Genomic DNA, 57,262 nt, shown 5'->3' with positions numbered 1-57,262 from the left:
GATGGATAACGAGGAACTGTTCAAGTTACTGGAAAAGCTATGGCGCACCCTGTCACGCCGTTGCAATGGGTAGCTATCAAACTGATACGCCTGTATCAGCTAATCATTAGCCCTCTGCTCGGGCCGCGCTGCCGTTTTACCCCAACTTGTTCCCAATTTGCGATAGAAGCCATCCGACTTCACGGTTTCATAAAAGGCGTTTGGTTAGCCAGCAAACGTCTATTAAAATGCCATCCCTTATCCGAGGGTGGTTATGACCCGGTTCCGCAACCAAAGCGAAGAAACTGAAAACTATGGAATCACAACGCAATCTACTCCTGATCGGTTTGCTGTTCGTGAGCTTTCTGCTCTGGCAACAGTGGGAGTCCGACAAGGCTCCGAAGCCGGCCCCGACTACCGTGGCCCAAACCGAACATTTCGTACCTGAAGCCGGTCAGACCGGTGATATTCCTCAGGTTTCCGAGCAAGCCAATGCGACTGCCGCACGCAAGCTGATCACCGTCTCCTCTGACGTGCTCAAGCTGACCCTGGATACCCAGGGTGGCGACATCGTGTCTGCCGAACTGCTGTCTCACAAACTGGAAGAGGGCAAGGACCAACCGTTCGTGCTGCTGACCAGCAAGCCTGAGCACCTCTATATCGCCCAGAGCGGTCTGGTGGGTCGCAACGGTCCGGACAGTCAGGCCGAAGGTCGTCCTACCTATGAAGCCGCCCAGACCAGCTATCAGCTGGCCGCTGGTCAGGATCAAGTCGTCGTTCCGATGACCTGGACCGACAGCAAGGGCGTGGTCTTCACCAAGGAGTTCATCCTCAAGCGTGGCGACTATGCCGTTGGCGTTGATTACAAGATCGACAACAAATCTGCCGAGCCGGTTCAGGTGCAGTTCTATGGTCAGCTGAAGCAGACCGTAGCCACACCGAAGGATCAGGAAGGTCATGCCATGGTAGCCAGCGCTTACCGTGGTGGTGCCTTCTCCACTGAAGATACCCGCTACAAGAAGTACACCTTCGACGAGATGAAGGATGCCGACCTGAACAAGACCACCAAGGGTGGTTGGGTCGCCATGCTGCAACACTACTTCGTCTCCGCCTGGGCACCGAATGCCGACGATACCAACAGCTTCTACAGCCGTGTGATCCCTGGTAAAGGCCAGGCCATCATCGGTTACAAGGCGCCGCTGGTTGACGTGGCTGCCGGCCAACAGGCTGAAGTAACCAGCAAGCTGTGGGTCGGTCCCAAGCTGCAAGACCAGATGGCCAAGGTGGCTAACCACCTCGACCTGACCGTCGACTACGGCTGGCTGTGGTTCATCGCCCAACCGCTGCACTGGCTGCTGACCGTGTTCCACGGTTTCGTCCAGAACTGGGGGCTGGCCATCATCATGCTGACCCTGCTGGTACGCGGCATCATGTTCCCGCTGACCAAGGCCCAGTACACCTCCATGGCCAAGATGCGCATGCTGCAACCCAAGATTGCGGCCCTGCGCGAGCGCTTCGGCGATGACCGCCAGAAGATGTCTCAGGGCATGATGGAGCTGTACAAGAAGGAGAAGGTCAACCCGCTGGGTGGCTGCCTGCCGATCCTGGTTCAGATGCCGATCTTCATCGCCCTCTACTGGGCACTGATGGAGTCCGTTGAACTGCGTCACGCGCCGTTTGCCCTGTGGATCACTGACCTGTCAGTGAAGGACCCCTTCTTCGTGCTGCCAATCCTCATGGGTGCCTCCATGTGGTATCTGCAGAAGATGAGCCCGACCACCGTAACCGACCCGATGCAGCAGAAAGTGATGCAGTTCATGCCGATCATCTTCACTTTCATGTTCCTCTGGTTCCCGGCTGGTCTGACTCTCTACTGGCTGGTGAGCAACGTCATCTCCATCATCCAGCAGACCATCATCTATCGTCAGCTGGAGAAGAAAGGACTGCATTCACGCAGCTAATCTTCCCGTGATGACAAAAGAGGCGGCCTTCGGGCCGCCTTTTTTATTACAATGTCTCCCACTACGTTTTCCTATCAGCGAACAAACGAGCCAAGCAAGATGACAACAGATACGATCGTGGCCCAGGCCACCGCGCCAGGCCGTGGTGGCGTCGGCATAGTCCGGGTCTCCGGCCCCGCCGCCGAACAGGTCGCCGGGATAGTGCTCGGCAAGCTCCCGCGGGTGCGCTACGCCGAATATCTGCCGTTCAAGGATGAGCAAGGCCAGGTACTGGATCAGGGCATCGCCCTGCTGTTCAAAGCTCCCAACAGCTTCACCGGCGAGGATGTGCTGGAGCTACAGGGCCACGGCGGCCCCGTCATCATGGATATGCTGATCCGCCGCATTCTGAAAATCGATGGCATCCGCCCTGCCCGCCCCGGCGAGTTCAGCGAGCGCGCCTTCATCAACGACAAGCTGGATCTGGCCCAAGCCGAAGCTATCGCTGACCTTATTGAAGCCTCCAGCGAACAGGCCGCCCGCAGCGCCATGCACTCCCTGCAGGGGCAGTTCTCCAGCAAAATCCAGCAACTGGTGGAGAGCCTGATCCGGCTGCGTATCTATGTGGAAGCGGCCATCGACTTCCCGGACGAGGAGATCGACTTCCTCTCCGATGGCAAGGTGGCGGGCGACCTCTATAGCATCATGTCCGAGCTGGACGACGTGCGCGGGGAAGCCAAACAGGGCGCTCTGCTGCGGGAAGGGATGAAGGTGGTGATCGCCGGTCGTCCCAACGCCGGCAAATCGAGCCTGCTCAACGCCCTGGCTGGGCGCGAGTCGGCCATCGTCACCGAGATTGCCGGCACCACCCGCGACGTACTGCGCGAGCATATCCATCTCGATGGCATGCCGCTGCACATCATCGACACCGCCGGTCTGCGCGACACCCAGGACAAGGTGGAGCAGATCGGTATCGAGCGCGCCTGGGCCGAGATAGAACAGGCCGACCGGGTGCTGTTTATGGTGGATGGCACCACCACAGACGCGGTTGACCCGCGGGAGATCTGGCCGGAATTTGTTGATCGGTTGCCAAAAAACATCGGCCTCACCGTCATTCGCAACAAGGCCGATCTGACAGGCGAGGATCTGGCACCGAGCCAGGAGCAGGGCCACGCCGTCTACCGTATCTCCGCCAAGACCGAGCTGGGGCTGCCTGCCCTGCGCGAGCACCTTAAACAGTGCATGGGCTTCCAGGGCAACACCGAAGGGGGCTTTATGGCCCGCCGCCGCCATCTGGATGCGCTGGAGCGCGCCGCCGAGCGCCTGCTGGTGGCCAAAGAGCAGCTGGAAGTGTTCGTGGCCGGCGAGCTGGTGGCCGAAGAGTTGCGCCTGGCGCAGGAGTCCCTCTCCGAGATCACCGGCGAATTCAGCTCCGACGATCTGCTGGGTCGTATCTTCTCCAGCTTCTGCATCGGCAAGTAATGTGGTGAAAAATCAGCAATAAAAAGCAGCCAGTGAGAACATAAGATATTGTAAATATTGGACTTTGTTTTTTACTGGCTGTTCTTGCCTGATCTTGTTTCGTGAGAATTTACCCCGAGAGTACCCCGAAGTAACCTCTCGGGGTACTTTCGGGGGACAATTATGAAGATCAGCATCGAATTCCGCGAACCGGACGCCGAAGGCAAGCGCGCTCTGCGCTTAACCTATTACGCCGGCTCCTACCTTGACCCAACCACGGGCATCCGCAAGCACAAACGCAGCAGAGAGCCCCTGGATCTCTTCCTGTACGACAAGCCGCGAACCCCAGCACAGCGGCTCCACAACAAAGAAACCCTGCGAGCAGCCGAAGCCATCCGCGCCAAGCGGCTCTTCGAGTACGAGACAGGTAAACACCATCTGGATTTCTCGAACGCCTACAAGGCCAGCTTCTTCGAGTACTTCCAAGAGGTTACAGACCAAAAAGCGGCAGGCAGCAAGAGCAACCACTCTATCTGGATATCAGCCCTCAAGCATTTGCGCCAGTACCATAAACTGCCAGAGCTGACTTTCGAGGAAGTAGATCAGCTGTTCCTGGAGGGGTTTCGGCACTACCTGATGCACAAGGCCCGCACCAAAAGCGGCACACCACTGAGCCGCAACACCCAGAGTGCCTATTTCAACAAGTTGAGAGCAGCCTTGAACCAGGCAGAGCAGGATCGGCTGCTGCCGGATAATCCGGTACGACGTGTCAAAGCTATCCAGGGGGAGAAGAACAAGCGGGTTTATCTGACCGAAGATGAGGTTCGGGCCATGGCCCAGGCTGAGTGCCGCTATGACGTTCTTAAGCGCGCCTTTCTGTTCTCTTGTTGCACTGGCTTGCGCTGGTCCGACATTCACAAGCTGACCTGGGCCGAGCTGGAGCCCTTCTATGGCCATTACCGTATCGTCTTCACCCAGAAAAAGACCAGCGGCCTGCAATACCTGGATTTGAATGACATGGCGATGCAGCTGATGGGGCGCTCAGGCAAGGCAACAGAGCGGATCTTCAAGGGCCTCAAGTACTCGGCTTGGCACAACATGGAGCTCACCCGGTGGGCGTTGCAGGCGGGTATAACCAAGAAGGTAACCTTCCACAGCGCGCGTCATACCTTCGCCGTCATCCAGCTTAACCGCGGCGTCGATATCTATGCCCTCTCCCGCTTGCTGGGACACAGTGAGCTGAGAACCACAGAGATCTATGCAGACATCCTTGAATCACGGCGTAGAGATGCCATGCTCGATTTTCCCAACGTATTGGAGTGATAGAAGCACCCTCGACGAGATCATGGCCAGGAAAAGCCAACAAATAGGCCAGCGCGACCATGCGCTGGCCTAGATTATCTTAGATAATATAGATCGGATTTCAGGATCGCCCTGCAGCCCAAGCGGTAACTGGGTTTCACTGAATTGGCTTGTGACCGTTATCGTGAACTTTGTGACCACTTTCGTGATAGTTTGTGACCGTTATCGTGATAGTGCAGGCCGGCCGATGGTAAACCGCCCCTTGGCATGTTCGCAGATAGACCAGCCCAAAGCAGTCAGCTCATCCAATGCCTTACGAACTCGTGATTGCCGCTTGCGATGGGTGGCCGTGCTGACCTCATCGGGAAAGGCATAAGCGACCAAGGTGTCTAACTGCACTGCCCTTTTCTGACCACAATCCACCCAGGCACATAGCCGCTGATGCAACAACCGAGCGATGCTGCCATTCAAGTGCCGAACTTCTGTCATGTCGATACGAACATGGCGACCATTACCCATAATGGCGTAGGTCAGCAAGGGATTAAGCGCCAAAAAAAGTCCATCAGTCTGAGTGTCACTGACATAGTTCGCCAATAAGCGAAAGCCGCTACGCTGGCCAGCCACCTTTGCGATCACCGACACCTTCCACAATCGCTCGATACAGCAACGTACAGTATTGGTATCCCGAGGATTGGCGTATCCAACCTCCTTGGCCAGTTTGCGCAGGCTGCTTCTGACCACCAATACCCTTTGCTGGTTGGCAGCCCAACGAAGATCCAGAAGATCTCGCAATATCGCCCCAGTTTCGCTCACCGCAACTGGCTCAATCTCGTTACTTTGTGACTCAAGTCCAGCCAGGGCAACCAACCCCTGAAGCACACGGAGGTCATCTGCACCCAGCGGCTCAGGCCCGGAGAACTCGATCTGATTGCCACCACCGAAACGGTAAATCACCTCCAGCTTGTCACGGCGGCGTTGGCCATGCGAGATCGCCCTAAACAACCCGGGTGCAAGACAGTGCATATGGTCATGCCTAGCATGGGTCAATTCAAAGCAAGACACGTTTGCCTCCCGCTCGGCGTGTTACGCCCAACCTAGCGGGAGCGGGATACAGCACGCCACCTTCCCCCCGCACCAACCAGCGCTCCGGTAGTGGCGGCCCATAATTACTTTTGCTTACCCCAAACCGCACGTGAAGCTTGCTCTTCTCTGCCGATACACCCAGCTGCTGCGCCTCTTTCTTGGTCATAGTGGCGAGGTAGCCCTGCCAGCGCACATTGTCTACCAGCACCGACGAACCACGGCTTGCCTGCTGCAGATCGCCAACTTCTTGGAATACTGCGGATTTGCTGGTGTGGTGTACAAACAACACAGCGCATCCCAGCCTCATGGCCAGCCGCTCCAACTGACCCAGTACCTGCGTCATGGCACAGGCCGCGTTCTCGTCGGCATCGTGGAAGCGCCTCAAAGTATCGATGACAATCAACCTCACCCCTTCAGCCCATATAGCAATCGCTTCCCACCAATGGCTATCCAGCACATTCGGACTGGAGCCATGCAGCGGTATAAGACGAAGGTTTCGTTCGACGTTGGCACGAAGTTCAGCATCAAGACCTCCGCCCAAGGCAAACAAGCGCTGGTGCAGTACAGGCCAAGGGTCCTCAGCAGGCAGGTAGAGCACGGTTCCCCTGCCCAGCTTGCCAAGTCCAATCCAATCCGGCCCACCGGCGATCTGCATTGCCAGTTGCAATGCCAACATCGATTTGCCCACCCCTCCCGGTGATACCAACGCACCAACGCAGCCAACAGGCAGCCCCGGGAGGACAAAATCGAGGGGTTTCGGAGGTTCAATAAAAGCCGACCGGAGATCCTGGGGGCAGAGAGATGTAATCAGATCCTGTGTCATACCCACCTCACAACCGCCCATGGCTAGCTTGCCGCACACGCTTGGTTACATGCTCGGTGAGTTCGGCGTCTGGTGAAATGCGGTGGGAGAGCAGCCAGTCCAGCAGCTCAACGCGCTTGAAGTAGATCTTTTTGCCTTGTGGCTTGTAATGCGGCAGACGCTTTTCACTGGTCAGCCGGTACACATAGCAGACAGAAACCCCCAGCAACTCAGCGCACTCCTCGGCAGAAAGCACCTCTTTTTGCGCCTGTCCTTGCTGGATTACCAACTGCTTAAGCTCATAAAGCTCTTTCAGGATTGCCCCATTCGGATCACTGAAAACTGACGAATTTTGTTCGCGCATGCAGATTGTCTCCTAGTTACAAACATCAGCATGCAAGAGCGTACTGGGGGCTAGGCGAAAACCTCGTTGCTGTAGTTGTCCAATTTGGGCACCAAGAGCGATTTTTACGGAGGGAAAACTTTCACATGTGAGAGCCACACAACAAGATTCATCGCCATTGATGCAAAAAAAGATCGAACATTGTCTTGACGGAACAAAGTCTCATCAGAGACACTAAGCATCAGCATCATTAGCGATGACGAGATTTTTTGTGAAATTACACCTGAACCAAATCGCCACTATCAGCGCTGGTTATCCGTTTCGCGGCAAGATCCCCGAGTATCCAGAGGGGAATCTGGCCGTTGTGCAGATGAAAGACACCTCGTCAGAGTTCGGTGTCGACTGGATGAGCTGCTTGCGCAGTGAGGCAACTGGCAAAAAAGCACCGGACTGGCTGCAAACTGGAGATATTCTGGTGGCAGCACGGGGCAACCAAAACTATGCCGTGCTGGTTGATACTCGGCATGCCCCACTGCCAGCTGTGGCGGCCCCCCACTTTTATGTGGTACGGCCACAATCTGATGCACTGATCCCGGAGTTCCTCGCCTGGCAGCTCAATCAGCAGCCCTGCCAGCGTTACTTCGAACTGCATGCCGAAGGCACCCTGACCAAGAGTATTCGCCGCCAGGTGTTGGAAGAGGCCTTGATTGGGCTTCCATCACTGGCAGAACAACAAACCATTTTGGCAATGGCTCGCACGCTGCAGGAGGAGCGCCAATTGATGCAGCGCCTCCAGCACAATGGCGAGCAGATGATGCATGCCATCGCGACTCGCCTACTTGAACAATCCGATAGAGATGCCTCTTGAGGCTCGCATACCCGTTATTACGCCAAGGAAACCCCCTTTATGACCGAACAGATCAATCAGGACGTTATCAACAACACCGTTTGGGGCGCCTGCGATATCTTCCGTGGCACCATCAGCCCCGATACCTACAAGGATTTCATCCTCACCATGCTGTTCCTGAAGTACATCTCTGATGTCTGGCAGGACCATTACGACAGCTACAAGAAGCAGTACGGCGATGCGCCAGAGCTTATCGAAGAGATGATGAAGAGCGAGCGCTTTGTACTGCCCATCGCCGAAATCAAGGATCAGGATGACAAGGTAGTTCAGTCCTTCAAGGCTAACTTTTACAGCTTGTACGAGAAGCGATTCGAGCCCGGTAACGGCGAGCGCATCGATGTCTGCCTGCACGCTATCGAAGAAGCCAACGGCACCAAGCTCAAAGATGGCAACAAGAGTGTGTTTCAGGACATCAGCTTCAACAGCGATCGCCTCGGCGAAGAGAAGCAGAAGAACACCATACTGCGCTACCTGCTGGAGGCATTTGCCAAACCGGAGCTCAACCTGAAACCAAGCCGGGTCGGTAACCTCGACGTGATTGGTAACGCCTACGAGTACCTGATCGGCAAGTTTGCCGCCAACAGCGGCCAGAAAGCTGGCGAGTACTACACCCCGCCCGAAGTCTCCGATCTGATGGCCGAACTGCTGGATCCGCAGCTCGGCGATACCATCTGCGATCCCGCCTGTGGTTCCGGGTCGCTGCTGATGAAATGCGGCCGCAAAGTAGTGCAAAACTACGGCCAGAAACGTTATGCCCTCTACGGGCAGGAGGCCATCGGTTCCACCTGGTCGCTGGCCAAGATGAACATGTTCCTGCACGGGGAAGACAACCACAAGATCGAGTGGGGCGATACCATCCGCAACCCCAAGCTGCTGGATAAAAACGGCGACCTGATGCGCTTCGATATCGTGACCGCCAACCCGCCGTTTTCCCTCGACAAGTGGGGTCATGACGAGGCTGGAATTGATAAATATGGCCGCTTCAAGCGCGGCATTCCGCCCAAGACCAAGGGGGATTACGCCTTTATCCTCCATATGATCGAAACCCTGAACCCCAAGAGCGGCCGTATGGGTGTCGTGGTGCCCCACGGCGTGCTGTTCCGGGGCTCAAGCGAGGGCAAGATCCGCCAAAAGCTGATCGACGAGAACTTGCTCGATGCGGTGATCGGTCTGCCGGAAAAGCTGTTCTTTGGCACCGGCATCCCCGCCGCCATCCTGATCTTTAAAAAAGAGAAGGTGGACGATAACGTGCTGTTTATCGACGCCAGCAACGACTTCAAGCCGGGCAAGAACCAGAACGTGCTGAGCCCGGAGAATATCTCCAAGATCGTCAAGACCTACCGCAACGGCGGCAATGTCGAGAAATACGCCTACCTTGCCTCGCTCAAAGAGATCAAAGAGAACGACTACAACCTCAATATCCCCCGCTATGTGGACACCTTCGAGGAAGAGGAAGAGATCGATCTGCTGGCGGTGCGTGCCGAGCGGGAGCAGCTCAAAGCCCAACTGACCGAGCTGGAAACCGAGATGGCCAACTTTCTCGCCGAACTGGGTTATCTGGATCACAACGCATAAGGAGCTCTTGCAATGGAACAACAACAAATTCAGGCATTAACGACTAGTTTCGAAGGCCATGCAGAGCAAACCGACACGGGCGTTGAGTATTGGCTAGCGAGGGATCTGCAACACCTGCTGGGCTATGGCAAATGGGATAACTTCACCAGCGTCATCTCGAAAGCCAAAACAGCCTGTGAAGTCAGTGGCCACGGGGTGTCGGACCATTTTGCCGACGTCGGGAAAATGGTCGAACTTGGCTCGGGTAGCCAACGAGAGATCGATGACATCATGCTGACCCGCTACGCCTGCTACCTGATTGCTCAAAACGGTGATCCCCGAAAGCAGCAAATCGCCTTCGCCCAAACCTACTTTGCCATGCAAACCCGCAAGGCGGAGCTGATTGAACAACGGCTGCTGGAAACTGAGCGGGTGCAAGCACGCCAAAAGCTCTCAGCCACAGAAAAAGAGCTCTCCAGCGTCATTTATGAGCAGACCGGTGGTAATCAGAACTTTGCACTGATCCGCAGCAAAGGGGATCACGCCTTGTTTGGCAAAAGCACGCAAGCGATGAAAGCCCAATGGAAGGTTCCAGATAGCCGACCATTGGCTGACTTTGCCCCAACCATCATTCTCAAGGCCAAAGACTTTGCCACCGAGATCACGATCCACAACGCCCGCACTCAACAGATGACCCGGGAGACGCAAATTTCCAACGAGCACGTCACCAACAATCAGGCGGTGCGTCAAACCCTACTCAGCCGCGGCATTCAGCCAGAGCAGTTGCCAGCTGCCGAGGATGTAAAAAAGGTGGAACGCCGTCTGGCCTCGGCCGACAAAAAATCGCTGAAAAATCCTGCGCGGCTGGATAACGGGAGTACGGACGATGAATAAGAAAACAGCACTGCGTACGCTCAAAATGCAACTCACCACGCAGGAAAGCGAGATGGCCAACTATCTGGAGGGGCTCGGTTATGGTGCCTAAGGGATGGATCGCCTCCCAAATTGGGGACATTGCTAAGTTTTCCTCTGGTGGAACACCAAGTAAACAGAGCGCTCATTTCTGGGGGGGAACAGAGCCATGGATATCAGGTAAAGACCTAAAAACTCACTACCTTGCAACAAGTATTGATACTCTGACAGAAGATGGTTTTAAGGTGGCTAAAAAAGCGCCAAAAGGATCATCTTTAATCCTTGTTCGCGGTATGACGTTATTGAAAGACTTTCCTGTTGGCTATGCCACAAGAGAGGTCGCATTTAATCAGGATTTAAAGGCGCTTATTCCTAACAAGGATATTGATGGGCTTTTTCTCTCTTTTATGCTGGCAGCTGAAAAAAACAAAATACTCCAGCTGGTTAGCACCGCTGGCCATGGCACTGGACGTCTGGATACTGAATCCATAAAAGCATATCCAGTAAATATTCCGCCTCTTTCTGAACAGAATAAAATAGCTGAAATTCTTTCCACTTGGGATAAGGCCATCACCACCACCGAGCAACTGCTGACCAATAGCCAGCAGCAGAAAAAGGCGCTGATGCAACAACTGCTTACCGGCAAAAAACGCCTGCTGGATAAGAATGGAGTTAGGTTTAGTGGGGAATGGAAAATTTACAAATTCAGCAGTTTGTTCAATGAGCGAGTTGAAACTGGTCGGGATGATCTGCCCCTGCTGTCGATTACGGCTGACGATGGCGTTGTTTACCAGGAAGATACCGGTAGAAAAAACACCTCCAATGAAGACAAGTCAAAGTATCGCAGAATTTGCGTGAATGACATTGGCTACAACACCATGCGCATGTGGCAAGGCCGATCTAGCTTGTCAGATAAAGAAGGGATTGTTAGTCCTGCTTATACAATTGTCACACCAACGGGCAAAGTTTGTCCTGCTTATGCTGCGTATTTATTTAAGTTCCCAGCCCTTGTCCATATCTTCTACAGGCATTCTCAAGGCCTTGTTTCAGATACTTGGAATTTGAAATTTAACCACTTTAAGAATATTAGCTGGCAAGTACCTAGTATTGATGAACAACAAAAAATAGCCGCAGTCTTGTCCACCGCCGATAAAGAAGTTACTGCGCTGCAACAAAAGCTCGACGCCTTAAAGCAGGAGAAACAGGCGCTGATGCAACAACTGCTGACCGGCAAACGACGGGTCAAGGTAGAGGAGGCCGCATGAAAAAAGTGACCATTCACCCCATGACCGAGGCCGAAGTGGAATGGCTGGAGCAGCGACTGATGGACTATGGCAATGACGACGCGATGCTGAGTCTGTCGGCGCTCGACGGCTTTCTGACTGCGGTACTCTCCGGCCCCGACCTGGTGCCACCCAGCCAGTGGTGGCAGGTACTCTGGGGTGGCACGCCCCCAGAGTGGTCGTCCGAGCGGGATATGAAACGGGCGCTGGATTTGATCCTCGGCCATATGAATATTCTGGCCCATACCCTCTGTTATCAGCCCGAGCACTTTATCCCGGTGCTGATGGCCAACTATGTCGAAGGGCAGGAGATCTGCAACGCCGAGGAGTGGTGCTTTGGCTATCTGCGTGGCATGGCGCTGGGGAACTGGCCAGCCTTGCCAGAGGAGCTGGATACTTGGCTTGAGGTGATCCGCCTGCATGGCAGCGATGACCAATTGCCACTGCTTGCCAGCCTGTCGCTACCGGAACATCAGCAGAGCGTGGCCGAGGTGGGCACCGCCGCCTTGCGACTGCACGCCCATTTTCTGGCCCAACGGGGGCCAAGCACAGCGCCGATAGCCGCACCAGCCCTCACACCAGTAACCCTGCCGGTTAGAGCGGCCTCCAAGATCGGGCGCAATGACCCCTGCCCCTGTGGCAGCGGCAAGAAGTTCAAACAGTGCTGTTTGCACTGAGTTGAGATCGCAAGACCCCGAACAGACGCCATCGGTAGCACACAGTTGAAGGAGCGTTCAAAGGCATGATCGAATTTACCCCGGAGCAGTTGCTGGCTCAGTTGCGCGAGCTGGATGAGTGTCCCCGTATCGAGGCCAAGCGAGGCAGCGACATCGGTTCATCCGTCATGCAGTCGATCTGTGCCTTTGCCAATGAGCCTGGCCTTGGTGGTGGCTATCTGCTGCTCGGGGTTAACGAGCCAGATGACACACACGACACCTTTTCGGTATGCGGTGTCAGCCACAGTGACCAGCTCCTCAACACCCTGCAAACCAACTGCCGTGATCAGTTTGAACAGCCGATCCCGGTACAGGCACAAGCCCATCAGCTGGAGGGAAAACGTGTGCTAGTCGTCTTTGTCCCCGAACTGGAGCCGGCAGCCAAGCCTTGCACCTTTAAAGGGAAATACGACAGCAAGAACAAGCGCAAGAGCGGCGTCTGGCGACGGGGATTGAACGGTGATTACGAATGCTCCCAGCTGGATCTGGAGCCCTTGCTGCTCGCCAAAAATGGCCTGGGGTTCGAGCAGGTTCTGCTGCCTGACGCCCACTGGGATGATCTCGATCCCCACGCCATCGAGCTCTATCGCACGCTGCGCAGCAAGGTTCGCCCTCATGCTGAAGAGTTGCAGGCCAGTGACAGTGAGATGCTCCAATCCCTCAATCTGGTGAAAAAGCGCCAAGGTGAATGGGTACCCACTATCGCCGGCTTGTTGCTCCTTGGCAAACCGCTGGCGCTGCGAAGACTGTTACCCGCCATGCGCGTGGACTATGTGCGCGTCGCCGGCACTCAGTGGGTGGAAGACCCTCAACAGCGCTTCGACACCACGCTGGATCTGCGTGAACCCCTGCTGACGCTGATCCCCAAACTGGAGGCCACCATTCTGGATGACTTGCCAAAGCATTTTCGTCTGGAAGAGGGCAAAACCCAGCGAGACGACCAGCCCTTGCTGCCACAGAAGGTGATTCGCGAAGCGGTGGTCAACGCCGTCATGCACCGTGATTATCAGGTCAATCAGCCCATCATAGTGGTGCGCTTTAGCAACCGTCTCGAGATACGCAACGCCGGCTACTCTCTCAAGCCCGAGGCGATGCTGGGGGAGATGGGCTCTATCCTGCGCAATCCGGTGCTGGCTTCTGTGCTCTACGACGTCAGCTTTGCCGAGACCAAAGGCTCCGGCATCCGCACCATGCGACGTCTGCTGGACCAGGTGGGTCTGACCGCGCCTGTTTTTATGAGTCAGGTCATCCAGAACCAGTTTCTGGCAACCTATCTATTGCATCAGCTGATGGGCGAAGAGCAGTTGGCCTGGCTCAAACAATTCGCTCATTTCACCTTGAACAACGATGAGGCCAAAGCACTGATCCTGGCCAAAGAGACGGGAGCGGTGGATAACGCAGGCCTTCGAGCCATTACCGGCCTTGATACGCTCGCCGCCAGCCAGATACTGGGAAGATTGCATCATCAGTACCAGTTGCTGGTCAAAGGGGGGGCAGGCTCCTCCACTTACTACGAGCTGTCAGCGCCTCACGAACTCCCGCTGTTTGCTGCTGCCAATGATGAGGGCCCCCGCTCAAATGCGGGTGACCCCGTGGCAAATACGGGTGACCTCGACGCAAATACGGGTGACCTCGCGGCAAATAGAGGTGACCTCTGCTCAAATGCGGGTGACCTCCCGTCAGATCTGCTCGCTCGTATAGACCAGCTCACCCCCAAAGCACGCAGAAATAACCTGTGGCCAGTGATTCTGTGGCTCTGTGCCATGCGTCCTTACAAGACTGAACAACTGGCCAAAACGCTGAACCGGCGAGAAAACGCACTAAAGGCGTCCCATTTGAACATTATGAGGGAACAAGAGGGCTTGATTGGCTATGCCTACCCAGAAGTACCCAATCATCCGGAACAGGCTTACCAAACCACAGAGAAAGGGCGCCAATGGCTCGCTGCACGGGGAATTGAACTCAATGACTGATCATCACCACGCACCCAAGTTTCAAGAAGAGTTCAGCGCCAAGATCCCGGCCCTGACCCTGCTGACCCAGCTGGGCTGGACTTTTCTGCCCCCCAAGCAGGCACTGGCAGCCCGTAACAATAAATATGACCAGGTCGTGCTGAGCCAAATTCTGCGCGAGGAGCTGAGCAAACGCGCCTTTGTGTATGCTGGCAAGAGGTATCCGCTGTCCGCCAAGTCAGTCGACAATCTGGTAAGTGAGCTGTGTACTCCAGCGCTTAACGAAGGGCTGATGACCGCCAATGAACGGACCTATAACCATTTGCTCTATGGCATGTCGGTCACCGAATTCATTGACGGCAAGAAGGTGAACCCGACCATTGCCCTGATCGACTGGCATCACCCGCACAATAACCGCTTCACCTTTACCGAAGAGTTTCACGTCACCCGAGCCAGTGGTATAGAGTCTCGTCGCCCCGATATCGTCTGCTTCGTCAATGGCCTGCCATTGGCGGTGATCGAGGCAAAACGCCCGGATAGCAACGCCAAGAAGGGACCTACCGTCAAGGAGGGGATCTCCCAGACTATTCGCAACCAGCTACACGGTGAGATCCCGCTGTTGTTCGCCTATAGCCAGTTGCTGCTATCCATCAGCGGTATCGAAGGACGCTATGGCACCTGCGGCACACCGGAAAAATTCTGGGCAGCTTGGCGTGAAGAAGACATAAGTGACGCGCAGATGGCCGAGATCAAGAATCGGCCGATTCCCCAAGAAACCCTCTCGACACTGTTTGATCATCGCCCAACGGCCACACTGGATTGGTACCAGACCCTATTGGCCGCCGGCGAGTTGGCTGTGACGGACCAGGATCGGCTGCTAATCAGCCTGCTGTCACCTGATCGGCTGCTGGATATGACCCGTCTGTTTACCCTGTTTGACAAGAAAGCCGGCAAAATAGTGGCCCGCTATCAGCAGGTGTTCGGCATCAAGCGACTGATCGAGCGGATCAGCCACAAGCGCCCTGATGGCGGCCGCCAAGGCGGGGTGATCTGGCACACCACAGGCTCAGGCAAGTCGTTCACCATGGTCTTCCTGAGCAAGGCGATGATCCTGCATGATGCGCTGAAAGCCTGCCGCATCATTGTCGTGACCGACCGGGTGGATCTGGAAAGCCAGCTCAGCAAGACCTTCTCATCCAGTGGTGAACTGGCTGGCAAGAAGGACAAGGACGCGGCGATGGCCACCTCGGGCAAGCGACTGGCTGAGCAAATAGGCAAGGGTACCGAGCGCATCATTTTCTCGCTGATCCAGAAGTTCAACACTGCTACCAAATTGCCTGAGTGCGTCAACAAGAGCTCGGACCTCATCGTGCTGATTGATGAGGGGCACCGTAGCCAAGGGGGCGAAAACAATATTCGCATGCAACTGGCCCTGCCCAATGCCGCCTTTGTGGCCTTTACCGGCACCCCTCTACTGAAAAACGACAAGACGACCAACAAGTTTGGCCCCATCCTGCACGCTTACACCATGCAGCGAGCCGTTGAGGACAAAGCGGTCACCCCCCTGCTCTATGAAGAACGCATCCCGGATCTCGATGTGAACGACAGGGCGATTGATGCCGGTTTTAACCGCATCGCCACCAACCTGACCGAGGAGCAAAAGGCTGACCTGAAGCGCAAATACACACGCAAAGGCGAGCTCTACAAAGCCGATGACCGGCTCCAGCTTATCGCTCGCGACATAGCCGAACACTTCGACAAGAACATTCCGGAAGGGCTGAAAGGTCAGCTCGCCTGCGACAGTAAGTCTTCCGCCATCAAGTACAAGCAATATCTCGATGAGGTTGGATTGTTCGAATCCGCCATTGTTATCAGCTCCCCCGATAGCCGGGAGGGCAATACCGATGTCGATGAATCTAACCTCCCTCTGGTCGTGCAGTGGTGGAAAGATAACGTGGGTAGCCAGGATGAGCAGCTCTACACCAAGCAGATTATCGAACGCTTCGCCGACAAGGATGATCCGCTCAAGCTCTTGATCGTGGTAGACAAGTTACTGACCGGTTTCGATGAGCCCAAGAATACGGTGCTTTACATCGACAAACCCTTGAAGGAGCACAACCTGATCCAGGCCATCGCCCGGGTCAACCGGCTGCACCCGGACAAAGAGTTTGGCTTGCTCATCGACTACCGCGGCATTCTCTCGGAGCTAGATACCACTATCGCCAAGTATCAGGATCTCGCCTCACGCACTCAGGGTGGCTACGACCTTGACGACATCGCCGGCCTCTACAACCAGATGAGCTCTGAATACAAGCGCCTGCCACAGCTCTACAAGGACCTGTGGAACATCTTTGCCGGGGTAAAGAACAAGCAGGACATAGAGCAACTGCGCCAGGTGCTGGTACCCCGAATGGAAGAGGTTGAGGGAGAGCTGGTAGATGTGCATCTCAAGGTGCGTGAAGACTTCTATGAGGCACTCTCCCGCTTTGCCAGTTGCCTGAAAGTAGCTCTACAGTCGGCCTCGTTCTTCGAGGACACCGCCTTTACCGAAGCGGATCGCCGCCATTACAAAGAGACGCTGCAGCAGTTCTCCAGCCTGCGGCAAACCGTGCAACAGGATGCAGGTGAAAGAGTCGACTACCACGAGTACGCCCAGCAGGTGAAAAAGCTGCTCGACAAGCATGTGGTTGGCGTCGAGGTCAAAGAGCCCGGTGGTGTGTATGAAGTCGGCAAGATGGGACTGCAAAAACCGCCGGAAGAGTGGAGCAAAGAGAAGACCCGCAACGAGACTGACATCATCAAGACTCGCGTCACGCGCATGATTGAGCAGGATCTCAGGGATGACCCTTATGCTCAGGAGTCTTTCTCAACCTTGTTGCGCCTCGCCATTGCAGAGGCGGAAAAACTGTTTGATCACCCTCTCAAGCAGTACATGCTGTTCCGCGAGTTTGAAGAGCAGGTACAGGAACGCCGCCTGAACGATATGCCTGATGCGTTTGGCACTAACCGCCATGCTCAGGCCTACTTCGGGGTCTTCAAAAAGAACCTGCCACAACTGTTTGACAGCCAGGATGCTCAGGTTGAAGAAAAGTGGGTCAAACTCGCTTTCGAGATCGACCGGTTGGTTGATGCCTCGGTCGCTGAACACTCTATCAACCCGCAAAATATTGAAGCCGATATTCGCAAGAAGCTGCTGCCATTGCTGTTCACCGAGTGCAAGGCCATCGGCTGTGGCATGGATCAAGCCAAGCGCATGGTGGAAATGGTCGTGCAGATTACCCGAGTTGGTCACAGTGGGATGTAACTGCAGATGAGTACCTCCGGCAACATGACCAATAGGCTCCAGCACTTTTCCTATGGCAGCGAGCTCATCCGGTTCGAACGGCTTACCAGACCCAAGGCCGGCAAACTGCTGATCAAGGTGCATCCTGACTGTCGGGTTGAGGTGATGGCCCCACCGCAAACGCCAGATGAAGAGGTGCTTGCGGCGGTAAAAAAACGTGCCCGCTGGATCTACGAGCAGTTGCGTGACTTTCGTCAGCAGTTGGAACATGTTACGCCACGCCGTTATGTCAGTGGCGAGAGTCACCTTTACCTCGGCAAGCAATACCTGCTCAAGGTCATCGTTGCACCAAGCAGTGTGCAAGGGGTCAAACTGCTGCGAGGCAAGCTGGAAGTATCAGTCAGGCAGCCAGGACCCGAGACAGTGAAGGCTCAACTGACCCAGTGGTATAGAACCCGCGCCAGAGAGCTTTTCGCCAAACGTCTCGATGCCATGTTGGAACAATCCTTGTGGGTTGTGGATCGCCCTCCGCTACGCCTGCTGAATATGCAAACCCAATGGGGAAGCTGCTCGCCCAATGGCCGGATCACACTCAATCCTCATCTGGTAAAAGCCCCCAGAGAGTGCATTGATTACGTCATCCTCCACGAGCTTTGCCACCTAGCCGAACACAACCACAGCGAGCGATTCTGGCGGTTGCTCAGCCAGGTGATGCCGACCTGGGAGAAGACCAAACAGCTGCTCGACGGGATGGCCCACCGACTGCTGACATCCTGAAATATGAGGGGCAAAATTCCAGATAGATAGGAATCCGCCCCCATCAATTCCAGCACACCAAGGTCCATCATCCCTTCAAATAAGACGACCAACATTCCAGAGCGAAAAACAACACGAACATTCCAGATAGATGGGAAGGCCCCTATCAATATTCCAGGTGCTCGTTCTGAAGCGAAATTCCACTATCTGGAATATCCTCACCAAGATTCCAGATAGATAGTTATGTGGAGGGGAACTGGACAGGGGTTGGCCGGGAATGAGGGCGCTGATTCCGCTGGTCAATAAACCACTGGATTCCATAGTTCCAACTTTGTCACTAACGAACAAACTCAACATTTTCAATAAGTTGATTGAACGCCAACACCTTCAGTGCCATGCTGAAATTATCTTCAGTGGTGGAGCAAAACGATGGATGCGTTCAGTTGGGGGATGGCGGGCTTATTGGCCTTCTTCACGCTTGTTTTCGTGTGGAGTCTGTATAGCTACAAAGCGCATGCAAAAGAGCGGCACCATGAAACCGATCGCTGATATCGCCCTCATGGCGGTGGTTGCGCTGGGCTTGATGGCACTTGGCGACACGTTGTTTGCATGGCTGCTGATCTGCCTGCCACCGGTTTACTGGTGCTGGCCAATACTGGCCTGGGCCACCAGACGCCCCATCACGGCCAGGTTGCAGTTAATGGCTCTTGCCGCACTCACCTGCTGGCACTGGCCCGCCGGGCTGTTCACTGCGCTGAGCATCGCTCTTATCTGGACAGCGAAAACCCTCAAGACAACCCCACGCTCAAAACGCAAGGGTGGGCCGGTCATCAAAAATTACTACTTCTGGAGCTAACTGCGCGCCTCCTTGGCCACACTGGCGATAAGGTACCTTGAGCAACCAAGCATCTCCTGAATCGCGGAATAACTGTGGCCAGTCACCAACAGCCTGGCGATGTGCTGACGCTTCTTCTCATCCTTCTGCCTACCACGGTATTTCCCTTCATCCCTGGCCTTGGCAATACCCTGCTGCTGCCTGCGACGGCGATCTTCATAGTCTTTACGAGCGACGGCTGCGAGCATATCCAACAGCATGCCATTTACAGCCTGCAAGATGGCGCTGGTGAACTCGGAGCGGCTGTCCCCCTGTAATGCCACCCAGGAAGTCGGAAGCTCAGGAGAAACGATGGAGAGCTGTTTCTGTGCCAAAAGCTGCTTCAGTGTTTGCCAATCCGTCTGATTGAGACGGGCCAGACGATCAATCTGCTCTACCAGCACAATGTCACGATCTGCAGCGTCGCGGATCAGCCTCATAAGCTCAGGCCTGTCCAGCGTCGCTCCCGACTCATTCTCCACATAGAAACTGGCAATCTGATGGCCATGCTCAGCAGCAAAACCAATCAGCAGCTTTCGTGCCCGCTCAGCATCCTGTTCCATAGTCGATGCACGTAAATACGCCCGTATGAACATTGAAACCCCCATCAGTCTGTTTAAAGTGGTTCTTAATTATTGGTTCAATATAAGTGGTTTCAATATTTCTTTCGAGAGGATATCGAGTGGTTTTTATGGGGTATACCTTTTTAGAACCACCACATGACGATCGAAATACGACCTTTCGATAGCCTTCTGATCTGACAGAACAAACTTTAAGTGTGATCCGTCATCACAAAGTCGCTTTTGAGTTGTATTTGAGTATTTAAGCGACGTTGCTCACCATTCCTGATCTGCTGAATGGGATGCCAAAGGAGGAAATCTACAGAAGCTGGGCTTTGAGGTGAGTCATCTTTTCGACTCACCGAACAAGCCAGCAGCCAAGCGCAGCGCGGCAGGCTATTGAACGTTACGTACAAAAGCCCAACCATGTGACACCATACTAACCAGTATTCTGTCTCAAACTACCAAATGACCGTACCAAGGGGACAGCTTGCCCTAGCACCAACTGGGATCTGGCGGTGGCCTTTGCTCCGACTAAACAGAGTGGACTACTGGATACAGCACTCAAGAACTGCTGGCGCTGTAGTGGCAATGAGTTCTGGGGAAAACTCTCGGTTATCGATATCAATAAACATTAAGTAGAGAAGTAGAGATGAGCGATAACGCTTATATCGGCGCTTTGCGCACCAGCTTGTCGCGCTACCAGGCCGAGCTGTCAGAGATCCGGGCAATTCTGGCGCTTCGTACCCTTTCCAATCTGGAGTACCGCGCCGCCGAGCGAATCCTGCAAGTTTCTATCGAAGCAAGTATTGGCGTGGCAAAACACTGGGCCAAAACGCTGGCAGGCCATACCCCACAGGATGCCTATCAGGCATTCGAGTTCCTTGTCCTACGTGGTGAGCTATGCCCCGACACTCTGATCTGTTGGAGCAAGCTCATTAGCCTTCGCATTGCGCTGGTGCACGACTATCTGAATATTGACCCCGAGATCATCCGTAGCGTCATTGCTCAAGGCTATAGCGACCAGCTGTTCACGTTTGCAGAGCAAGGTCTCGACTGGTTGGCTGCCCATATTGATTGAAACTTCGACGTCATATCTCCGTTTACCGTTCTCTTACCCGCTATAGGGGATAACTGTTAAATACCGCCTATAGCGTGTAAGTTATATTTACCTCCTATAACAGGTAAACATTGATATACCTGCCATAGCGTGTAAATTGGAAGAAGGCATGCTACCAGGTTGTCAAATCATGAAAGTAACCAGCGCCAAGCAGCTGAGCGCCTGTATCAAGGATGCCAGGCTTTCGCAAAAGCTCTCTCAAGGCAAAGTGGCCGAGAAAGTGGGGATTAGGCAAGACACAGTATCCAGCTTCGAGCTCAACCCTGAGTCCACCAAGCTGGAAACCCTGTTCAAGATCCTCGCGGCACTCGAATTGTCACTGGACATCAAACCCCGCAATGAGTCATCCGATAGTCCGACATCGGGCTGGAAGGAGGAGTGGTAATGGCCAATCTGGCTGTCTACATGAACGGCTATCGGGTAGGCACATTCACCAAAACTACCAGCGGTGCCCATCAGTTTCAGTACCATGAGTCCTGGCTGGCACAACCAGGCAGCCGTCCCATCTCACTCTCCATGCCATTGCGCCATCAGGCCTACCGAGGCGATGAAGCATATAACTTCTTTGATAACCTGCTGCCAGATAATACGGAGGTGAGGAACAGGGTTGTAGCACGCTATCAGGCGGTATCAACCCAGCCCTTCGATCTGCTCAGTTGCATTGGCCAGGATAGCGTAGGGGCATTACAGCTGGTTACCGAAGGACACGATGTTCCAGATGTCAGGCGAATCGACTACAAGGCCCTTTCCGATGACGAGCTCGAGCAGATCCTGACCAGCTACAAATCAGGAATCCCTTTGGGGATGGTCAGGGAACAAGAGGAGTTTCGGATCTCTATCGCCGGGGCGCAAGAAAAGACTGCGCTGCTCTATCTCGATGGCCTTTGGTACTTGCCACTCAACGCAACGCCGACAACCCACATTATCAAACTCCCTATCGGCAAGATTGAAAGCCACTCCTACTCGATAGACCTCTCCCAAAGCGTAGAAAACGAATATCTCTGCACTCTGATTGCCAAGGAGTTTGGTCTACCCGTACCTCACTGCTTCATGATGCAGGTTGGCCAGGTCAAAGCACTGGCTGTGGAACGCTTCGACAGACGTTACGCTGCCGATCGCAGTTGGATCATGCGCCTTCCCCAAGAAGATTTCTGTCAGGTATTGAATGTTCCGTCAGCACGGAAATACGAGAGCCATGGAGGACCAGGGATCACTGACATCATGGAAACCTTGCTGGGCTCTGCGACACCAGAACAGGATCGCTACCTGTTCATGAAATCTCAGGTCCTGTTCTGGCTGCTGGCGGCCACCGATGGCCATGCAAAGAACTTCTCGGTCTTTATTGAACCGGAAGGGCGTTTTCGCCTGACCCCTTTTTACGACATCCTATCTGTCTATCCAGTGTTTGGCGGCCGAGGCCTCAACCGAAGGGACGCCAAGCTCGCTATGGGCCTAGCAAGCAGCAAGGGAAAGAAGTACTCCATTGAGCAGATATTCCCGCGTCATTTCTTCCAAACGGCAAAAACTGTGGGATTTGAGCGTTCTGCTATGGAAGAGATCCTGACAGAACTGGCCAACTCCGTTGATGATGTTATTGAGCGCGTTACCCAGCAATTGCCAGCAGACTTCCCCGACACCATCAGCAGCACCATTCTAGAGGGCCTAAAAGCCCGCTCAGCCAGGCTGATAAAGGGTTGGGATTAAATTGGCGTTATGTGGGATGACTGCACGGTTAGCCAAACTACCTATGGGAAACTTGCACGGTTCGAAGAGTAAAGCGGCTTTCCAGGCACCGGACGATGCTATAGTCGGTTCAAAATATGTTCAAAACTCACCTAAAAAGCGGTTTTGAGTGCGTGTGGTGGCATCGCGTTGATTCATATGGGAAGGCTGCACGATCGAGAATGGACTATGTGGGAACGCTGCACGATGACAGAAACCCGTGAGCGGCCTCTCAATATGCTGTTTTAGTTACTTTTACCCCAAGTGGCCCCCGAAAAGTCACTAACATATTGAAGATAATAAATTATTTACATTCTGCATCGGCAAGTAAGCCGGTTCGGCAAACAATAAAAAGCCCGGGCTCATCCCGGGCTTTTTGTTGTGCGTTTTTTGTCCGCGAACCTAGAGGCGGCGCAGGCACCACATGAAGTAAGCGCCCCCTAACAGGGTGGATACCAGCCCGACCGGCACCTCCTGCGGGAAGAGGATCTGCTGGCCGACCCAGTCCGCCGATACCATCAACAGGGCGCCGGAAGCGGCGGCCCCAAGCAGGTGCCAGCGTGCCCGCACCAACCCCATCAGCTTGGCCATATGTGGCGCCAACAGACCGACGAAGGAGAGCGGCCCGACCACCAGGGTGGCACTGGCGGTGAGCACGGCCACCAGCAGCAGGATGGCAAGCTGGGCACGGTTGAGGTGAATGCCCAGCGCGGTCGCCACCGCACTCCCCATTGGCAGCAGATCGAGCCAGCGGCTGACAAGCAGGCAGGCGGCCAGCATCAACAGCGCCAGCCCCACCAGCCCATAGGCCACCGGCAGGGTGACGTAGTAGGTGGAACCGGACATCCATGAGAGCAGTTGCTGCACCCGCAGGTCACCGTTGGCCAACGCGATGGCCTGCAGCGGCTCAAACAACGCCGTGATGGCGATACCTGAGAGCAGGATCCGCTCCGGCTGGAAGCCGTGCTTGCGATTGACCACTACCAGCAGCAAGAGACAAGCGAAGGCCCCGATCAGGCCGCCCAGCAGCATTATGGGCAACGGCAAAGCTGGCAGCAGTAAGGCCGTCGCTATCACCCCCATAAAGGTGCCGCCGCTCACCCCCAGCAACTCCGGGCTCGCCATCGGGTTGTTGCTGACCCGCTGCAACAGGGTGCCCGCCAGCGCCAGCAGCACGCCAGCCGCCCCCGCCGCCAGAGTGCGCGGCAGCCGCCACTCCAGCTGGGCCTGCCAGCGGAGCCAGCTTGGCCAACTCCAGCCCGTCATCCCCTGTCCAACCAGCAGGGAGGCGACCACGGCCAGCATCAGCCCGACCAGCAACAGGCCGATAAGGCGAGCCGGAGCCGGATGGCGAGCCACCAGCAGGCCGGCGTTTGCCTTAGGCGCACCCGACTTGATGCCAAGGCGCGGGATCAGCCAGAGCAGCAGCGGCGCCCCCAGTAGAGCGGTCATGGCGCCGGTGGGGATCAGCACCGGCCAGAAGCGACTCAGACTCTGCAGCAGCAGATCGGTCGCCGCCAGCATCAGGGCGCCGAGGATTGGAGCCCACAGCAGCCGCTGGCCAAGCTGGCGGATCCCGAGCAGCCGCACCATGGCGGGCGCCGCCAGCCCGATAAAGCCGATCAGCCCCACCACGCTCACCACGCAAGCGGTGACAAACACCGCCAGCCCCAGTCCGGCAAAACGCAGATGCTGCAGGGAGACCCCCAGACTGCGGGCGCTGGCATCATCCAGCTCCAGCACTGCCAGCGGGCGTACCAGCACAACGGCCAGCGCAGCGGCTACCAGCAGGCGGGGTAACAGGTAACTCACCCCGCTCCAGCTGTTCTGAACTAGCGAGCCACTGCCCCACACCAGCAAGCCTTTCAGCTCCTCCTGAAAGAACAGCAAGAGCCCCATGCTGATGGCCGCCAGATAGAGGTTGATCACCAGCCCGGCAAAGACGATGACCACCGGATTGAGCTGGCGACGCCAGGCCAGGGCAAACACCAGTGCCATCGCGAGGCTGCCACCGGCCATGGCGATCCACTCCCGCCCCAGCAGCAACCAGGAGGGGGCAAACAGGGTCACCATCATCAACGCCAGTTGGGCACCGGAGGCCACCCCCAAGGTGGTCGGTGACGCGAGCGGGTTGCGCAGCACCTGCTGCATCAGGGTGCCCGCCAGCCCGAGCGCCGCCCCAGCCAGCAGGGTTACCGCCAAGCGGGGCAGCCAGCTGAAATGCACCACCGCTTGGCTGACATCATCCAGATTGGGGGTGAACAGGCTCTGCCACCAGAGCGCACCTGGCAGCTGGCGAGCCAGCTCCCAATACGCGAGCAAGAGGGTCAACCCCAGCAGGATCGAGACCGGCCGCAGCAGCGGCGATGTGAGCAGTCGCTTCATCGGCTCGCCTCCATACGCTCGGCATCTTGCAGCAATGCATCGCTGAGCAGACCGGCGAAACGGCGGGCTGCAAGTACGCCGCCAAAACTCCAGACCGCAGGCAGATGCAGCACGGGCGCCTGCCGTACCAGCGGCAGATGCTGCCACAGCCCAGGCTCCTGCAGCCGTTCGCTCACCCCTACCGGGATGGGATCGACCACCACCAGCCGCGCGGTTGGCAAGGTCATAAACTGCTCGATGCTGACCACCGAGAACCCCCAGTCATTGGTCTGCTCCTGCCAGCCATTGCGCAGGCCGAGCCGCGTCATCACCGCATCGAACAGGCTGTGGCGACCAAACACCCGCACATGGCGCTCATCGATAAACTGCACCACCAGCAGGGGCGGCAGATCCGCAGGCAATCTGGCCTGCATACTGGCGAGATCCAGATCCAGCCCGGCCAGCAGCCGCTCTCCCTCGGCGGTTTTGTCCACCATACGGGCGAGGGTCAGGGTCACCTCGTGCAGCCGCTGCCACAGATCGGTTTGCCCATCATAGAGGGCGATGGTACTCACCGGCTCGATGCGGGAAAGAGTTGGCGCCAGCGGGGCCGCCAGCGGCGAGATGAGGATGCGATCGGGTTTGAGCTCCGCCAGCAGCTCACGGTTGGGCTGGGTGCGCAGGCCGATATCCACCACTCCGGCAGGTAGCCGTGGCTCGCCGACCCATGCCTGATAGGGGCCTGCATCCCCAACGGCCAGCGGCGTCACCCCGAGCGCCAGCAGGGTCTCGGCTATGGTCCAGTCGACGGTGGCGATACGGGGTGGCGCGCTGGTGGCCTCGTTTGTTGCGGATGATTGTGCAGCCTGCAACGGGAGCGCCAGCAGCAGGCTAACGATGCAAGGGACCATCTTCAATAAAAGGTTCAAGTATGCCCCCGGTCAGACGATGGCGATGGGATGAGCATGGGCCGGGTGGCGAATGACCTCCATCGGAATGCCATAGATAGCGTGCAGGGTCTCGCTGGTCATGAGCCCCTCAGGTTCGCCGTGGGTAAGCAGGCGGCCGGAGTGAAGCGCCACCAGCCGATTACAGAAGCGGGAGGCCATATTGATGTCGTGAATGACGATGATGACCCCGAGGTTGAGCTGACGGCTCAACTGCTTGACGAGCGTCAGCACCTCCACCTGATGGGCCACATCCAGCGCGGCCAGCGGCTCGTCCAGCAGGATGAAGCGGCTCTCCTGGGCCAGCAGCATCGCCAGCCAGACCCGCCCCCGCTCGCCACCGGAGAGGGTATCCACCAGCCGATCGGCAAAGCGTTCGGTATGGGTAAGGGCAATGGCCCGATCGACCTGACGGTGATCCTCCGCCCCCATCCGGCCCAGCAGGCCGCGCCAGGGGTAGCGCCCCATATCCACCAGCTCCCGCCCGAGCAGATTCTCGGCGCTCGGCAGATGCTGGGGCAGATAGGCCACCTGACGGGCAAACTCCCGATTGCCCCAGTCGGGCAGCGGCTTGCCATCGAACAGGATCTCGCCGTCGCTGAGGGGTTGCTGGCGTGCCAGCAGCTTGAGCAGGGTCGATTTGCCCGACCCATTGTGGCCGATGAGGCCATAGACTTGTCCCTGCTCGAAACGCAGGTCGGTGGGGTGCAGCAGCGTGCGGTCATTGACCGTGAAGCTGGCTGATTTCATCTCGAACATAAGCAATTCCTGTGCTGGCTTGCCGCCAGTCTCATCGGTGCCAGCATCATGCCGGCACCTCGCAATCCAGGTGGGCGATCGCATCACGGCTCACTGCGGCGCGGCGCGCCCCGGTCAGTTCGGTGAGCTGACCCTGACGCATCTCCAGCAGGCGATCGGCCAGCGGGAAGTAGTGATCATCGTGACTGATGGCAATCACCGTCTTGCCCATCTCCTTGAGGCGCGGCAGCAGCACCTGATAGAAGATGCGGCGGAACTGGGGATCCTGATCCGCAGCCCACTCGTCAAACAGCATCACCTCGCGCTGCTCGGCCAGCGCCAGCAGCAGGGCGACCCGCTTGCGCTGCCCCTGAGAGAGTTCTATATCGGCGATAAAGCCATCCTCGATGGTGAGCTTGCTGCCCATCTGCAACCGCTCCAGCCACTCGGCCACCAGCTCATCCTTGGGTTCCGGCCCCAGCAGGTGCTGGAACAGGTGATAGTCGGTAAAGATGGCGGAGAAGAGAGCCAGATAGCCGTTGCGATCGGTGATCGGCTCACCATCCAGCAGGATCCGGCCCGATACTGGCTGGTAAAGGCCGGTCAACAGCATGGCCAGCGTCGACTTGCCGGATCCATTGCCACCGATGATGAAGATCTGCTCCCCCTTTTCGATGACCAGATCAATGGGGCCAACGGCAAAACCGCCCTCCCCCTGATAGTGAAAGCTCACCTGCTCCAGCTCGATACGCTGCCAGGGGCGGATGGCGGGCGGCAGCGGGAAGCCCGCATCCGGCTCGGCCAGATTGAGGGCGGCGATCTTGTCGAAGGCCACCTGAGCGGCAAGCAGGGTCGGCAGTGCGCCAATTCCCTGCAACAGCGGGGTGCGCAGGAACAGCAGGGTAAGGGCGAAGGTGGCGGCCACATTGGTGTTGGCCCAGCCAAGGCCGTTGGCCAGAAAGAAGACCAGACCGATGGCCCCCAGCATCATGATATTCGACCAGTTCACCGCGCTCAGGTGATAGGTGTCGGCGCGGATGATCTGCTGGCGGTAGTCACGGGCATTCTGCTCATAGAGCTGGTAGTAAACGAAGTGAGCCCGCTCGCGGTTGAGCGCCAGCTCCTTGCTGCCAGCGATGATGGCCTGATAGTTCTGATAGAGCCGATCTTCAGCCTGACGCATTTGGGAGAGATGGCGATAAACACGGTTCACCAGCAACCAGCCCACCACCATGGTGACGGTGACCCAGAGTGCGGTCACCCCGAGTAATGCAGGAGAGAGCCAGCCAAGATAGAGGGCAGAACCCAGCGTGAGCACCAGCCCCTGCACCAGCTCCGGCAGGCGCACGAAGGCGATGGTGATCTGGCCGATATCGCTGGAGAGGGAGGCCAGCAGCGGCCCCTGACCAATCTGGCGAATGCGGGCGACATCGGTATCCAGCAGTTGCTTGAGCAGACGGCCACGCAACCGGTAGACAAAATGGTGACCGATAGTGGTCAGGGCCAGCTGAGATCCGAGCGTGATCACCAGCAGCAACACAATCAGGCAGACCAGCTGACAGAGGATCGGCAGCGGATCACCTATAGATTCGATAAGAGACTGATTAATAAAAGCAATGACGCCAATCCCGCTGACGGCACTGAGCAGACTGAGCAGGGTAATGGCGATAAAAGGCCAACGATATTGGCGATAAACCAGAGACAAGAGTTCCATAACGAACCGATATTCCAGATATATCAGAACAACTGCGGGTGAAAAGAAGGGCGGGAACCCGGTTCCCGCCCGACTTCGATTACCAGCGGTAGTTGATGCTGCCCACTACGCTGCGCGGCTCGCCGTAGTAGCAGTAGTAGTCACAACTGGCCACGTAGGTTTCACCCAGCAGGTTGTTGACGTTGAGCTGGGCACGCCAGTTCTTGGCAAAGTCATACCCGATCATCGCATCCCACACGGTATGGGCCGACACCTCGGCAGAGCCGTAGATGGGGGTGTAGTCCGCATTCACGGCGCCAATACCCACACTGGAACCGATATAACGCACGCCAGTCCCCAGCTCCAGACCCGAAGCCACCCCTTGCTGCAGCTTGTAGTTACCCCAGAAGGAGGCGATGTGGCGCGGGATCAGGCTGGCACGGCGATCGCCACTGCCGGTGTCGTTGGTTTTGGCATCTGTGTAGGTATAAGCAGCGGTCAGACGCAGCGCATCTGTCACCTGCACGCTCCCTTCCAGCTCAATCCCCTGGGAGGTCATCTCGCCAGCCTGGGTCTGCTGGCCTGAGCCACTGGAAACCAGTGCGTTACTTTGCTCCAGATCGAACAGCGCCAGATTGATGTAACCGTCGAGGAAGGCAGGCGCATATTTGACGCCTGCTTCATACAATTTTCCCTCACGGGATTTATATGAAGTTTTGGTATTCGGATCGATCCCGGGCAACATCAAGAACGACTCAGAATAAGCAAGATATGGCGAGATGCCGTTGTCGGCCAGATACATCAAGCTGCCGGAAAGGGATAGCGCATGATCGTACTGCTTTTCATCTCTATCATATGTTTTGCTGATGTTATGGGTCTCGACATAGTCAAAGCGACCACCTCCTGTCAGCAACCAGCGATCGTCCCAACGGATCTGATGCTGGGCATAGACCCCCTCTTGAGCCATAGTTGTTTTCTGGTAAGTGGCCGTTGACTCATCAAATCCAGGGAAGCCGCTGTAATCCGGGTTCATGGTATTGATGGAGCCCATACCGTAGTTGTCGGCCTCGACCCCTTCATTGACGTGACGCTGCAGATCCACCCCCAGCAGCAAGGTCTGTTCGGTGCTGTCAGTGTTCCAGTAACCCACCATCTGGTTATCCATGGTGGCACTCTTGGTATTGCCATCACGGTAAACCAGGCCACGACTGGCGGTTGTGCCTTCATAGGTCGGGAAGATATAGGTCTGGCGCAGCAGCAGATCGTTATAGTTGAACCGAACCTTCTGCTTGAACTCCCAGCTCTGGTTGAGCTGGTGGGCCAACTCATAACCGGTGGAGAGCTGGGTATTGCGGTTGCGATCGTAATCCGGCTGGCTCAGGTTGGTGGAGGGATCAATCTGGCCACCTGAAGTATTCAGGGTGCCATAGACCGGGAAGAAGCCGTTGGTCGGGACTCCTTCGTCGTGCAGGAAACTGGCCAGCAGGGTCAGGCTGGTACGATCCGAAAGATCGAAGGCGACGCTCGGCGCCAGATAAACCCGATCGTTGTAAGTACCGGTAAGCACCCCATCACGCTCTTTATAGAGAGCAACCATGCGATAGCGGCTGTTGTCGGAGAGCGCATCAGAGACGTCCACCCCGACCTGACGATGATCCCGGCTGCCAAGCTGCAGATCCACCAGCCCTTGCGGCGTGGTGGTCGGTCGCTTGCTGATGGCATTGATCACCCCGCCCGGAGGCGCTACGCCGTAGAGCATTGAAGCGGGCCCCTTCAGCACTTCCAGACTCTCCAGGCCGAACGGTTCCGGCGTCCAAAGATAGTAACCAGAGCCAAACAGGATGCTTCCATCGAGATAGGAAGCAGCATCGAAGCCACGCACCTTGAACCAGTCGGTGTTGTTGTCGGAGCCATAGAGGCCGGTCAATACACCGGAACGGTAGCGAATCGCTTCATCCAGCTGCAACACGGCGTGCTGATCCAGCTCCTCGCGATTAACCACGGAGACGGCGCGAGGGGTCTCTGCCATCGGCACTTCAACCTTCATGGCCGTACCGGTCACCACCATGGTTTCGCTGGCTTTGGGCAGCTCAGCGGTGGTTTGTTCGGCCATCAGCGGCAGGGAGACGAGCAAACCGGAGAGCGAAAGCACGCCGAAGGCGCCCTTCTTGCCGGGTCCTGTAGTGTATTTTTGCGCAATCATATTAAAGTCTCGTTTATCAATGAGTTATGTTGTTTTAATTGTTATTTGTGGTCGTTTGTCACGACATCACCCTGTTCCATGGGCGAATAAAGCAGCGCAATCCTACTACAGGAGCCGTGATCGAATCGATTCAATAATTGCTAATCATTTGCATCTACATTGTTATCTATCTGCATCGTTGGCAGGATTTCGCGGGAGATGGGAGCCATCAGGAGAGCCATTAGCGGAGAAGAAAATGGAGAGGAATATAAAGAAGCAGAAAAAAGATCGACGGGATGGATCCGGTGGCATTATCTGACTGGATCCATTATCCCCAAGCTTTATCCATATTTATCCACACCCTTTGGCGGTAGAATCCGGCTTTCCGTTTCTTTGTCTGAAATCAGGATCCATTCCATGGCCAAACTCAATCTCGTCGTCGGCTCCATGCTGGGCGCCGCCGAATATGTCGCAGACCACGTCGCCAACCTGCTGGAACAGGCTGGCCACCAGACCCGGATCCACAACCCGGCCAAGCTGGCAGAGGTGCTGGATGATGCGGGATCCATCCTGCTGGTGGTCACTTCCACCCATGGTGCCGGGGATGTGCCCGACAACCTGCAACCCTTCGCCAAGGATCTTGCCGAGCAGCATCCGGATCTTAATTCATTGAAATATGGCGTGATCGCCCTTGGTGACAGCAGTTATGACACCTTTTGCCAGGGTGGCAAGACGCTGGATCGGCTGCTGGCCGAGTGCGGTGCCAGCCGGATCGGCGAGCGGCTCGACATCGATGTGACCCAACACGAGATCCCCGAAGATGCGGCAGAAGTGTGGATCCGCGACTGGATGACGATGATCGCCTGATCAGCGTGCGGGAGATCCTGAAAAAAAGCTTGATCTCCCCACTTATCCCCAGATCGACTATCCACCATGTTATTAACAGATTGATCCGGGGGAGTTGTTCTACAAGGTTACCCACAATGCCCAGGGGTAATGTGCATAACTACGGTGTAAAGCTCTGCAAAACCTATAGTTATCCATGTATTAGATCCAGACCGACAGACCTCTGTGTATAAAAGTCCTGGTTATCCCCTCGTTCACCGGGCCAGGATCCAAGCTTTTCCACAAGCTAGGATCGTCCTTAAATTAATGATCTTTATGATCAAAAAGTGCTTATCAACAGAAAGGGCGGATCCTAATAAGAGATCCAGTAAAAGATCGATCTAAAGATCCTTAAGATCCTTAAGATCTAATTAGTGGATCCTCCCTTCATACTGAACGTTAAGTAGACGTTCCCCTCAGGACGCGAAACAGATAGAATGTTCCGCCCTTTAGCCCAGGCAAATAAAGATCTTCAGGCGTGCAGATCAAGGTGATCCCAATGCAATACCATGAACAATTTGATGTGATCGTCGTCGGTGGCGGTCATGCCGGAACCGAAGCAGCAACAGCGGCAGCCCGTATGGGCATGAACACTCTGTTGCTGACCCACAATATCGATACGCTGGGACACATGTCCTGTAATCCGGCGATCGGCGGGATCGGCAAGGGACACCTGGTCAGGGAAGTTGACGCACTCGGCGGGATCATGGCGCGTGCCATCGATCTTGGCGGGATCCAGTTCCGCACCCTCAACTCATCCAAGGGCCCGGCAGTGCGAGCCACTCGTGCCCAGGCGGATCGCCTGCTCTACAAGGCCGTCGTTCGTCAGATGCTGGAGAACTACCCGAACCTGAAGATCTTCCAGCAGGCCTGTGACGATCTGATCATGGACGGGGATCGTGTTGCCGGTGTGGTCACCCAGAGCGGGATCCGCATCAGCGGCAAGACTGTGGTGCTGACGGTCGGTACCTTCCTGAATGGTTTGATCCACATAGGGATGGAAAACTACAAGGGCGGCCGTGCCGGGGATCCTCCCTCGATCGCCTTGGCCCAGCGCCTGCGCGAACTGCCGCTGCGCATCGATCGCCTCAAGACGGGCACCCCGCCGCGCATCGATGCCCGCAGCGTCGATTTCTCCGTAATGCAGGAACAGCACGGCGACGATCCGCGTCCGGTCTTCTCGTTTATTGGCGATGCCAGCCAGCATCCCCGTCAGGTGCCCTGCTACGTCACCCACACCAACGAGCGTACCCACGAAGTGATCCGCAATAACCTGGATCGCAGCCCCATGTACGCCGGGGTGATCGAGGGGATCGGCCCGCGCTACTGCCCGTCGATCGAAGACAAGATCACCCGTTTCGCCGACAAGACTGCGCACCAGATCTTCGTCGAACCGGAAGGCCTGACCACCCACGAGCTTTACCCGAACGGGATCTCCACCAGCTTGCCGTTTGACGTGCAGGTGCAGATCGTTCGCTCCGTGCGTGGCTTCGAGAATGCCCACATCACCCGCCCGGGCTATGCCATCGAATATGATTTCTTCGATCCGCGGGATCTCAAGGCCAACATGGAGAGCAAATGCATTCCAAACCTGTTCTTCGCCGGCCAGATCAACGGGACGACCGGTTACGAAGAGGCGGCGGCACAAGGCCTGATGGCCGGCCTGAACGCGGCCCTGCGTGCCCAGGACAAGGATCCCTGGAACCCGCGTCGGGATCAGGCCTATATGGGCGTGATGATGGACGATCTCTCCACCCTGGGGACCCGCGAGCCTTACCGCATGTTCACCAGCCGCGCCGAATATCGCCTGCTGCTACGGGAAGACAACGCTGATATCCGCCTGACAACCATCGGTCGCGAGCTGGGTCTGGTGGATGACGATCGCTGGAGCAAATTCAACGCCAAGATGGAACTGGTCGAGCTGGAGCGTCAGCGCATGCGTTCAACCTGGATCCACCCGCAACACCCGTCACTGGAAGCGGTCAACGCCCTGGTCAACACCCCGCTGACCCGCGAACAGAGTCTGGAAGAGCTGCTGCGTCGCCCCGAGGTAACCTATGATGCGCTGATGGCCATCGAAGGTGTCGGCCCTTCCGTGACCGATCCTGCCGCGGCCGAACAGGTTGAGATCCAGATCAAGTACGCCGGTTACATCGAGCGTCAGCACGATGAAGTGGAAAAGCAGCTGCGCAACGAGAACACCCTGCTGCCGCTGGATCTGGACTATCGCGAGGTGAACGGCCTCTCCAACGAGGTGAAAGCCAAGCTGAACGATGCCAAGCCGCAGACCATTGGTCAGGCTTCCCGCATCTCCGGCATCACCCCGGCGGCCATCTCCATCCTGCTGGTTCACCTGAAAAAACACGGCCTGCTGCGTAAAACCGCCTGAGGATTCTTACCGTTGGAAAATATGCTGGAAAGATTGAACGGCCTGCTCAAGCAGGCCGAAATTGTTATAACCGATACCCAAAAGAGCCAACTGGTGCAGTTGGTCGAGTTGCTGCACAAGTGGAACAAGGCTTACAATCTCACCTCGGTGCGAGATCCGGACGCCATGCTGGTCAAGCATATCCTCGATAGCCTGGTGGTAAGCCCCCACTTGCACGGTGAGCGCTTCATCGATGTGGGGACAGGTCCCGGCCTGCCGGGATTGCCGCTGGCGATTATCAATCCGGACAAGCAGTTCGTCCTGCTCGACAGTCTGGGCAAGCGGATCAACTTCATCCGCCAGGTGATCCAGGAGCTGGGTCTGACCAATGTGACGCCGGTCAAATCCCGGGTTGAAGAGTATCAACCCGAGGTGGGATTTGATGGTGTACTGAGTCGGGCATTTGCCTCTCTGGAGGACATGCTGAGCTGGTGTCACCACCTGCCGTCAGAACAGGGCAGCTTCCTGGCGCTCAAGGGACAATATCCCGAGCAGGAGCTGGCCCAGTTGCCTGCCAATATCCGTCTGGTAGCCTGTCATGAGTTGCGGGTGCCGGAGCTGGAAGGCGAACGTCATCTGCTGGAATTCAAACATATCCAGCCCGAATAGGGTCGCAGTTTCATTTAGGGGATCGTGTGGGAAAAGTCATCGCCATAGCCAACCAGAAGGGTGGAGTGGGTAAAACCACCACCTGTGTGAATCTGGCCGCCTCCATGGCTGCCACCCGGCGCAAGGTGCTGGTGATCGATCTGGATCCGCAGGGCAATGCCACCATGGGCAGCGGTGTCGACAAGTATGATGTCGAGCGCACAGCCTATGAGCTGCTGATCGAGGATGCCCCCATCAGCGAAGTGATCATCCCCGAAACCACCGGGGGCTATCACCTGATTGCCGCCAACGCCGACGTGACCGCGGCCGAAATCCGTCTGATGGAATTTTTCGCCCGCGAAATCCGCCTGCGCAATGCGCTGGCTTCGGTGCGGGACAAATACGACTACGTCTTCATCGACTGCCCGCCCTCTCTCAACATGCTGACCGTGAACGCCATGGCCGCCGCCGACTCCGTGCTGGTGCCCATGCAGTGCGAATATTACGCGCTGGAGGGGCTCACCGCCCTGGTCGACACCATCAGCAAGCTGGCCGCCGTGGTCAATCCGGATCTCAAGATCGAAGGGGTGCTGCGCACCATGTTCGATCATCGCAACCGGCTGGCCAATGATGTGTCCGATCAGCTAAAACAGCACTTTGGCGACAAAGTCTACCGCACCATCATTCCCCGCAACGTCAGACTGGCTGAAGCCCCGAGTTTCGGTGCCCCGGCCATGCACTATGACAAATCATCGGTGGGCGCCAAGGCCTACCTGGCACTGGCTGGCGAGATCCTGCGCCGCCAGGAGCAGGAACGTCAGGCGACCATCGCAGACCGAGAGAGCATATGACTCCGAAAAAACGTGGACTGGGCAAGGGGCTGGATGCCCTGCTCAGTACCAGCACGGCTGCCCGCCAGAAACAGGTGATGAGCGATCAACGTACTGAAGAGGCCATGCTTCCAGCCCATCAGACCGAGCTGCGCAAGCTGCCGGTGGAGTGGTTGCAGTCCGGCAAGTACCAGCCCCGCAAAGACATGTCCCAGGATGCACTGGAAGAGCTTGCCAACTCCATCCGCGCTCAGGGGGTGATCCAGCCCATCGTGGTACGCCCTCTCGGCGAACAATCCTTCGAAATCATTGCCGGTGAGCGGCGCTGGCGCGCGTCCCAGCTGGCGCGGCTTGAGGTGGTGCCCTGTATCGTCAAGGATGTACCCGACGAGGCTGCCGTCGCCATCGCGCTGATAGAGAATATTCAGCGGGAAGACCTCAATGCCATCGAAGAGGCGGTCGCTTTACAAAGACTGCTGACCGAATTCGAGCTCACCCACCAGCAGGTGGCCGAGGCGGTGGGCAAGTCCCGCACCACGGTGACCAACCTGTTGCGTCTCAACCAGCTCAACGACGATGTGAAGCGTTTCGTCGAGCACGGCGACCTCGATATGGGCCATGCCCGTGCCCTGCTGGCCCTGAGCGGCCAGGCACAGTCTGAACTGGCCAAGCTGGTTGCCCAGAAAGGGCTGACCGTACGCGATACCGAGAAGCTGGTGCAAAAAGCGCTCGAACCGGCAAAAGCCAGGGTCGAACCGGCCCGTGATCCGCAGATCGGCTACTTGGAGCGCCAACTGGCAGAAAAAATTGGCAATCAGGTGCAACTTCAGCCTGGCAAGCGGGATAGCGGGAAGTTAGTAATAAGTTACGAGAATTTATCCGATTTGGACCGTATATTGGGCTATTTTGACGTGTCAGAATCGTGATTTTTACGCTTTTTGTAGTAATAAAACATCCATTACTTTTGATATGTACAGAACCTGAATTTAGCGCCGAAGGCCGCAAAAATTAAGGATTTATGTCATATTGCAATAGCTGCCCTCAAGGGTATAATTTGACCGGCTTTAAGAGCTGTTGAATCGTTGATATCAATGTTCGATTTTTACAGTTCTGTAATGTTCAGGGGGAGTATGGTGTATCGAAGAGAAGCCTGGAAAGGATTGACTCTTGCCTTGGCTATCTTGGGTTGCCAGCTGCTTCTGATCCTGGCTGTGAGCTCCGCATGGGTTTACCTGAAAGGAGTTCCGGCCGGATATTCTTCCCTCTATGGGGGAGGGATATATGTGATCCCACAACTGCTGTTCAGTCTTTTTGCTCTGAATAGACAACTTGGCCCCGGGAGTGCGGGTTGGGTGTTGTGGGATTTTTATGTTGGCGCAGGGATTAAGCTGGTAAGTACAGTCGCACTTTTTGTGGTTGTTCTCACGAACGTGGAGTCGGAGCATCTTCCGCTCTATGTCACTTATGCACTTTCCTTGTGTTTCCAATGGGTCATTACGATCGTTCTCAATAACCGCTACTAGGAAAACTCATGGCTGCAACCGGAGAAGCCCTGACTACTCAGGGATACATCTCCCACCACCTGCACCATCTGCAAGTGGGTTCGGGGTTCTGGGCGGTAAATATCGACTCCATGATATTTTCCGTTGTCCTCGGCGCTCTGTTTATCTGGATATTCCGTAAAGTTGCCGCTACGGCGACCAGCGGTGTGCCAGGCAAACTGCAGTGTTTTGTAGAAATGGTTGTCGAGTTTGTGGATGACACCGTCAAGGGTATCTTCCACGGTAAGGACCGGCTGATTGCTCCGCTGGCTCTGACCGTGTTCATCTGGGTTTTCCTGATGAACCTGATGGATCTTATCCCGGTTGACTACCTGCCCTACACAGCACAAGTGCTGGGCATCCCCTACTTGCGAGTAGTTCCTTCCGCCGATGTTAACATCACCATGTCCATGGCCTTGGGTGTCTTCGCCTTGATCATTATTTACAGTATCAAGATGAAAGGTGTCTCGGGTTTTGCGAAAGAGTTGACTCTCAATCCTTTCAATCACTGGGCATTGATACCTGTTAACCTCGCGCTGGAGTTGGTTACCCTGCTCTCCAAGCCCATATCTTTGGGTTTGCGACTGTTTGGTAACATGTATGCCGGTGAACTGGTGTTTATCCTGATCGCTGGTCTGCTACCGTGGTGGTCCCAATGGCTGCTTAGCGTGCCTTGGGCGCTATTCCACATTCTGGTAATTACTCTGCAAGCCTTTATCTTCATGGTGTTGACCATCGTCTATTTGTCGATGGCCAGTGAAGACCATTAATCCTGTTACGTTTACTCGCTCTAGTTTGGAGAATATAAAGATGGAAATGATTTACTTCGCCGCTGCAATCATGCTGGGTATGGCCGCTGTCGGTGCTGCTATCGGTATCTCTCTGCTGGGTGGCAAGTTCCTGGAAGGTGCTGCTCGCCAGCCTGACCTGATGCCTATCCTGCGTACCAACTTCTTCATCGTAATGGGTCTGGTTGATGCTATCCCGATGATCGTGGTTGGTATGGCTCTGTACCTGATCTTCGGTGTTGCAGCCTGATAAGTGATGCGGTTGTTGTCACTTTCTTTTTAAATTTCACATAGAGAGGTCTTGGTTGTGAGTATCAACGCCACCCTCCTTGGCCAGACAATTGCTTTCATTATTTTTGTCTGGTGCTGCATGAAGTTTGTATGGCCGCCGCTGATTGCAGCCATCGAAGCCCGTCAGAAAGCTATTGCTGACGGTCTCTCTTCTGCCGAACGTGCCAAGAAAGATCTGGATTTGGCCAAGGCCAATGCCACCGATCAGCTGAAAGAAGCCAAGCTGCAGGCTGCTGAAATCATTGAGCAGGCTAACAAACGTAAAGCCCAGATCATTGATGAAGCTGCCGCTGGTGCCCAGTCTGAGCGGGAAAAAATCCTGGCTCAGGGCCGTGCCGAGATCGAAGCTGAACGTCATCGTGCCAAAGAAGAACTGCGTAAGCAGGTTGCTGCTCTTGCCATTGCTGGTGCAGAGAAGATCCTGGCGCGTCAAATCGACCAGGCTGCCAACAGCGACATCGTCGACAAACTGGTAGCAGAACTGTAACGGGAACGGGGCTATGTCTGAACTGACTACAATCGCTCGCCCCTACGCCAAGGCTGCTTTCGAGTTTGCCGTTGAGCACAAGGCGGTTGACCAGTGGCTGGGTATGCTCGGTTTCGCTGCGCAAGTAGTGGAAAACGAGACCATGCACAACCTGGTAAACGGCTCTGTGGCCGCCGAAGAGCTGGCAACGCTGTTTGTCGGTGTCTGCGGTGAGCAACTCGACGTGCATGGCCAGAACCTGATCCGGGTGATGGCCGAGAATGGTCGCTTGGGTGTGCTGCCGGCGGTCGTTGCTGAATTTGTCGCGTTCAAAGCTGAACTGGATAAAGAGGTTCAGGCTGACGTGATTTCGGCGATCGAACTGACCGACCAGCAGAAAGCCAATATTCAGGCTTCTCTGGAACAACGTCTCGCGCGCAAAGTGAAGCTGAATTGCAGCATCGATGCGTCCTTGATGGCCGGGGTGCTCATCAAGGCCGGTGATCTGGTAATCGACGGCACAGTCCGCGGTAAGCTGGATCGCATGGCTGACGCGCTGCAATCTTGATTGGGGTATTAGAGCATGCAACTGAATTCCACTGAAATCGCCGAGCTGATCAAGCAGCGCATTGCGCAGTTTGATGTAAAGAGCGAAGCGCGTAACGAAGGTACTATCGTCTCTGTGAGCGACGGTATCATTCGTATTCACGGCCTGGCTGATGCCATGCAGGGTGAGATGATCGAGCTGCCGGGCAACCGCTACGCTCTGGCATTGAACCTGGAGCGTGACTCCGTCGGTGCGGTGATTATGGGTTCCTATGACGGTCTGTCAGAAGGAATGAAAGTAAAAGGTACTGGCCGTATTCTGGAAGTGCCTGTAGGTCGTGGTCTGTTGGGCCGGGTGTTGAACACCCTGGGTCAGCCGATCGACGGTAAAGGTCCGATCGACAACGACGGCTTCTCGCCGATCGAAGTGATCGCACCGGGCGTTATCGAGCGTAAGTCTGTTGACCAGCCGGTCCAGACCGGTCTGAAAGCCATCGATGCCATGATCCCAATCGGTCGTGGCCAGCGTGAGCTGATCATCGGTGACCGTCAGGTTGGTAAGACCGCCATCGCGATCGACACCATCATCAACCAGAAAGATTCCGGCATTAAGTGTGTCTACGTTGCGATTGGCCAGAAGGCCTCCACCATCGCCAACGTGGTGCGCAAGCTGGAAGAGCACGGCGCCCTGGCCAACACCATCGTGGTCGTTGCCTCTGCCTCCGAAGCTGCTGCCCTGCAGTACCTGGCTCCGTATGCCGGTTGCTCCATGGGTGAGTACTTCCGTGACCGCGGTGAAGACGCGCTGATCATCTATGATGACCTGTCCAAGCAGGCCGTAGCTTATCGCCAGATCTCCCTGCTGCTGCGCCGTCCGCCAGGACGTGAAGCCTACCCGGGTGACGTTTTCTATCTGCACTCCCGTCTGCTGGAGCGTGCTGCTCGCGTTAACGCCGAGTACGTAGAGAAGTTCACCAAGGGTGAAGTGAAAGGCAAGACCGGCTCTCTGACCGCGCTGCCGATCATCGAAACCCAGGCGGGTGACGTATCTGCGTTCGTTCCGACCAACGTGATCTCCATCACCGATGGTCAGATCTTCCTGACTTCACAGCTGTTCAACTCCGGTATTCGTCCGGCGGTTGATCCGGGTATCTCCGTATCCCGTGTGGGTGGTGCTGCTCAGACCAAGATCGTCAAGAAGCTGTCCGGTGGTATCCGTACCGCGTTGGCCCAGTATCGCGAACTGGCGGCATTTGCCCAGTTCTCTTCCGATCTGGACGAAGCGACTCGCAAGCAGCTTGATCACGGTGTGAAAGTGACCGAGTTGATGAAGCAGAAGCAGTACTCGCCGATGAATGTCGCCCAGCAATCACTGGTGCTGTTCGCCGCCGAGAAAGGCTATCTCTCCGATGTCGAGCTGAACAAGATCGTCGACTTCGAAGCTGCTCTGCTCTCTTACGCCAATACCCAGCATGGTTCGCTGATGGCTGACATCAATGCCAAGGCAGACTACAACGACGAGATCGTTGGCAAGCTGACTGCGTTGCTGGATGACTTCAAGGCAACCCAGACCTGGTAAGCGTGTGTGGCAGCGCGAGCTGCCACCTGATGGAGAGTAAGAGATGGCCGGCGCAAAAGAGATACGTAACAAGATCGGGAGTGTGAAAAGCACTCAGAAGATCACCGGTGCTATGGAAATGGTGGCAGCAAGCAAGATGCGCCGTGCGCAAGATCGCATGTCTGCCAGCCGTCCGTACGCTGAAACCATGCGCAAGGTGATCGGCCATATCGCCCAGGGAAACTTGGAATACAAGCACCCCTACCTCATCGAACGTGAGGTCAAGCGAGTGGGTTACATCGTCGTCTCCACCGACCGTGGCCTGTGTGGCGGTTTGAACATCAACCTGTTCAAGGCTGCCCTCAATGATATGAAGCAGTGGAGTGTGAAAGGAGCCAAAATAGACACGGCTCTGATCGGTAGCAAGGCCTCCACCTTCTTTGAACGGCACGGCGCCAAGGTGAAAGCTCATGTCGCAGGACTGGGCGATAATCCGAGCGTCAATGACCTGATTGGTTCAGTCAAGGTCATGCTGAAGGCTTACGACAACGGTGAGATTGACAAGCTGTATCTGGTGTACAACAAGTTCGTTAACACCATGGTGCAGCAACCACGGGTCGATCAACTGCTGCCTTTGCCCGTAACGGAAGACAGCAAGCTCGCCAAGAAACACCACTGGGATTACCTCTATGAGCCGGATCCCAAGAAGTTGCTGGATACCCTGCTGGTTCGCTATGTCGAATCCCAGGTGTACCAGGGGGTAGTGGAAAACTTGGCAAGTGAACAGGCAGCCCGAATGGTTGCCATGCAAGCCGCGACTGACAACGCCAATAACCTGATTAACGATCTGCAACTGGTATACAACAAGGCCCGTCAGGCCAGTATTACCCAGGAGCTGACAGAGATCGTATCCGGTGCTGCAGCAGTGTAAGGCAAGGGTTATCAAAGGTTTAGAGGATTTGACATGAGTAACGGTTTCATCGTCCAAATCATCGGCGCTGTGGTGGACATCGAGTTCCCGCAGAATGCCGTGCCCCAGGTGTACGATGCACTAAAGGTCGTTAGCGAAGGTCAAGGCCAGGGTCTGGTGCTGGAAGTCCAGCAACAGATCGGTGGCGGCGTCGTTCGTTGCATCACCATGGGCTCCTCCGACGGTCTGCGTCGTGGGTTGGAAGTAGTGAATAGCGGTAAATCCATCCAGGTTCCGGTCGGTACTGCGACTCTGGGTCGGATCATGAACGTACTGGGCGAGCCAATCGACGAAAAAGGTCCGATCGGTGAAGAAGAGTGCTGGTCTATCCACCGCGCTGCCCCCAGCTACGAAGATCAGTCCAACAGCAACGATCTGCTGGAGACTGGCATCAAGGTTATCGACCTGGTATGCCCGTTCGCCAAGGGTGGTAAAGTTGGTCTGTTCGGTGGTGCAGGTGTAGGCAAAACCGTAAACATGATGGAGCTGATCCGTAACATCGCGATCGAGCACAGTGGTTACTCTGTGTTCGCCGGTGTAGGTGAGCGTACTCGTGAGGGTAACGACTTCTACCACGAGATGATGGAGTCCAACGTACTGGACAAAGTATCTCTGGTTTACGGTCAGATGAACGAGCCGCCCGGAAACCGTCTGCGTGTTGCGCTGACCGGCCTGACCATGGCCGAGAAGTTCCGTGACGAGGGTCGTGACGTGCTGTTCTTCGTGGACAACATCTACCGTTACACCCTGGCCGGTACCGAAGTATCCGCACTGCTGGGCCGTATGCCTTCCGCAGTAGGTTACCAGCCGACCCTGGCCGAGGAGATGGGTGTTCTGCAAGAACGTATCACCTCCACCAAGACCGGTTCCATCACCTCCGTACAGGCCGTTTACGTGCCTGCGGATGACTTGACCGACCCGTCTCCGGCGACCACCTTCGCCCACCTGGATGCGACCGTCGTACTGTCCCGTCAAATCGCGGCACTGGGTATCTACCCGGCCGTTGACCCGCTGGACTCTACCTCTCGTCAGCTGGATCCGCTGGTGGTTGGCAAAGAGCACTACGAGACCGCTCGTGGCGTTCAGACCGTACTGCAGCGCTACAAAGAGCTGAAGGACATCATCGCCATCCTGGGTATGGATGAACTGTCAGAAGAAGACAAACTGACCGTAGCCCGTGCCCGTAAGATCGAGCGTTTCCTGTCCCAGCCGTTCTTCGTAGCAGAAGTGTTTACCGGTTCTCCGGGTAAATACGTGCCGCTGAAAGAGACCATTCGTGGTTTCCAGGGCATCCTGAAAGGCGAGTATGACGATCTGCCCGAGCAGGCGTTCTACATGGTTGGCGGTATCGACGAAGTCGTTGAGAAATCCAAGAAACTGTAAGCCTCGACAGGAGGGCCCATGGCAGAGATGATCTCCTTTCACCTGGACGTGGTGAGTGCCGAAGGAAAACTTTTTTCCGGTCGCGTGCAATCCGCTCAGGTATCAGGCTCCGAAGGTGAGTTGGGTCTCCGCCACGGTCATGCTCCGTTGCTGACTGCCATCAAGCCGGGCCTGGTCCGCTTGGTGAAGCAGAACGGAACTGAAGAGGTGCTGTACATCTCCGGCGGTATGCTGGAAGTACAACCTGAATCCGTGACCGTGCTGGCGGACACCGCGATTCGTGCTGACGACTTGGATGAGGCGAAAGCCCAGGAAGCCAAGCGCGCAGCCGAAGAGCGGATCCACAGCTCCCATGGTGATATCGACTACGCCCAGGCCGCCACCGAGCTGGCCAAGGCGATGGCTCAACTGCGAGTCATCGATATCGTCAAAAAGAATTACCGCTAATAACGGTGATGTAAAAAGCGACCTTCGGGTCGCTTTTTTTTTACCCGTTCGATAGACTCCGCCGAGTATTTCCACACAAGTTCAAGGTCGAAGTCATGTCTCTCAACGTCGTGATCCTGGCGGCGGGTAAAGGTACCCGTATGCGCTCTTCCCTGCCCAAGGTACTCCACCCGGTAGCCAACAAACCCATGGTCTCCCATGTGATCGATACCGCCCGTCAGGTCGGTGCCGAGCAGTTGCATCTGGTTTATGGCCACGGTGCCGAGCTGCTGAAAGAGCGGATCGTTGCGGCCGATGTGAACTGGGTGCTGCAAGCTCAGCAGTTGGGGACAGGTCATGCGGTCGCCCAGGCCATCCCGTTCTGGAAGGATGAAGACGACGTGCTGGTGCTGTACGGCGATACCCCGCTGATCCAGCCAGAGACTCTGCAACGACTGCTGGCTGCCAAGGCAAGCGATGGCATGGCACTGCTGACCGTGGTGCTGGACAACCCCACCGGCTATGGCCGCATTGTCCGTGAAAACGGTCAGGTGGTCGGCATCGTCGAGCAGAAAGATGCCAACGCCGAGCAACTGACCATCCGCGAAGTGAACACCGGCGTGCTGGTGGCCAACGGCGGCCAGCTGCGCAGCTGGCTCTCCCGTCTGGACAACAAGAATGCCCAGGGCGAGTTCTACCTGACCGATGTGATCGCCATGGCGCACGGCGATGGCTGCCCGATCGCGACGGTCCATCCGGAGCGTGCCGCCGAGGTGGAAGGGGCCAACAACCGGGTCCAGCTGGCAGCCCTTGAGCGCAGCTACCAGCAGATGCAGGCCGAGAAGCTGATGATCGCCGGCGCTACCCTGATCGACCCGGCCCGCTTCGATCTACGCGGAACCCTCGAGATCGGTGAAGAGGTGGTGATCGACGTCAACGTCATCATCGAAGGCAAGGTAACCCTCGGCAACCACGTCCGTATCGGTGCCGGTGCCGTGCTGAAGGATTGCGTCATTGGCGATCACACCGAGGTGAAGCCCTACTCCATCGTTGAAGGGGCTCAGGTGGCGGATCAATGTTCGGTCGGCCCGTTTGCCCGTCTGCGCCCGGGTGCCGTGCTGGAGCAGGATGCCCACGTCGGCAACTTCGTCGAGATGAAGAAGGCCCGTCTGGGGGTTGGTTCCAAGTGTGGTCACCTCACCTATCTGGGGGATGCCGAGGTGGGTGCCAAGGTGAATATTGGTGCCGGTACCATCACCTGCAACTACGACGGCGTGAACAAGTTCCAGACCATCATCGAGGATGATGTGTTTGTCGGTTCCGATACCCAGCTGGTGGCGCCGGTGCGCATCGGCAAGGGTGCAACCCTGGGGGCGGGTTCCACCATCACCAAGGATGTGGCCGAGAACGAGTTGGTGATCACCCGGGTGCCCCAGCGTCACATCAAAAACTGGGCTCGTCCGGTCAAGAAGAAGTGATGCCCGATCAATAAAATAGAACCGGCGCCTCATGGCGCCGGTTTTTTTTGGCTTATGACTGATGGTTGGTGTCACTGGTCGATGACTGGGGGGCCGCCCATGTGGTCGCGGGTGCGCTGTAGTCCATCACCTGATACCAGTCGAGCTTGCGGGTCAGCATCATGATCAGCGCCAGGGTGGCGAACAGGAGCAGGGCCCCGAGCAGCAGAGCAATCTCTTCGGCTTGCAGCAAGCTGTAGAGGATGGCATAGACCAGCCCGAGCAGCGATGCGAAGCCGATCCCCTGTTTCGGGCCGCCCAGCACATGGCTTAGATAGAAGCCGTTGAGCAGCACGCTAGCCAGCGCGGCCACCAGATAGGCCCAGCCAAAACCGAGGTGTTCGGTCAGCGCCAGCAGCACTAGATAGAAAATGGCCAGCCCCATCCCTACCAGCGCGTACTGGATCGGGTGAACCCTCAGCCCCTTGAGCAGCTCGAACATGAAGAAGCTGATAAAGGTGAGGCCGATAAACAGCAGGGCATATTTGGCTGCCCGTTCGTTGAGCTGATAGTGATCCACCGGCTGCACCAGACTGACGCTGAAGGTGGAGAGATTGCTATCGCCACCGTTCATCATCCGGTTGAAGCGGGTCTCCATGTCGCTGGCGAACCAGCTGGTTTGCCAGTTGGCCTCAAACCCTTGCGGGCTCAGGGTGCGACTGCCCGGCAGAAAGTCACCGATAAAGTTGGGGTGGGGCCAGTTGCCCGCCAGCTGCAGGGTGCTCTCCTTGCCCAGCGGGACTATGTCGAGGGCGTTCATCCCCTGTAGATTGAGCTCCAGATGGAAGGTGCCATCCTGCTGCGGCAGGCTGTCGAGTGGGGCATGGATACCCGCCAGCGCATCACCGAGGCGGGCGCCGGGGGCAAACGGGATCCGCTGTGTGCCGAGTTGCAGTTCGGGCACGCTGTTGATACCGCGGGCATCGGAGAGCACCAGGCTCAGGTAGGGTTTGCCCGCCACCAGCTCGGCCGTTTCACCGAGCGGTGAGGTCGCGTCATTCAGCAAACTCTGCCGGGTGGGCAGGCGGCCGGATAGGGTGATGCGGGTCTGGTAGACCTGCGCCTGATAGATGCCCAGCTTGCGCGGGGTGACCTCCATGTTGGCCTTGATATCCAACTGCTCCGGCAGCAGGTAGCGGTAGAGCTGCTCCTGACGGACGAAGCGCTTGCCCTCCTGCTCGACCGTCACCGAACGGGTATAGGGCTGCACGATAATGGGCCCCATCAGTCGTTGCGGGCCGCTGCTGCTGGCCATGATGCTGTGAATGGCCTGACTGCGGTAAGCCTGACGCTCCCGGTTCAGCTCCATGATGGATTGCACTGGCACCATCAACAGCAGGCTGAGCAACAGCAGCAGAAATATCTTGTGGGTGAATATCTGTTTGACCATGACACGTCTCCTTGTTGGATGGAGTGAGTCTGTCAGTCCGGCGTGAAGTGGTGATGGGCTTGTGTGAAGTGGCGGTGAACTGTTGAAAAACGGCGCCATCAGGCGCCGCGGGATTGTTCAGGGGCGGGAGCGCACCAGTCGGGCGGCTTGGGCGAAACGATCGGTGTGGCCGTCGATGAGTCCGTGCATAAAGTCGATGTAATAGACCAGTTCCGGCATCTCCTCAATGGAGCTGGAGGTCCAGTAGGGGGCTGAATTTTCCCCGTTGTCATGGATATCGGAGAAGAAGCGCGGGTCTGTCATCGGCGCCCGGCAATCTTCGTCGAGCAGGGTGAAGAGCTCCTCGATGGTGGGGAGTCGCCACCCCTCGCCAAGGCGGGCTGCTTCATCCTTTGCTTCAAGCAGTGTCAGCAGGGCCGGTGTGCCCACGCACCCTTTCCCCTCCAGCCACTGGCTGCCGAGGCTGCACGCCTGCCATTCTAGTTGGTTGAGCCGATCATGGATGACTTCTCCCTGCCGCGTCAGGCGGTCGGAGAGATCACAGGCAGCAAGCGCCATGCTGGCCGGAAGCCAGAGCAGCAATAGAAATAATTTCATGTTTGTCTCGTTTACGAATGGCGGTCAGCCCATCGCTGGTGGGCTGACCGTGGTTATCGGGGTTTATCTGGCGGGAAGCGAGCTCACTGCTTTTTAAGTTGTGCAGGCAGGGCGGCCAGCACCTCCTCTTTTGCCTTGAGGGAGGCGAACTGCTTGCCGGGTTTTTGCACCACGGTATGGACGAAGATCAGCTGTTTGCCCGGTTTGCTGGCCCAGCCGACGAACCAGCCGATCTGCTGATCGCGGTTGAGGCTGCCATCCAGCTTCTTCGGGTAGCCCATGCCGGTTTTGCCGTGGATCTGCCAGCCGTCGATCTCGCTCACCTTGAGGATATTGGCGGTGTACTGCAGGGTCTGCGCCGAGACCGGCAGCTTGCCGCTGAGCATCTTGCCGAGGAAGCGGGCCTGCTCCTCCGGACTGATGGCGAGGCTGGAGCTGAGCCAGGCCTGGGTCAGGCCGTCATGTTTGCCCGGATTACCGGAGAGATCCCGATTGCCGTAGTCGAAGCGGTCGACATATTGCTGGAAGCGCTCCATCCCCAGCCATTCGGTGAGCTGCTGGGAAAACCAGACCACCGAGTAGGTTTCCCAGCGGCGCGGGGTAGTGGTTTCGCGCCAGGCGGGCAGCCAGCCGTCATAGCTCGGTTTGTAAGGCAGTGCCGGATGCTCTTCATCCACCAGATAGCCACTGTCGTAACCCATCAGCGCCAGCGGGATCTTGAAGGTGGACGCGGGCGGTAGCTGGCTGGAGCAGTCCCCTTCGCTGGAGAGTGTCTGGCCGTTGCCGTCAGCATAGAGAAAGCAGCCGCTGGCGGCGGAGGCAGGCAGGGCTGCGAGCAGACCGGCAGCCAGCAGGCTGGAGAGAAGCAGGCGGGACATAGCATTTCCTTGAGCAAATGGATGAGATAAAGCGGCAGTCTAATGCCGCTTTGTGTGGGGAATGTGAAGTTGCGGGGGGACTAGGCGAACGGCAGCCAGAGTTCCGCCAGCGCGCCTCCCTCTGGCCGGTTGCTCAGGGTCAGACGACCGCCATGCTGGTGGGCCACCTCATGGGCGAAGCTGAGCCCCAGACCACTGCTCTTGCCCTTGTCGGGGCGCGGCAGGGAGTAGAAGCGCTCGAAGATGCGCGGCAGGGCGTAGTCGGGAATGCCGGGGCCGCAGTCGGTGACCCGAAAACAGTAGCCCTCCTCCTGCTGGCTGCCGCTTAGGGTGACCAGCCCGTTGGCGGGAGAGAAGTCGATGGCGTTATCCAACAGGTTGCCGATGGCCTGCTCCACCAGCAGTGGATCCCACTTCTGTTTCGGCGCGCTGGTCAGCTCGGCCACCAACTCGACCTGACGGCGCTGGGCGATGATCTGGCGGGCATCGAGGGTGCGCTTGCCCAGTTTTGCCGGTTCCACCGACTGGCGATCCAGCCCCTGCCCCGACTCCAGCCGCGCCAGTTGCAGCATTCGCTCGATCAGCTGCTGCATGCGTGCAGTTTCCAGATTGATGTTGCCGATAAAGCGTTTGGCAACCTCGGGGGGCGGCGTTTCGGCCAAAATCTCCCCCGCCCCGCGAATGGCGGCCAGCGGGCTCTTCAGCTCGTGGGTCAGGCTGTGCACATAGGCTTCGATGTAGCTTTTGCCATCGAGCTGGTGGCGCATGGTCTCCAGTGAGCGGCCGAGCCGATCCAGCTCGACGGTGTGCAGCTGTGGCAGCGGTGCCGCCTCCCCCTTGCTGACCGAGTCGGCGTAGTGTACCAGCTTGCCGATGGCGCGGTTTAGCCACCACACCAGCAGGCTGCCGATCAGCAGCGAGATGAGCAGCATCTGGCCGCCGGCCCGCAGCAGCTCCTGTTCCCCCCGCTCAATGGCGGGCATCAGGGTGCGGTTGGGTTTGGCGACGGTGAGGGAGCCGATGATCTCGGCCCCTTCCCGCAGCGGCGCCGCCACATACATGGTCGAACTGGCGGCATCGTCGGGATCGGTGCGGGTGCTGCGGGCGCCATACTGGCCGCGCAGAGTGCGGTAGACATCGTTCCAGCGGGAATAGTCTTTGCCCAGATCCGTGCCGTCGGAGTCGTAAATCACCATGCCCTTCTGGTCAGTGACATAGATGCGGTACTCCGCCTGCTGCTTGAGGTGGCCATCGATCATCGCATTGATGGGATTCTGGTTGAGGCGGGCGAAGGCGCTGGCCAACCGCCCGTTCATCATATTGCCCTCTTTCAGATCATCGAGCGCCAGCGGCGCCAGCAGCTGGGTCATGTCTACCAGAGTATCCTCGGTGGCGCTGCGCACCCCGGGTTTGATCTCCTCGACGAAGATTTCCAGCACGAACCAGGCGGCCAGCGCGAAGATCAGCAGCAGGCCGCACAGCAGTTGCAGTCCGAGTCTCATGCCAGCTCCAAGCTGTAGCCCAGCCCGCGGTGGGTGAGGATCAGGTTGGCCTCGGGATCATGTTCGCGCAGCTTGGCGCGGATGGTCTTGATGTGGGTATCGACGGTGCGATCCAGACTCTCCTCCGCATCCTGCCACACCAGATCCATCAGCTGCTGGCGGGAGTAGACCCGGCCCGGCGCCTGCATCAGGGTCTTGAGCAGCAGATATTCGTAGCGGGTGAGGGCCAGCGATTGGCCGCGAAAATGGATGCGGGCCCGCTCCTCATCCAGTACCAGCAGGGCGCTGGGTTGGGGAGCGACGGGTTGGCTGCGGCGCAGGATGACCCGCACCCGGGCACACACTTCCCGTGGCGAGAAGGGTTTGGCCACATAGTCGTCGGCACCGATCTCCAGCCCGATCAGCCGGTCTATCTCCTCGCTGCGGGCGGTGAGGAACATCAGGGGAATATCGGTCAGCGCCCTCACCTGCTTGCAGAGTTCGAAGCCGCTGATGTCGGGCAGCCCCACATCGAGGATCAGGAAGTCGGGTCGCGTCTGTTCCAGTCGTGTCAGCAACTGCTGGCCCAGCATGAACCACTCCACCTCGAACCCATCGGTCTGCAGGGCGTAAATCAGGGTGTCGGCGATGCTGGCCTCATCCTCCACCAGCCAGATGACTCTCTTTTGCATGGCATCCTCGTCGCAAATTGGCACCCCATTCTGGCATCGAACCAAATCGGATCCTATTTGCTGTTTTATTTTTCCGAAAAAGGGGCTAATATTTCGATGTTCTTTCGAATCGAAACTTAAAAATGACCAAACGTAATACTCAACAACGCCGACACACCATAGTGACCCTGGTACAAGAGCAGGGTGAAGTGAGCGTCGACGCCCTCGCCAAACACTTTTCTACCTCCGAAGTGACTATCCGTAAAGATCTGGCGGTACTGGAGACCGGTGGTCTGCTGCTGCGCCGTTACGGTGGTGCAGTCCCTTTGCCGAGCGAGATGGTGGTCGAGGCCAATCCCGAACAAGTTTCGAACCGAAAGTTAGCCATTGCCCGTGCGGCGGCCGAGCGGCTGCGTGATCACAACCGCGTCATCATCGACAGCGGCAGCACCACCAGCGCCATGATCCCCATGCTGGGCAACAAGCGCGGCCTCATCGTGATGACCAACTCCCTCAATGTGGCCGGTGCCCTGCGCGAGCTGGAAAATGAGCCTACCCTGTTAATGACCGGTGGCACTTGGGACCCTCACTCCGAATCTTTTCAGGGTCAGGTGGCGGAACAGGTGTTGCGATCTTACGACTTCGACCAGCTCTTTATCGGTGCCGATGGCATCGATCCGGAGCGTGGCACCACCACGTTCAACGAGCTGGTGGGCCTGTCGCGGGTGATGGCCGAGGTGTCGCGGGAGGTGATTGTGATGGTCGAGTCGGAAAAGATCGGCCGCAAGATCCCCAATCTCGAACTTCCCTGGTCGAGCATCCATACCCTGGTGACCGACGAGGGGCTGGCCAGCGAGGCCAGAGAACAGATTCAAGCCCAGGGGGTGACGCTTATCTGCGCCCCGGTCACTTGCTGACATCGAGCTCTGAACCATCCAACTGACTTTACGATTTGCATCTCAAGGAGAAGTGTATGTGTGGCATCGTCGGGGCTGTTGCCCAACGTGATGTGGCTGAAATTCTGGTAGAGGGCCTGCGCCGTCTGGAGTACCGCGGTTATGACTCAGCCGGTGTGGCCGTGTTCAGCGCCAACCAGCCGTTGCAGCGGGTTCGCCGTCTGGGCAAGGTGGCCGAGCTGGCCAAGGCGCTCGACGAGCAGTCCGTCCATGGTGGTACCGGCATCGCTCATACCCGCTGGGCCACTCACGGCGAGCCTTCCGAGCGCAATGCCCACCCCCACGTCTCCGAGCATATCGTGGTGGTACACAACGGCATCATCGAGAACCACGAAGATCTGCGGGAAGAGTTGAAGGCGCTGGGTTATGTGTTCAGCTCCGACACTGATACCGAGGTGATTGCCCATCTGGTCCATCATGAGCTGAAGAGCGCCGGCAGCCTGCTGGCCGCCATGCAGACTGCGGTGAAGCAGCTGCGCGGTGCCTACGGTACCGTGGTGATGGACAGCCGCGACGACAGCCGCGTGGTGGTGGCCCGCTCCGGTTCACCGCTGGTGATCGGCCGCGGTATCGGCGAGAACTTTATCGCCTCCGACCAGATGGCGCTGCTGCCGGTGACCCGCCGTTTCATCTTCCTGGAAGAGGGTGATGTGGCCGAAGTGACCCGCCGCGACGTGCACATCTTCGATACCAACGGCAACGCCGTGGTGCGCGAAGAGCAGGAGTCCGAACTCTCCCACGATGCCGGTGACAAGGGTGAATACCGTCACTACATGCTCAAAGAGATCCACGAGCAACCCAAAGCGATCACCAACACCCTGGAAGGGCGTCTGGGCAGCGATCACGTGGTGGTCGAATCGTTCGGTAACGGTGCGCGCGCCATCTTTGACAAGGTCGAGCACGTGCAGATCGTCGCCTGCGGCACCTCCTACCACTCCGGCATGGTGGCTCGCTACTGGTTCGAAGAGATCGCTGGCGTCTCCTGTGATGTAGAGATCGCCTCCGAGTTCCGCTATCGCAAATCGGTAGTGCGTCCCAACAGCCTGCTGGTGACCCTCTCCCAGAGTGGTGAGACCGCCGATACCCTGGCGGCGCTGCGTCTGGCCAAGGAATCCGGCTACATGAGCTCGCTGGCTATCTGCAACGTGCCGGGCTCCTCGCTGGTGCGTGAATCGGATTTGGCCTTTATGACTCGCGCGGGGGCAGAAATTGGAGTGGCCTCCACCAAGGCGTTCACCACCCAGCTGGCTGGCCTGCTGATGCTGGTGGCCTCGGTCGGTCACTGCCGTGGCCACCTGAGCGCCGCCGCCGAGGCTGAACTGGTCAAGGCGCTGCAAGCCCTGCCGCTGCGTATTAAAGAGAGTCTGGCGCTGGCCAAGGATATCGAAACCCTGGCCGAAGAGTTTGCCGACAAGCAGCACAGCCTGTTCCTCGGCCGTGGCAGCCAGTACCCCATCGCCATGGAAGGGGCGCTCAAGCTCAAAGAGATATCATACATCCACGCCGAAGCCTACGCCGCTGGTGAACTGAAGCATGGCCCGCTGGCGCTGATCGATGCCGAGATGCCCATCATTGTGGTGGCGCCGAACAACGATCTGCTGGAAAAGCTCAAGTCCAACGTGGAAGAGGTGCGCGCCCGTGGCGGTATCCTCTACGTGTTCGCCGATGCCGATACCGGCTTCAAGAGCGACGAGACCATGCGGGTCATGAACCTCAACCATGTGGAAGAGGTGATCGCCCCCATCGTCTATACCGTGCCGCTGCAGCTGCTCTCCTACCACGTCGCCCTGATCAAGGGCACTGACGTCGACCAGCCGCGCAACCTGGCAAAATCGGTGACCGTTGAGTAAGTCACTTTTGATAAGTCACTTTCTGAAATAAAAAAGAGCCGCAATTGCGGCTCTTTTTGTTGCTGCTGAGGGGTTACGACAGCCGCAGGTTGGTGATGGTGACCTCGTCGAGGGAGGGCACTATGATGCCGCTGGTGATCCCTTTGGCGATGGCCTGACTGCGGTTCTTTGAGTCGGTCTTGTTGGTCACCTGGGTCAGGTGAAAGTTGACTGTCCGCTCACTGATGCCGAGGATGGTGGCGATCTCCCAGGAGGTCTTGCCCTCGCTGGCCCAGAACAGGCACTCCTTCTCCCGATCCGACAGTTCGGTCAGGTATTTCATCATATCCGGTCTGCTTTTGATCAGTTGCAGTGCGGAGTTGAAGATGTAGCTGGCGCAGAACGACAGCAGCGGAACATTTTCAAACATCAGATCGGAGTTGGATTTCTCCTTGGTGATGAATGAGAGGATGCCGTGCTCCCCCTGCGGGGTGTGCAGCGGAAAGGAGACGCCATTGCGTACCCCGAAATCGGCGGCCAGGTTCATCACGTCGCGGCTGGCGCTGGGCAGCCAGGGCGAGTCGCAGTCGAGCTTGTTCCAGAAGATCGGCTGGGTCTGTTTCAGCCCCAGATAGACCACCGGATCCTGGGTCAGATACTGGTTTTCGCTATAGGCGTCAAACCAGGTGGTCGGACAGTTGTTGAACAGTGCCACGTGGGATTTTTGCATGCTGATGGGGAAAATAATCAGCAGCCGAAAGTAATCAAAGCCCATTTGATGACTGAAGCGCTCCAGCAGTTGCTGGATATCGCTGGTTTTTGTTGCCTTGGTGAACTTGTCGATATGTTCCCAGATCGCATCGTTGAGCATTACTTTCTCCTTTTTCGATCTCTATCACACTGATCGAAAAGATTTTTTATCGTTATTTATATTTGTGCGGTGGCTATTGGCGCCACTTATTCCGTGCGTGCTTAAAAATTATCCTGTTTTTGTGCATAAAGGCCAAGAAAATCCTCTCGTTGCCAGTCCGCCCTGCATTTGAGATAATGATAATAGTTATCATTAGTAAGATGTATTTCAATGAACAAATTATGGGGTGTGGCCCTGCTGCCACTGTCAGTCCACTTTGCTGCCATCGGGGATGAGCTGGTTGCTCCCGCCCTCAAGAACAGCATAGCTGCCGGGAAAGCCTCCCAGCAGCGAGTGGAAAAAGCCGCCGATGCCGCCGTTGCCGCACGACTGGAGCTGCAAAACGCCCAGCTGCAACTGCGTGACCTCGAAGCCTACAACCGCTACATGCAATCTCTGGTGGCCGATCAGCAAAATGAGCTGGGTAAATTGAGCCAGCAGCTGGAAGCGGTGCAAGAGACCCGTCAGGGCTTGATCCCGCTGATGTTGCAGATGCAGGCAGATCTGGAACAGCTGGTGCAAAATGACATCCCGCTGCGCAAGGAAGATCGGCTGGCGCGGGTTGAACAGTTGAAAGCGACCCTGGCTCGCGCAGACGTTAGCGAGGCAGAGAAATTCCGTCAGCTGCTGCAGGCCTATCAGATCGAAGCCGAGTACGGCAGCCGGATGGACAGCTATTCCGCCGAGCTGGAGCTGGATGGTGCTCCGCGTCGGGTCGATGTGCTGGCGCTGGGTCGGGTCTCCCTGCTGGCAATGACGGCCGATCGCAGTCAGGCATGGCGCTGGTCTGCCGAGGCGAAGCAGTGGCAAGCCCTCGATAGCCAGTGGCTCTCCCCTATCGCCGAGGCGATGGATGTGGCCGCCGACAAGAAAGTTCCCCAGTTGCTCAATGTCCCCCTCTCTGTCAGCCGCAGTCAGGAGGCCCAATCATGAGAGTCACCATGAAGTGGTTCCCCCTCCTTATTGCCCTCTCCTGCGGTACCAACGCCGCTGTCGCCGATGAGTGGCAGCAGCAGGAACAGGCTCGTGAACAGCAGGCTCAGCAAGATCTGGCGACCGTTGCCAAGGAGCTCGGCACTGCCCGTGCCAGACTGGCCGAGGCCCAGCGCCTGAGCAAGGAGCTGGCTGGCAAGTTCGCCAGCAACGAGAAGCAGCTGGTCGAGCTTAACGCCCAGTGGGAGCAAGCCTCCGGCGACATGAACGAGATCTTCGCGGTCACCCGTCAGGGCGCCAGCGATGCGGTCAAGCTGCTGAGCGAATCCGCCGTCGAGGGCCAGTACCCGGAGCGTCTCGCCCCGCTGAAAACCATGGCACATGATAAACAGGTGCCGGATCGCGCCGCCCTCGCCCTGCTGCCCGCCACGCTGCTGCAGGAGATCCGCGAATCTGGCCGGATTGCTCAGTTCAACGGCAAGGTGCTCGATGCCCAGGGGGCTGCCAGCGAGCAGTCGCTGACCCGGGTTGGCAGTTTTGCCCTGCTGGGGAGCGAAGGCTTCCTGCAACCGACCGCCGAAGGCTTGAGCCCGGTACTGGGTCTGCCCGGTAGCGTGCTCTCTGCCGTTGCGGCTTATCAGGGTCAGGAAGGGGAAGTGCTGCCGCTGGATCCTTCTCATGGCACTCTGCTGGCGATGCTGGCACAGGCGCCCACCTTCTGGCAGCAGGTACAACAGGGTGGTCAGGTTGGCGCCATTATCGTGCTGCTGGCTGCCATCGGCTTGGGGATCGCAGCGGTACGGCTGTGGAGCCTCTCCCGCGAACTGGGTCGGGTGCGCCGCCAGCTCAAGAGCGGCGAGTATCACGCCGACAACGCCCTCGGCCGGGTGCTGACGGTGGCGGACAAACACCCCGAGCTGAGCATGGAGACCCTCGAGCTGCGTCTTGATGAGGCGATCCTGCAGGAGACTCCTCGCATGGAGCGCGGCATCGGCATGGTCAAGGTGATCGCGGCCATCGCCCCCATGCTGGGTCTGCTCGGTACCGTAACCGGGATGATCGGCACCTTCCAGGCGATCACCCAGTTTGGTACCGGCGATCCCAAGATCATGGCGGGCGGCATCTCCATGGCGCTGGTTACCACGGTACAGGGTCTGGTGGCGGCCATTCCGCTGATCCTGGCCCACAGCCTGCTGCAATCGCGCTTCACCGAGCTCTCCAATGTACTGGAGCAGCAGGTAGCCGGCATTCTGGCCGAGCGCGCCGAGAGCAATAACGGCGGGATGGAGCGAGCAGCATGATGCTCGACATCTGGCAACAGCTGCAGAGCTTCATGGGCCGTGGCGGCCCGGTGCTCTGGGTCATTCTGGCCCTGCTGGTGCTGATGTGGATTTTGATGATCGAGCGGTTGCTCTACCTCAATCTGGGTTTTGGCCCCTTGCAGCAACAGCTGCTCGGCCGCTGGAAGGCCCGCAGCGAGCGCCACAGCTGGCACGCCCGAGCGATCCGCAGCCGCTGGCTGGCACAGGCGGAGCTGGAACTGAACCGTCATCTGATCTTCATCCGCACCCTGGTGGTGCTCTGCCCCATGCTGGGGCTGCTGGGCACTGTGACCGGCATGATCGGCGTATTCGATGCGTTGGCTGCGGCCAACCGCTTTAACCCGGAGAGCATGGCGGGCGGGATCTCCCGCGCCACTATCCCCACCATGGCGGGCATGGTGGTGGCGCTCTCCGGCGTGTTGTTACTCAGTCGGCTCGAGAGTCAGGCCAAGCGTGCGCTGGCCAAGACCCGGGACGGCCTGCGAGAAGAGAAGGTAATGCAATGAGACGGCAATCCAAACGCCAGCGTGACGAAGTGCAGATCGACATGACCCCCATGCTGGATATCGTGTTCATCATGCTGATCTTCTTTATTGTCACCACCTCCTTCGTGCGTGAAGCCGGACTCGAGGTGCACAGACCCCAGGCCAGTCAGGCCAAGGCGCAGAAATCCTCCAGCATCATGCTGGCGATTGGGGCTCAGGGTCAGATCTTCCTCGACCGCAAGCAGATCGATGTGGAGCGGGTACAGGCCACCATCGCCCGCCTGCTGGCGGAGCAGCCCGATGCCAGTCTGGTGATCCAGGCCGATGAGCGGGTGCCCCACGGCAAGGTGGTGCGGGTGATGGATGAGGCCAAGGCGGCGGGTATCGCCAATATCGCCGTGGCGGTGGCGCCAAAATGAAATACAAGCTGATGAGCCTGGGGCTGGGGATTGCCCTCAGTCTGGGCATCCTGCTGTTTATGGCCACGCTGGTTGAACCGCCCCGGGGCGAGAAGGTGGCGAGCGAACAGAAGCCCATCGTCATCAATATGCAGAACGAGGTGACCGAGGTGCAGGTGCGCGAGCGTCCGGTGCCGCAGGAACCCGAACCTCTGCCAGAGCCCCCTGCCGCATTGGCCTCCACACCGCTGCCGATGCCTGCAGCGGCCCCCTTGGCGGCCGTTGAGCCGAGTCTGGATCTGGTCTCCAGCCTCAGCGCGGTGCAGGTCTATGCCCCTGGTGTGGCGACCAGTACCGCACCGGTATTGAGTGGCAACTACCACGGCCAGCAGCAGGGAGCGGGTATCGGCGCAGGTGACATGCTGATGCCGCTGCAACGGATCGAGCCGGTCTACCCCTATCGTGCCCAGCAGTCAGGGATCGAAGGATTCGTCACCCTGCGCTTTAGCGTGAATGCCGAAGGTGGCGTGCAAGATGTGGAAGTGGTCGAGGCCAAGCCCAAGCGTCAGTTCGAGCGGGCGGCCATTCAGGCGATCAACAAGTGGCGCTATCAGCCGAGACCGGGCGCTACCGACAAGCTGGTGCAAGTCATCACGCTCAAATTCAAACTGGAGTCATAACTATGTTGCGGATCTGGATCTGTCTGCTGGCCCTGGTTGGCC

55 protein-coding genes (2 of these 55 only partly in view) are annotated in these 57,262 nt (G+C 57.2%); 40 read left to right on the top strand and 15 right to left on the bottom strand.

Features of this window, described 5'->3' with window-relative positions:
• The 5 genes from rnpA to ACTG1K_RS02940 all read left to right on the top strand — a co-directional run.
• Positions 1-73 carry the 3' end of a ribonuclease P protein component gene (gene rnpA / locus ACTG1K_RS02960; protein WP_005342318.1) on the top strand. It extends 287 nt beyond the left edge of the window, so 73 of the gene's 360 nt are visible here — the last part of the coding sequence; its start codon lies off the left edge, out of view; its stop codon occupies positions 71-73.
• The gene (gene yidD / locus ACTG1K_RS02955; protein ID WP_075116235.1) at positions 40-288 is read left to right on the top strand and encodes a membrane protein insertion efficiency factor YidD; all 249 of its coding nucleotides are present in this window, start codon (positions 40-42) and stop codon (positions 286-288) included. Before rnpA ends, yidD begins: the two co-directional genes overlap by 34 nt.
• A 5-nt stretch (positions 289-293) precedes the next feature.
• Entirely contained in the window at positions 294-1,940 is a 1,647-nt protein-coding gene (gene yidC, locus ACTG1K_RS02950; protein ID WP_440004795.1) for a membrane protein insertase YidC, read from the top strand.
• 99 nt (positions 1,941-2,039) lie between these two features.
• Positions 2,040-3,401, top strand: coding sequence for a tRNA uridine-5-carboxymethylaminomethyl(34) synthesis GTPase MnmE (mnmE, locus tag ACTG1K_RS02945; protein ID WP_129505009.1), 1,362 nt, complete (start codon positions 2,040-2,042; stop codon positions 3,399-3,401).
• Between the two features lie 162 nt (positions 3,402-3,563).
• On the top strand, positions 3,564-4,703 hold the full coding sequence (locus ACTG1K_RS02940) for a site-specific integrase (RefSeq protein WP_439975356.1): 1,140 nt from the start codon (positions 3,564-3,566) through the stop codon (positions 4,701-4,703).
• A gap of 201 nt (positions 4,704-4,904) precedes the next feature.
• On the opposite strand, the gene repC is transcribed toward ACTG1K_RS02940, so the two are convergent.
• From repC to ACTG1K_RS02925, 3 genes are read right to left on the bottom strand one after another with little or no spacing between them, the layout of a single operon-like run.
• The gene (gene repC / locus ACTG1K_RS02935; protein WP_047439884.1) at positions 4,905-5,744 is read right to left on the bottom strand and encodes a replication protein C, IncQ-type; all 840 of its coding nucleotides are present in this window, start codon (positions 5,742-5,744) and stop codon (positions 4,905-4,907) included.
• A complete protein-coding gene (locus ACTG1K_RS02930) occupies positions 5,731-6,588 on the bottom strand; it encodes a helicase RepA family protein (protein ID WP_439975355.1) in 858 nt (285 codons plus the stop codon). The genes repC and ACTG1K_RS02930 overlap by 14 nt, the downstream gene beginning before the upstream one ends.
• Positions 6,589-6,595: 7 nt before the next feature.
• Positions 6,596-6,931: a helix-turn-helix domain-containing protein gene (locus tag ACTG1K_RS02925; RefSeq protein ID WP_015848536.1), complete on the bottom strand. Its 336-nt coding sequence runs from the start codon at positions 6,929-6,931 to the stop codon at positions 6,596-6,598.
• 250 nt (positions 6,932-7,181) lie between these two features.
• Here ACTG1K_RS02925 and ACTG1K_RS02920 point away from each other — a divergent pair, with 250 nt between their 5' ends.
• The 9 genes from ACTG1K_RS02920 (at position 7,182) to ACTG1K_RS02880 (ending at position 19,129) form a co-directional block, all read left to right on the top strand.
• Entirely contained in the window at positions 7,182-7,778 is a 597-nt protein-coding gene (locus ACTG1K_RS02920) for a restriction endonuclease subunit S (protein WP_440004794.1), read from the top strand.
• 39 nt (positions 7,779-7,817) lie between these two features.
• Positions 7,818-9,392: a type I restriction-modification system subunit M gene (locus ACTG1K_RS02915; RefSeq protein WP_234576506.1), complete on the top strand. Its 1,575-nt coding sequence runs from the start codon at positions 7,818-7,820 to the stop codon at positions 9,390-9,392.
• A 12-nt stretch (positions 9,393-9,404) separates the two neighbouring features.
• The gene (gene dinD, locus ACTG1K_RS02910; RefSeq protein ID WP_234576505.1) at positions 9,405-10,265 is read left to right on the top strand and encodes a DNA damage-inducible protein D; all 861 of its coding nucleotides are present in this window, start codon (positions 9,405-9,407) and stop codon (positions 10,263-10,265) included.
• 80 nt (positions 10,266-10,345) lie between these two features.
• A complete protein-coding gene (locus tag ACTG1K_RS02905; protein WP_421297538.1) occupies positions 10,346-11,548 on the top strand; it encodes a restriction endonuclease subunit S in 1,203 nt (400 codons plus the stop codon).
• A complete protein-coding gene (locus ACTG1K_RS02900) occupies positions 11,545-12,243 on the top strand; it encodes a UPF0149 family protein (RefSeq protein ID WP_234576503.1) in 699 nt (232 codons plus the stop codon). Before ACTG1K_RS02905 ends, ACTG1K_RS02900 begins: the two co-directional genes overlap by 4 nt.
• A gap of 65 nt (positions 12,244-12,308) precedes the next feature.
• A complete protein-coding gene (locus ACTG1K_RS02895) occupies positions 12,309-14,255 on the top strand; it encodes an RNA-binding domain-containing protein (protein WP_440004793.1) in 1,947 nt (648 codons plus the stop codon).
• Entirely contained in the window at positions 14,248-17,538 is a 3,291-nt protein-coding gene (locus tag ACTG1K_RS02890) for a type I restriction endonuclease subunit R (protein WP_439975350.1), read from the top strand. Before ACTG1K_RS02895 ends, ACTG1K_RS02890 begins: the two co-directional genes overlap by 8 nt.
• A gap of 24 nt (positions 17,539-17,562) precedes the next feature.
• Positions 17,563-18,294, top strand: a complete 732-nt coding sequence (locus tag ACTG1K_RS02885; protein ID WP_439975349.1) for a M48 family metallopeptidase — start codon at positions 17,563-17,565, stop codon at positions 18,292-18,294.
• A 511-nt stretch (positions 18,295-18,805) separates the two neighbouring features.
• Positions 18,806-19,129: a hypothetical protein gene (locus tag ACTG1K_RS02880; protein ID WP_104016729.1), complete on the top strand. Its 324-nt coding sequence runs from the start codon at positions 18,806-18,808 to the stop codon at positions 19,127-19,129.
• Here the strand turns inward: ACTG1K_RS02880 and ACTG1K_RS02875 are convergent.
• Positions 19,126-19,743 (bottom strand): recombinase family protein, encoded by a 618-nt coding sequence (locus ACTG1K_RS02875; RefSeq protein ID WP_439975347.1) that lies wholly within the window; start codon positions 19,741-19,743, stop codon positions 19,126-19,128. The genes ACTG1K_RS02880 and ACTG1K_RS02875 overlap by 4 nt on opposite strands.
• A 616-nt stretch (positions 19,744-20,359) precedes the next feature.
• Here ACTG1K_RS02875 and hepT point away from each other — a divergent pair.
• From hepT to ACTG1K_RS02860, 3 genes are all read left to right on the top strand, one after another.
• Positions 20,360-20,788, top strand: coding sequence for a type VII toxin-antitoxin system HepT family RNase toxin (gene hepT, locus ACTG1K_RS02870; RefSeq protein WP_331379470.1), 429 nt, complete (start codon positions 20,360-20,362; stop codon positions 20,786-20,788).
• Positions 20,789-20,957: 169 nt separating this feature from the next.
• A complete protein-coding gene (locus ACTG1K_RS02865; RefSeq protein ID WP_101323164.1) occupies positions 20,958-21,212 on the top strand; it encodes a helix-turn-helix domain-containing protein in 255 nt (84 codons plus the stop codon).
• Entirely contained in the window at positions 21,212-22,531 is a 1,320-nt protein-coding gene (locus tag ACTG1K_RS02860) for a type II toxin-antitoxin system HipA family toxin (protein WP_227272716.1), read from the top strand. The genes ACTG1K_RS02865 and ACTG1K_RS02860 overlap by 1 nt, the downstream gene beginning before the upstream one ends.
• Before the next feature lie 420 nt (positions 22,532-22,951).
• Here ACTG1K_RS02860 and fhuB read toward each other — a convergent pair whose 3' ends face one another.
• From fhuB to ACTG1K_RS02835, 5 genes are all read right to left on the bottom strand, one after another.
• Positions 22,952-24,934 carry a Fe(3+)-hydroxamate ABC transporter permease FhuB gene (fhuB, locus tag ACTG1K_RS02855; RefSeq protein WP_374878910.1) on the bottom strand — a complete coding sequence of 661 codons (1,983 nt, stop codon included), beginning with the start codon at positions 24,932-24,934 and terminating at the stop codon, positions 22,952-22,954.
• The gene (locus ACTG1K_RS02850) at positions 24,931-25,824 is read right to left on the bottom strand and encodes an ABC transporter substrate-binding protein (RefSeq protein WP_440006794.1); all 894 of its coding nucleotides are present in this window, start codon (positions 25,822-25,824) and stop codon (positions 24,931-24,933) included. The genes fhuB and ACTG1K_RS02850 overlap by 4 nt, the downstream gene beginning before the upstream one ends.
• A gap of 30 nt (positions 25,825-25,854) precedes the next feature.
• Positions 25,855-26,619 carry an ATP-binding cassette domain-containing protein gene (locus ACTG1K_RS02845; RefSeq protein ID WP_440004792.1) on the bottom strand — a complete coding sequence of 255 codons (765 nt, stop codon included), beginning with the start codon at positions 26,617-26,619 and terminating at the stop codon, positions 25,855-25,857.
• 46 nt (positions 26,620-26,665) lie between these two features.
• Positions 26,666-28,312 (bottom strand): multidrug ABC transporter permease/ATP-binding protein, encoded by a 1,647-nt coding sequence (locus ACTG1K_RS02840; protein ID WP_440004791.1) that lies wholly within the window; start codon positions 28,310-28,312, stop codon positions 26,666-26,668.
• 79 nt (positions 28,313-28,391) lie between these two features.
• The gene (locus ACTG1K_RS02835) at positions 28,392-30,494 is read right to left on the bottom strand and encodes a TonB-dependent siderophore receptor (protein ID WP_440004790.1); all 2,103 of its coding nucleotides are present in this window, start codon (positions 30,492-30,494) and stop codon (positions 28,392-28,394) included.
• A 396-nt stretch (positions 30,495-30,890) separates the two neighbouring features.
• Between ACTG1K_RS02835 and mioC the strand changes: the two genes are divergently transcribed.
• From mioC to glmU, 15 genes are all read left to right on the top strand, one after another.
• A complete protein-coding gene (gene mioC, locus ACTG1K_RS02830; RefSeq protein WP_033138545.1) occupies positions 30,891-31,340 on the top strand; it encodes an FMN-binding protein MioC in 450 nt (149 codons plus the stop codon).
• Between the two features lie 517 nt (positions 31,341-31,857).
• Positions 31,858-33,747, top strand: coding sequence for a tRNA uridine-5-carboxymethylaminomethyl(34) synthesis enzyme MnmG (mnmG, locus tag ACTG1K_RS02825; RefSeq protein ID WP_440004789.1), 1,890 nt, complete (start codon positions 31,858-31,860; stop codon positions 33,745-33,747).
• Between the two features lie 21 nt (positions 33,748-33,768).
• The gene (gene rsmG / locus ACTG1K_RS02820) at positions 33,769-34,395 is read left to right on the top strand and encodes a 16S rRNA (guanine(527)-N(7))-methyltransferase RsmG (protein WP_031227633.1); all 627 of its coding nucleotides are present in this window, start codon (positions 33,769-33,771) and stop codon (positions 34,393-34,395) included.
• A 26-nt stretch (positions 34,396-34,421) separates the two neighbouring features.
• Positions 34,422-35,225 (top strand): ParA family protein, encoded by an 804-nt coding sequence (locus ACTG1K_RS02815; protein WP_005342341.1) that lies wholly within the window; start codon positions 34,422-34,424, stop codon positions 35,223-35,225.
• Positions 35,222-36,130, top strand: a complete 909-nt coding sequence (locus ACTG1K_RS02810; protein WP_440004788.1) for a ParB/RepB/Spo0J family partition protein — start codon at positions 35,222-35,224, stop codon at positions 36,128-36,130. The genes ACTG1K_RS02815 and ACTG1K_RS02810 overlap by 4 nt, the downstream gene beginning before the upstream one ends.
• A 165-nt stretch (positions 36,131-36,295) precedes the next feature.
• Positions 36,296-36,727 (top strand): ATP synthase subunit I, encoded by a 432-nt coding sequence (locus tag ACTG1K_RS02805; RefSeq protein WP_440004787.1) that lies wholly within the window; start codon positions 36,296-36,298, stop codon positions 36,725-36,727.
• 8 nt (positions 36,728-36,735) lie between these two features.
• A complete protein-coding gene (gene atpB, locus ACTG1K_RS02800; protein WP_440004786.1) occupies positions 36,736-37,515 on the top strand; it encodes a F0F1 ATP synthase subunit A in 780 nt (259 codons plus the stop codon).
• A 40-nt stretch (positions 37,516-37,555) separates the two neighbouring features.
• Complete coding sequence (gene atpE, locus ACTG1K_RS02795) at positions 37,556-37,783, top strand: F0F1 ATP synthase subunit C (RefSeq protein ID WP_370881544.1); 228 nt, start codon at positions 37,556-37,558, stop codon at positions 37,781-37,783.
• A gap of 57 nt (positions 37,784-37,840) precedes the next feature.
• Positions 37,841-38,311 (top strand): F0F1 ATP synthase subunit B, encoded by a 471-nt coding sequence (gene atpF, locus ACTG1K_RS02790; protein ID WP_440004785.1) that lies wholly within the window; start codon positions 37,841-37,843, stop codon positions 38,309-38,311.
• A 13-nt stretch (positions 38,312-38,324) separates the two neighbouring features.
• Positions 38,325-38,858 (top strand): F0F1 ATP synthase subunit delta, encoded by a 534-nt coding sequence (gene atpH, locus ACTG1K_RS02785; protein WP_005339341.1) that lies wholly within the window; start codon positions 38,325-38,327, stop codon positions 38,856-38,858.
• 15 nt (positions 38,859-38,873) lie between these two features.
• Positions 38,874-40,415, top strand: a complete 1,542-nt coding sequence (gene atpA, locus ACTG1K_RS02780) for a F0F1 ATP synthase subunit alpha (protein WP_440004784.1) — start codon at positions 38,874-38,876, stop codon at positions 40,413-40,415.
• 43 nt (positions 40,416-40,458) lie between these two features.
• Complete coding sequence (gene atpG, locus ACTG1K_RS02775; protein ID WP_440004783.1) at positions 40,459-41,325, top strand: F0F1 ATP synthase subunit gamma; 867 nt, start codon at positions 40,459-40,461, stop codon at positions 41,323-41,325.
• A 33-nt stretch (positions 41,326-41,358) separates the two neighbouring features.
• A complete protein-coding gene (gene atpD / locus ACTG1K_RS02770; protein ID WP_005339344.1) occupies positions 41,359-42,747 on the top strand; it encodes a F0F1 ATP synthase subunit beta in 1,389 nt (462 codons plus the stop codon).
• 18 nt (positions 42,748-42,765) lie between these two features.
• Complete coding sequence (locus tag ACTG1K_RS02765) at positions 42,766-43,194, top strand: F0F1 ATP synthase subunit epsilon (protein ID WP_005339345.1); 429 nt, start codon at positions 42,766-42,768, stop codon at positions 43,192-43,194.
• A gap of 95 nt (positions 43,195-43,289) precedes the next feature.
• On the top strand, positions 43,290-44,651 hold the full coding sequence (gene glmU, locus ACTG1K_RS02760; RefSeq protein WP_425856365.1) for a bifunctional UDP-N-acetylglucosamine diphosphorylase/glucosamine-1-phosphate N-acetyltransferase GlmU: 1,362 nt from the start codon (positions 43,290-43,292) through the stop codon (positions 44,649-44,651).
• Between the two features lie 52 nt (positions 44,652-44,703).
• Here the strand turns inward: glmU and creD are convergent, their stop codons facing one another.
• From creD to blrA, 5 genes are all read right to left on the bottom strand, one after another.
• A complete protein-coding gene (creD, locus tag ACTG1K_RS02755) occupies positions 44,704-46,080 on the bottom strand; it encodes a cell envelope integrity protein CreD (protein WP_440004782.1) in 1,377 nt (458 codons plus the stop codon).
• Between the two features lie 117 nt (positions 46,081-46,197).
• A complete protein-coding gene (locus ACTG1K_RS02750; protein ID WP_421285194.1) occupies positions 46,198-46,677 on the bottom strand; it encodes a DUF1566 domain-containing protein in 480 nt (159 codons plus the stop codon).
• Between the two features lie 83 nt (positions 46,678-46,760).
• Positions 46,761-47,555: an OXA-12 family class D beta-lactamase gene (gene blaOXA, locus ACTG1K_RS02745; protein ID WP_111900863.1), complete on the bottom strand. Its 795-nt coding sequence runs from the start codon at positions 47,553-47,555 to the stop codon at positions 46,761-46,763.
• 80 nt (positions 47,556-47,635) lie between these two features.
• Positions 47,636-49,057 carry a beta-lactam sensor histidine kinase BlrB gene (gene blrB, locus ACTG1K_RS02740; protein ID WP_440004781.1) on the bottom strand — a complete coding sequence of 474 codons (1,422 nt, stop codon included), beginning with the start codon at positions 49,055-49,057 and terminating at the stop codon, positions 47,636-47,638.
• Positions 49,054-49,728: a beta-lactam response regulator transcription factor BlrA gene (blrA, locus tag ACTG1K_RS02735; protein WP_144716047.1), complete on the bottom strand. Its 675-nt coding sequence runs from the start codon at positions 49,726-49,728 to the stop codon at positions 49,054-49,056. Before blrA ends, blrB begins: the two co-directional genes overlap by 4 nt.
• Positions 49,729-49,850: 122 nt before the next feature.
• Between blrA and ACTG1K_RS02730 the strand changes: the two genes are divergently transcribed.
• Together ACTG1K_RS02730 and glmS are read left to right on the top strand one after the other, a co-directional pair.
• Positions 49,851-50,624 (top strand): DeoR/GlpR family DNA-binding transcription regulator, encoded by a 774-nt coding sequence (locus tag ACTG1K_RS02730; protein ID WP_005339356.1) that lies wholly within the window; start codon positions 49,851-49,853, stop codon positions 50,622-50,624.
• 56 nt (positions 50,625-50,680) lie between these two features.
• Positions 50,681-52,513 carry a glutamine--fructose-6-phosphate transaminase (isomerizing) gene (glmS, locus tag ACTG1K_RS02725; RefSeq protein ID WP_144716048.1) on the top strand — a complete coding sequence of 611 codons (1,833 nt, stop codon included), beginning with the start codon at positions 50,681-50,683 and terminating at the stop codon, positions 52,511-52,513.
• Positions 52,514-52,586: 73 nt separating this feature from the next.
• On the opposite strand, the gene ACTG1K_RS02720 is transcribed toward glmS, so the two are convergent.
• Positions 52,587-53,363 (bottom strand): helix-turn-helix transcriptional regulator, encoded by a 777-nt coding sequence (locus ACTG1K_RS02720; protein ID WP_005357256.1) that lies wholly within the window; start codon positions 53,361-53,363, stop codon positions 52,587-52,589.
• A gap of 210 nt (positions 53,364-53,573) precedes the next feature.
• Here ACTG1K_RS02720 and ACTG1K_RS02715 point away from each other — a divergent pair, with 210 nt between their 5' ends.
• The 6 genes in view from ACTG1K_RS02715 to ACTG1K_RS02690 are tightly spaced (at most 2 nt apart) and all read left to right on the top strand, a layout consistent with a single transcriptional unit that may run on beyond the window.
• Complete coding sequence (locus ACTG1K_RS02715) at positions 53,574-54,335, top strand: DUF3450 domain-containing protein (protein WP_005357258.1); 762 nt, start codon at positions 53,574-53,576, stop codon at positions 54,333-54,335.
• The gene (locus ACTG1K_RS02710; protein ID WP_429192106.1) at positions 54,332-55,636 is read left to right on the top strand and encodes a MotA/TolQ/ExbB proton channel family protein; all 1,305 of its coding nucleotides are present in this window, start codon (positions 54,332-54,334) and stop codon (positions 55,634-55,636) included. Before ACTG1K_RS02715 ends, ACTG1K_RS02710 begins: the two co-directional genes overlap by 4 nt.
• A complete protein-coding gene (locus ACTG1K_RS02705; protein WP_440004780.1) occupies positions 55,633-56,163 on the top strand; it encodes a MotA/TolQ/ExbB proton channel family protein in 531 nt (176 codons plus the stop codon). Before ACTG1K_RS02710 ends, ACTG1K_RS02705 begins: the two co-directional genes overlap by 4 nt.
• The gene (locus ACTG1K_RS02700) at positions 56,160-56,561 is read left to right on the top strand and encodes an ExbD/TolR family protein (protein ID WP_005339369.1); all 402 of its coding nucleotides are present in this window, start codon (positions 56,160-56,162) and stop codon (positions 56,559-56,561) included. The genes ACTG1K_RS02705 and ACTG1K_RS02700 overlap by 4 nt, the downstream gene beginning before the upstream one ends.
• Entirely contained in the window at positions 56,558-57,220 is a 663-nt protein-coding gene (locus tag ACTG1K_RS02695; RefSeq protein ID WP_005339371.1) for an energy transducer TonB, read from the top strand. The genes ACTG1K_RS02700 and ACTG1K_RS02695 overlap by 4 nt, the downstream gene beginning before the upstream one ends.
• Before the next feature lie 2 nt (positions 57,221-57,222).
• Positions 57,223-57,262: the 5' portion of a hypothetical protein gene (locus ACTG1K_RS02690; protein WP_252656614.1), read on the top strand. The gene runs 1,139 nt beyond the window's last position; the window shows 40 of its 1,179 coding nt (coding positions 1-40); it begins with the start codon at positions 57,223-57,225; the stop codon falls past the right edge of the window.

It is taken from the genome of Aeromonas sp. 102P, from assembly GCF_051920345.1.
In the GTDB taxonomy this organism is placed as follows: domain Bacteria; phylum Pseudomonadota; class Gammaproteobacteria; order Enterobacterales; family Aeromonadaceae; genus Aeromonas; species Aeromonas veronii.
The sequence above is the reverse complement of the archived record's forward strand: the minus strand, read 5'-3'. Positions and strand labels throughout refer to the sequence as shown.

Coding starts and splice junctions, on each gene's coding strand:
- ACTG1K_RS02905 (WP_421297538.1), top strand. CDS start 10,346: ATGGTGCCTAAGGGATGGATCGCCTCCCAAATTGGGGACATTGCTAAG.
- ACTG1K_RS02695 (WP_005339371.1), top strand. CDS start 56,558: ATGAAATACAAGCTGATGAGCCTGGGGCTGGGGATTGCCCTCAGTCTG.
- rsmG (WP_031227633.1), top strand. CDS start 33,769: ATGCTGGAAAGATTGAACGGCCTGCTCAAGCAGGCCGAAATTGTTATA.
- ACTG1K_RS02700 (WP_005339369.1), top strand. CDS start 56,160: ATGAGACGGCAATCCAAACGCCAGCGTGACGAAGTGCAGATCGACATG.
- ACTG1K_RS02925 (WP_015848536.1), bottom strand. CDS start 6,931: ATGCGCGAACAAAATTCGTCAGTTTTCAGTGATCCGAATGGGGCAATC.
- ACTG1K_RS02730 (WP_005339356.1), top strand. CDS start 49,851: ATGACCAAACGTAATACTCAACAACGCCGACACACCATAGTGACCCTG.
- ACTG1K_RS02765 (WP_005339345.1), top strand. CDS start 42,766: ATGGCAGAGATGATCTCCTTTCACCTGGACGTGGTGAGTGCCGAAGGA.
- atpG (WP_440004783.1), top strand. CDS start 40,459: ATGGCCGGCGCAAAAGAGATACGTAACAAGATCGGGAGTGTGAAAAGC.
- ACTG1K_RS02895 (WP_440004793.1), top strand. CDS start 12,309: ATGATCGAATTTACCCCGGAGCAGTTGCTGGCTCAGTTGCGCGAGCTG.
- ACTG1K_RS02860 (WP_227272716.1), top strand. CDS start 21,212: ATGGCCAATCTGGCTGTCTACATGAACGGCTATCGGGTAGGCACATTC.
- ACTG1K_RS02875 (WP_439975347.1), bottom strand. CDS start 19,743: ATGTTCATACGGGCGTATTTACGTGCATCGACTATGGAACAGGATGCT.
- dinD (WP_234576505.1), top strand. CDS start 9,405: ATGGAACAACAACAAATTCAGGCATTAACGACTAGTTTCGAAGGCCAT.
- atpH (WP_005339341.1), top strand. CDS start 38,325: ATGTCTGAACTGACTACAATCGCTCGCCCCTACGCCAAGGCTGCTTTC.
- blrA (WP_144716047.1), bottom strand. CDS start 49,728: ATGCAAAAGAGAGTCATCTGGCTGGTGGAGGATGAGGCCAGCATCGCC.
- mioC (WP_033138545.1), top strand. CDS start 30,891: ATGGCCAAACTCAATCTCGTCGTCGGCTCCATGCTGGGCGCCGCCGAA.
- ACTG1K_RS02715 (WP_005357258.1), top strand. CDS start 53,574: ATGAACAAATTATGGGGTGTGGCCCTGCTGCCACTGTCAGTCCACTTT.
- ACTG1K_RS02915 (WP_234576506.1), top strand. CDS start 7,818: ATGACCGAACAGATCAATCAGGACGTTATCAACAACACCGTTTGGGGC.
- glmS (WP_144716048.1), top strand. CDS start 50,681: ATGTGTGGCATCGTCGGGGCTGTTGCCCAACGTGATGTGGCTGAAATT.
- blaOXA (WP_111900863.1), bottom strand. CDS start 47,555: ATGTCCCGCCTGCTTCTCTCCAGCCTGCTGGCTGCCGGTCTGCTCGCA.
- atpA (WP_440004784.1), top strand. CDS start 38,874: ATGCAACTGAATTCCACTGAAATCGCCGAGCTGATCAAGCAGCGCATT.
- ACTG1K_RS02940 (WP_439975356.1), top strand. CDS start 3,564: ATGAAGATCAGCATCGAATTCCGCGAACCGGACGCCGAAGGCAAGCGC.
- hepT (WP_331379470.1), top strand. CDS start 20,360: ATGAGCGATAACGCTTATATCGGCGCTTTGCGCACCAGCTTGTCGCGC.
- creD (WP_440004782.1), bottom strand. CDS start 46,080: ATGGTCAAACAGATATTCACCCACAAGATATTTCTGCTGCTGTTGCTC.
- ACTG1K_RS02850 (WP_440006794.1), bottom strand. CDS start 25,824: ATGGTCCCTTGCATCGTTAGCCTGCTGCTGGCGCTCCCGTTGCAGGCT.
- fhuB (WP_374878910.1), bottom strand. CDS start 24,934: ATGAAGCGACTGCTCACATCGCCGCTGCTGCGGCCGGTCTCGATCCTG.
- yidC (WP_440004795.1), top strand. CDS start 294: ATGGAATCACAACGCAATCTACTCCTGATCGGTTTGCTGTTCGTGAGC.
- atpD (WP_005339344.1), top strand. CDS start 41,359: ATGAGTAACGGTTTCATCGTCCAAATCATCGGCGCTGTGGTGGACATC.
- ACTG1K_RS02900 (WP_234576503.1), top strand. CDS start 11,545: ATGAAAAAAGTGACCATTCACCCCATGACCGAGGCCGAAGTGGAATGG.
- ACTG1K_RS02890 (WP_439975350.1), top strand. CDS start 14,248: ATGACTGATCATCACCACGCACCCAAGTTTCAAGAAGAGTTCAGCGCC.
- ACTG1K_RS02880 (WP_104016729.1), top strand. CDS start 18,806: ATGAAACCGATCGCTGATATCGCCCTCATGGCGGTGGTTGCGCTGGGC.
- ACTG1K_RS02835 (WP_440004790.1), bottom strand. CDS start 30,494: ATGATTGCGCAAAAATACACTACAGGACCCGGCAAGAAGGGCGCCTTC.
- ACTG1K_RS02885 (WP_439975349.1), top strand. CDS start 17,563: ATGACCAATAGGCTCCAGCACTTTTCCTATGGCAGCGAGCTCATCCGG.
- ACTG1K_RS02930 (WP_439975355.1), bottom strand. CDS start 6,588: ATGACACAGGATCTGATTACATCTCTCTGCCCCCAGGATCTCCGGTCG.
- atpB (WP_440004786.1), top strand. CDS start 36,736: ATGGCTGCAACCGGAGAAGCCCTGACTACTCAGGGATACATCTCCCAC.
- ACTG1K_RS02840 (WP_440004791.1), bottom strand. CDS start 28,312: ATGGAACTCTTGTCTCTGGTTTATCGCCAATATCGTTGGCCTTTTATC.
- mnmG (WP_440004789.1), top strand. CDS start 31,858: ATGCAATACCATGAACAATTTGATGTGATCGTCGTCGGTGGCGGTCAT.
- ACTG1K_RS02720 (WP_005357256.1), bottom strand. CDS start 53,363: ATGCTCAACGATGCGATCTGGGAACATATCGACAAGTTCACCAAGGCA.
- glmU (WP_425856365.1), top strand. CDS start 43,290: ATGTCTCTCAACGTCGTGATCCTGGCGGCGGGTAAAGGTACCCGTATG.
- yidD (WP_075116235.1), top strand. CDS start 40: ATGGCGCACCCTGTCACGCCGTTGCAATGGGTAGCTATCAAACTGATA.
- ACTG1K_RS02865 (WP_101323164.1), top strand. CDS start 20,958: ATGAAAGTAACCAGCGCCAAGCAGCTGAGCGCCTGTATCAAGGATGCC.
- ACTG1K_RS02845 (WP_440004792.1), bottom strand. CDS start 26,619: ATGTTCGAGATGAAATCAGCCAGCTTCACGGTCAATGACCGCACGCTG.
- ACTG1K_RS02750 (WP_421285194.1), bottom strand. CDS start 46,677: ATGAAATTATTTCTATTGCTGCTCTGGCTTCCGGCCAGCATGGCGCTT.
- blrB (WP_440004781.1), bottom strand. CDS start 49,057: ATGAGACTCGGACTGCAACTGCTGTGCGGCCTGCTGCTGATCTTCGCG.
- mnmE (WP_129505009.1), top strand. CDS start 2,040: ATGACAACAGATACGATCGTGGCCCAGGCCACCGCGCCAGGCCGTGGT.
- ACTG1K_RS02705 (WP_440004780.1), top strand. CDS start 55,633: ATGATGCTCGACATCTGGCAACAGCTGCAGAGCTTCATGGGCCGTGGC.
- ACTG1K_RS02805 (WP_440004787.1), top strand. CDS start 36,296: ATGTTCGATTTTTACAGTTCTGTAATGTTCAGGGGGAGTATGGTGTAT.
- ACTG1K_RS02710 (WP_429192106.1), top strand. CDS start 54,332: ATGAGAGTCACCATGAAGTGGTTCCCCCTCCTTATTGCCCTCTCCTGC.
- atpE (WP_370881544.1), top strand. CDS start 37,556: ATGGAAATGATTTACTTCGCCGCTGCAATCATGCTGGGTATGGCCGCT.
- ACTG1K_RS02810 (WP_440004788.1), top strand. CDS start 35,222: ATGACTCCGAAAAAACGTGGACTGGGCAAGGGGCTGGATGCCCTGCTC.